General features: G+C 71.8%; 37 protein-coding genes and 1 riboswitch. Of the genes, 17 read left to right on the top strand and 20 right to left on the bottom strand.

The genetic code is table 11. The features are described 5' to 3' along the window. Window positions 1-574: 574 nt before the first annotated feature. The 4 genes from ACWEKM_RS26125 to ACWEKM_RS26110 form a co-directional block, all read right to left on the bottom strand. Complete coding sequence (locus tag ACWEKM_RS26125; protein WP_451623661.1) at window positions 575-1,627, bottom strand: hypothetical protein; 1,053 nt, start codon at window positions 1,625-1,627, stop codon at window positions 575-577. A gap of 497 nt (window positions 1,628-2,124) precedes the next feature. Next, on the bottom strand, window positions 2,125-3,324 hold the full coding sequence (locus ACWEKM_RS26120; RefSeq protein ID WP_451623660.1) for a VWA domain-containing protein: 1,200 nt from the start codon (window positions 3,322-3,324) through the stop codon (window positions 2,125-2,127). Continuing rightward, a complete protein-coding gene (locus ACWEKM_RS26115; RefSeq protein WP_451623659.1) occupies window positions 3,321-5,771 on the bottom strand; it encodes a DUF5682 family protein in 2,451 nt (816 codons plus the stop codon). Before ACWEKM_RS26115 ends, ACWEKM_RS26120 begins: the two co-directional genes overlap by 4 nt. Then, the gene (locus ACWEKM_RS26110; RefSeq protein WP_451623658.1) at window positions 5,768-6,913 is read right to left on the bottom strand and encodes an ATP-binding protein; all 1,146 of its coding nucleotides are present in this window, start codon (window positions 6,911-6,913) and stop codon (window positions 5,768-5,770) included. Before ACWEKM_RS26110 ends, ACWEKM_RS26115 begins: the two co-directional genes overlap by 4 nt. A 131-nt stretch (window positions 6,914-7,044) precedes the next feature. Here ACWEKM_RS26110 and ACWEKM_RS26105 point away from each other — a divergent pair, with 131 nt between their 5' ends. Together ACWEKM_RS26105 and ACWEKM_RS26100 are read left to right on the top strand one after the other, a co-directional pair. Beyond that, window positions 7,045-8,400, top strand: a complete 1,356-nt coding sequence (locus ACWEKM_RS26105) for an SWIM zinc finger family protein (RefSeq protein ID WP_451623657.1) — start codon at window positions 7,045-7,047, stop codon at window positions 8,398-8,400. 41 nt (window positions 8,401-8,441) lie between these two features. Next, the gene (locus tag ACWEKM_RS26100) at window positions 8,442-10,244 is read left to right on the top strand and encodes a DUF5691 domain-containing protein (RefSeq protein ID WP_451623656.1); all 1,803 of its coding nucleotides are present in this window, start codon (window positions 8,442-8,444) and stop codon (window positions 10,242-10,244) included. Between the two features lie 818 nt (window positions 10,245-11,062). Here the strand turns inward: ACWEKM_RS26100 and ACWEKM_RS26095 are convergent. Continuing rightward, window positions 11,063-11,485 carry a cobalamin B12-binding domain-containing protein gene (locus tag ACWEKM_RS26095; protein ID WP_351743576.1) on the bottom strand — a complete coding sequence of 141 codons (423 nt, stop codon included), beginning with the start codon at window positions 11,483-11,485 and terminating at the stop codon, window positions 11,063-11,065. 315 nt (window positions 11,486-11,800) lie between these two features. On the opposite strand from ACWEKM_RS26095, the gene ACWEKM_RS26090 reads away from it, so the two are divergent. Together ACWEKM_RS26090 and ACWEKM_RS26085 are read left to right on the top strand one after the other, a co-directional pair. Next, a complete protein-coding gene (locus tag ACWEKM_RS26090; protein ID WP_451623655.1) occupies window positions 11,801-12,661 on the top strand; it encodes an esterase/lipase family protein in 861 nt (286 codons plus the stop codon). Window positions 12,662-13,042: 381 nt separating this feature from the next. After that, window positions 13,043-14,596, top strand: a complete 1,554-nt coding sequence (locus tag ACWEKM_RS26085; RefSeq protein ID WP_451623654.1) for a M23 family metallopeptidase — start codon at window positions 13,043-13,045, stop codon at window positions 14,594-14,596. Between the two features lie 102 nt (window positions 14,597-14,698). Here ACWEKM_RS26085 and pcrA read toward each other — a convergent pair whose 3' ends face one another. Continuing rightward, window positions 14,699-17,188 carry a DNA helicase PcrA gene (gene pcrA / locus ACWEKM_RS26080; RefSeq protein ID WP_451623653.1) on the bottom strand — a complete coding sequence of 830 codons (2,490 nt, stop codon included), beginning with the start codon at window positions 17,186-17,188 and terminating at the stop codon, window positions 14,699-14,701. Between the two features lie 316 nt (window positions 17,189-17,504). Continuing rightward, window positions 17,505-17,676, top strand: a riboswitch (cyclic di-AMP (ydaO/yuaA leader). Window positions 17,677-17,684: 8 nt separating this feature from the next. Between pcrA and ACWEKM_RS26075 the strand changes: the two genes are divergently transcribed. From ACWEKM_RS26075 to ACWEKM_RS26055, 5 genes are all read left to right on the top strand, one after another. Then, the gene (locus ACWEKM_RS26075) at window positions 17,685-18,914 is read left to right on the top strand and encodes an NlpC/P60 family protein (RefSeq protein WP_451623652.1); all 1,230 of its coding nucleotides are present in this window, start codon (window positions 17,685-17,687) and stop codon (window positions 18,912-18,914) included. A gap of 785 nt (window positions 18,915-19,699) precedes the next feature. Beyond that, window positions 19,700-20,497, top strand: a complete 798-nt coding sequence (locus tag ACWEKM_RS26070; protein WP_451623651.1) for an ABC transporter ATP-binding protein — start codon at window positions 19,700-19,702, stop codon at window positions 20,495-20,497. Window positions 20,498-20,506: 9 nt separating this feature from the next. After that, a complete protein-coding gene (locus tag ACWEKM_RS26065) occupies window positions 20,507-21,268 on the top strand; it encodes an ABC transporter permease (protein ID WP_451623650.1) in 762 nt (253 codons plus the stop codon). 18 nt (window positions 21,269-21,286) lie between these two features. Beyond that, on the top strand, window positions 21,287-22,078 hold the full coding sequence (locus tag ACWEKM_RS26060) for a helix-turn-helix domain-containing protein (RefSeq protein WP_451623649.1): 792 nt from the start codon (window positions 21,287-21,289) through the stop codon (window positions 22,076-22,078). Window positions 22,079-22,524: 446 nt separating this feature from the next. Then, the gene (locus ACWEKM_RS26055) at window positions 22,525-23,532 is read left to right on the top strand and encodes a tellurite resistance/C4-dicarboxylate transporter family protein (RefSeq protein ID WP_451623648.1); all 1,008 of its coding nucleotides are present in this window, start codon (window positions 22,525-22,527) and stop codon (window positions 23,530-23,532) included. Between the two features lie 34 nt (window positions 23,533-23,566). Here the strand turns inward: ACWEKM_RS26055 and ACWEKM_RS26050 are convergent, their stop codons facing one another. Further along, on the bottom strand, window positions 23,567-23,920 hold the full coding sequence (locus ACWEKM_RS26050; RefSeq protein ID WP_451623647.1) for a hypothetical protein: 354 nt from the start codon (window positions 23,918-23,920) through the stop codon (window positions 23,567-23,569). A 298-nt stretch (window positions 23,921-24,218) separates the two neighbouring features. Between ACWEKM_RS26050 and ACWEKM_RS26045 the strand changes: the two genes are divergently transcribed. Then, a complete protein-coding gene (locus ACWEKM_RS26045; protein ID WP_451623664.1) occupies window positions 24,219-25,283 on the top strand; it encodes an NlpC/P60 family protein in 1,065 nt (354 codons plus the stop codon). Window positions 25,284-26,605: 1,322 nt separating this feature from the next. On the opposite strand, the gene ACWEKM_RS26040 is transcribed toward ACWEKM_RS26045, so the two are convergent. Beyond that, window positions 26,606-26,974: a DUF397 domain-containing protein gene (locus tag ACWEKM_RS26040; protein ID WP_451623646.1), complete on the bottom strand. Its 369-nt coding sequence runs from the start codon at window positions 26,972-26,974 to the stop codon at window positions 26,606-26,608. Continuing rightward, window positions 26,971-27,783: a helix-turn-helix domain-containing protein gene (locus ACWEKM_RS26035; protein ID WP_451623645.1), complete on the bottom strand. Its 813-nt coding sequence runs from the start codon at window positions 27,781-27,783 to the stop codon at window positions 26,971-26,973. The genes ACWEKM_RS26040 and ACWEKM_RS26035 overlap by 4 nt, the downstream gene beginning before the upstream one ends. A 131-nt stretch (window positions 27,784-27,914) precedes the next feature. Here ACWEKM_RS26035 and ACWEKM_RS26030 point away from each other — a divergent pair, with 131 nt between their 5' ends. Beyond that, window positions 27,915-28,355: an ATP-binding protein gene (locus ACWEKM_RS26030; protein ID WP_451623644.1), complete on the top strand. Its 441-nt coding sequence runs from the start codon at window positions 27,915-27,917 to the stop codon at window positions 28,353-28,355. 53 nt (window positions 28,356-28,408) lie between these two features. Here the strand turns inward: ACWEKM_RS26030 and ACWEKM_RS26025 are convergent, their stop codons facing one another. After that, a complete protein-coding gene (locus ACWEKM_RS26025; RefSeq protein WP_451623643.1) occupies window positions 28,409-29,152 on the bottom strand; it encodes a LuxR C-terminal-related transcriptional regulator in 744 nt (247 codons plus the stop codon). Next, the gene (locus ACWEKM_RS26020) at window positions 29,149-30,480 is read right to left on the bottom strand and encodes an ATP-binding protein (RefSeq protein WP_451623642.1); all 1,332 of its coding nucleotides are present in this window, start codon (window positions 30,478-30,480) and stop codon (window positions 29,149-29,151) included. Before ACWEKM_RS26020 ends, ACWEKM_RS26025 begins: the two co-directional genes overlap by 4 nt. Before the next feature lie 156 nt (window positions 30,481-30,636). Here ACWEKM_RS26020 and ACWEKM_RS26015 point away from each other — a divergent pair, with 156 nt between their 5' ends. Beyond that, window positions 30,637-32,154, top strand: coding sequence for a PspC domain-containing protein (locus ACWEKM_RS26015; RefSeq protein ID WP_451623641.1), 1,518 nt, complete (start codon window positions 30,637-30,639; stop codon window positions 32,152-32,154). Continuing rightward, on the top strand, window positions 32,141-32,377 hold the full coding sequence (locus ACWEKM_RS26010; protein WP_451623640.1) for a hypothetical protein: 237 nt from the start codon (window positions 32,141-32,143) through the stop codon (window positions 32,375-32,377). The genes ACWEKM_RS26015 and ACWEKM_RS26010 overlap by 14 nt, the downstream gene beginning before the upstream one ends. A gap of 227 nt (window positions 32,378-32,604) precedes the next feature. On the opposite strand, the gene ACWEKM_RS26005 is transcribed toward ACWEKM_RS26010, so the two are convergent. Together ACWEKM_RS26005 and ACWEKM_RS26000 are read right to left on the bottom strand one after the other, a co-directional pair. Beyond that, entirely contained in the window at window positions 32,605-33,129 is a 525-nt protein-coding gene (locus tag ACWEKM_RS26005; RefSeq protein ID WP_451623639.1) for a DoxX family protein, read from the bottom strand. A gap of 214 nt (window positions 33,130-33,343) precedes the next feature. Next, a complete protein-coding gene (locus tag ACWEKM_RS26000; RefSeq protein ID WP_451623638.1) occupies window positions 33,344-34,621 on the bottom strand; it encodes a hypothetical protein in 1,278 nt (425 codons plus the stop codon). A gap of 191 nt (window positions 34,622-34,812) precedes the next feature. Between ACWEKM_RS26000 and ACWEKM_RS25995 the strand changes: the two genes are divergently transcribed. Both ACWEKM_RS25995 and ACWEKM_RS25990 read left to right on the top strand, forming a co-directional pair. Beyond that, window positions 34,813-35,697 carry a DUF4429 domain-containing protein gene (locus ACWEKM_RS25995; protein WP_451623637.1) on the top strand — a complete coding sequence of 295 codons (885 nt, stop codon included), beginning with the start codon at window positions 34,813-34,815 and terminating at the stop codon, window positions 35,695-35,697. Between the two features lie 312 nt (window positions 35,698-36,009). Beyond that, window positions 36,010-36,474: a pyridoxamine 5'-phosphate oxidase family protein gene (locus ACWEKM_RS25990; RefSeq protein ID WP_451623636.1), complete on the top strand. Its 465-nt coding sequence runs from the start codon at window positions 36,010-36,012 to the stop codon at window positions 36,472-36,474. Between the two features lie 170 nt (window positions 36,475-36,644). Here ACWEKM_RS25990 and guaA read toward each other — a convergent pair whose 3' ends face one another. Further along, window positions 36,645-38,225, bottom strand: a complete 1,581-nt coding sequence (gene guaA, locus ACWEKM_RS25985; protein ID WP_451623635.1) for a glutamine-hydrolyzing GMP synthase — start codon at window positions 38,223-38,225, stop codon at window positions 36,645-36,647. 492 nt (window positions 38,226-38,717) lie between these two features. Here guaA and ACWEKM_RS25980 point away from each other — a divergent pair, with 492 nt between their 5' ends. After that, window positions 38,718-39,002: a chorismate mutase gene (locus tag ACWEKM_RS25980; protein ID WP_451623634.1), complete on the top strand. Its 285-nt coding sequence runs from the start codon at window positions 38,718-38,720 to the stop codon at window positions 39,000-39,002. A gap of 814 nt (window positions 39,003-39,816) precedes the next feature. Continuing rightward, a complete protein-coding gene (locus tag ACWEKM_RS25975; RefSeq protein ID WP_451623633.1) occupies window positions 39,817-40,848 on the top strand; it encodes an LPXTG cell wall anchor domain-containing protein in 1,032 nt (343 codons plus the stop codon). 187 nt (window positions 40,849-41,035) lie between these two features. Here ACWEKM_RS25975 and ACWEKM_RS25970 read toward each other — a convergent pair whose 3' ends face one another. From ACWEKM_RS25970 to ACWEKM_RS25945, 6 genes are all read right to left on the bottom strand, one after another. Next, a complete protein-coding gene (locus tag ACWEKM_RS25970) occupies window positions 41,036-42,835 on the bottom strand; it encodes a GMC family oxidoreductase N-terminal domain-containing protein (RefSeq protein ID WP_451623663.1) in 1,800 nt (599 codons plus the stop codon). Between the two features lie 140 nt (window positions 42,836-42,975). Next, entirely contained in the window at window positions 42,976-44,619 is a 1,644-nt protein-coding gene (locus tag ACWEKM_RS25965; protein WP_451623632.1) for a succinic semialdehyde dehydrogenase, read from the bottom strand. A gap of 123 nt (window positions 44,620-44,742) precedes the next feature. After that, complete coding sequence (locus ACWEKM_RS25960; RefSeq protein ID WP_451623662.1) at window positions 44,743-45,726, bottom strand: endonuclease/exonuclease/phosphatase family protein; 984 nt, start codon at window positions 45,724-45,726, stop codon at window positions 44,743-44,745. Window positions 45,727-46,098: 372 nt separating this feature from the next. Then, window positions 46,099-47,796 (bottom strand): serine/threonine-protein kinase, encoded by a 1,698-nt coding sequence (locus ACWEKM_RS25955; RefSeq protein WP_451623631.1) that lies wholly within the window; start codon window positions 47,794-47,796, stop codon window positions 46,099-46,101. A gap of 58 nt (window positions 47,797-47,854) precedes the next feature. Further along, window positions 47,855-49,600: a protein kinase domain-containing protein gene (locus tag ACWEKM_RS25950; RefSeq protein WP_451623630.1), complete on the bottom strand. Its 1,746-nt coding sequence runs from the start codon at window positions 49,598-49,600 to the stop codon at window positions 47,855-47,857. A 143-nt stretch (window positions 49,601-49,743) separates the two neighbouring features. Beyond that, window positions 49,744-51,721 (bottom strand): hypothetical protein (locus ACWEKM_RS25945; RefSeq protein WP_451623629.1); only part of this gene is annotated, 1,978 nt, incomplete at its 5' end.

The raw sequence follows: 51,721 nt of genomic DNA, 5'->3' as shown, positions 1-51,721 counted from the left end.
GGCCCCTGGAAGGGCCCGAAAGGGCCCGGGGCGGCTGGTCCCCACCCCAATGGGGACCGGCCCGCCCCGCCCGTGAGGTGCGGGCCGGACGCGCCGACGGCATTCGGCGGTCCGGCCCCGGCTGCCCCACGGAGTCGGCAGAGGTGGGCGGCTCACAGCTCCACGCCGTCACGCCAATCACGCCCGTCACACCGGTACCTCGTCACACCGGTCACGTCAGTCGCACCGGTCGCGCTCGTCATGCCCGCATGCCCGTCACGTTGACCGCGCCGGTCGCATCGGGGCACCGGGGGGCGGTCGTAGGGGCCGTCGACGGCCCATGCGCGCGTGCGGGCGGATGCGACGGATGGGGGCGGATGCGGACAGCGGTCCGGTACGGATGGGGGCGGATGCGGACAGCGGTCCGGTACGGACGGCGGTCCGGCACGGACGGCGGTCCGGCACGGACGGCGGTCCGGCACGGACGGCGGTCCGGCACGGACGGCGGTCCGGATGAAGCGGTGCCCGGACCTGGCAGGCGGGCGGACATGATCCGCCCGCGCCGGTCCGGAACGGGGAACCGGCCGGACCCGTGCTAGCCGGGGAAGACCGGGATGTCCCGGTGCCCGTCCAGGGTCCCGGGCGCGACGGCACGCACGGCGGTACCGGGCACGAGCCACAGCGGCGCCCGGTGGTACAGGGTGACGGCATGCAGGTCGGCATGACGCGAAGTGCCGCTGTTCAGGGCCCACTTGCCCACCGTGCCGTCCGGGTCGCCGCCCGGGGCGGGGTGGGACGGGCTGTCCACGGCGGGTGCGGCGCGATGGCCGCCGCGGTGCACCGCGGACCCCGACTCGGGGGCGACGGCGGTTCCGGCCGGGCCATGAACGGCGACGGCCGACGTCCGGTGCGCGACCGTCCGCTTGCCCATGCGCGTGGCCGGTCCGGGGGACGCCTGCGACTCGCCCCGCTCCCCCGGTCCAGGCTCCGGCCCCGGCTCCGGCTCCGGCTCCGAGGTGACCGGTGCGGGCAACAACTGCCCCGGCCATTCGGAGAGTCCGGGAAGCGACGGCAACGGCAGCGTGGCCGCCGTCCCCCCGCGCGGTGCGGCCGGTGACGGCAGCACGGGCACGGCGGGCGGGGCGGGTGCCTCGGGCAGCGCCGACACCGCCGTCCGCGCCTCGTCCGCGGTCCGGGTAACCGCCCCGACCACATCGCCCGCGGCTCCCACGACCCCACCGGCGACGGCACGCACCACGTCATGGACCGCAGGCTGAGCCACAGGCACCGGTTCGGCCGCAGCGGCGGCTACGGACGCCCGCACGAGGGCGAGGGCCGGGGCAGGTGCGAACACCGGATCGGGCGCGGGCACCGGGGCGAGGACGGAGGCGAGTGCGGGCACCGGGGCGAGGACGGAGGCGAGTGCGGGCACCGGGGCGAGGACGGAGGCGAGTGCGGGCACCGGGGCGAGGACGGAGGCGGATGCGGGTGCGAGCACGGGCGCCGGATCGGATGCGGATGCGGGCGCGGGCGCCGGGGCGGAGGCAGGGCCGGGGTCGGGCCGACCGCGGGAGCCGGCCGGTCGGTCCTGGGTGTGCGGCGCGCCGCCCATGAGGGTCCGCGCCGCGTCCTCCACCGGGGTCACCACCGACGGAGCCGATACGGCCGAGGGCGCGGGCGCCGGGACGGAAACGGGTGCGGGCGCTGGCCCACCGCAGGAGCCGGCCTTTCGGTCATGGGTATGCGACGCGCCGCCCGTGCGAGTCCCCGCCGCGTCCTCCACCGGGATCGCCACCGACGGAGCCGTTACGGCCGTCGGGGTCAGGGCCGGAGACGAAGCGGCCGAGGGCAAGGACGGGGCGCCGTCGGCCGCGTGCGCCCGCTGGCCGCAGAGGAGTCCGAGCGCGAACAAGGCACCCACCAGCACCGCCAGTTGCAGCACACGCCGCCCGCCCGCCATGCGCCATACCCGCACAACGGCACCGGGCAGAGCTGCTGCTGAGGCCAAGAGCGGGTGGGTCCTCCCGTGCGGCGGAACGAGTGCCGGGTCGGCGCGATGCGGGCATCGATCCTTGCACGGGACGCCCGAGGTTGCGCAAGCCCCCCATTACCGATGGGTAGTCATGTCCCCTTCCGCCCCGGACCTCATATGCCGTCCGGTATCGGCAACGGGCGCTTCTCGATCGCCGCCGCCATGACCTCGGGGAAGAGGTCGGGGGTGCAGGCGAAGGCGGGCGCGCCCAACGCGGCCAGCGCCGCCGCGTGTTCACGGTCGTACGCGGGCGCCCCCTCGTCGGACAGCGCGAGCAGCGCCACGAACTGCACCCCCGACGCCTTCATCGCCGCGACCCGCTTGAGCATCTCGTTGCGTATGCCGCCCTCGTACAGGTCGCTGATGAGCACCACCACCGTTTCGGTCGGCCGGGTGATCTGCGACTGGCAGTAGGCGAGCGCCCGGTTGATGTCGGTGCCGCCGCCGAGCTGGGTGCCGAACAGCACGTCGACGGGGTCGTCCAGCTGGTCGGTGAGGTCGACGACGGCCGTGTCGAAGACGACGAGCCGGGTGTCGATGGACCGCATGGACGCCAGCACCGCCCCGAACACGGAGGCGTAGACGACGGACGCCGCCATCGATCCCGACTGGTCGATGCAGAGGACGACCTCCTTCTTCACGGACCGGGCGGCGCGCCCGTAACCGATGAGCCGCTCCGGCACGATCGTGCGGTACTCGGGCAGATAGTGCTTGAGGTTGGCCGCGATCGTGCGGTTCCAGTCGATGTCGTGGTGGCGCGGCCGGTTGACGCGGGCGCTGCGGTCGAGGGCGCCGGTGAGCGTGGCCCGGGTCCGGGTCGCGAGCCGCTTCTCCAGGTCCTCGACGACTTTTCGCACGACCGCCCGTGCGGTCTCCTTCGTGGTCTCCGGCATCGCCTTGTTGAGCGAGAGCAGGGTGCCGACGAGGTGCACATCGGCCTCCACCGCCTCCAGCATCTCCGGCTCCAGCAGCAGGGAGTCCAGCCCGAGTCGGTCGATGGCGTCCCGCTGCATGACCTGGACGACGGAGGAGGGGAAGTAGGTCCGGATGTCGCCGAGCCAGCGGGCCACGGACGGGGCGGACGCCCCGAGCCCCGCCGAACGGTCCCGTCCCGACTGGGGTCTGTCCCCCTTCCCGTAGAGCGCGGCGAGCGCGCCGTCCATCGCCGCGTCCTGTCCGCGCAGCGTGCATCCGGTCCCGTCGGCGGACTCGCCGCCTAGCACCAGACGCCAGCGCCGCAGCCGTTCCCCGGCGGCGTCCGGATCGGCTGAACCGCCCGCAGCGGCCTCTGTCTTGTTCTCCGTGGTCGTCATCTGCCCACCCCCGTCAGGTCCTTGTCGTCGGTGTCCAGGCCGAGCAGCAGCCGCACCAGCGGCAGTACGGCCTCCGCGCGCTCGGTGTCGGGCTCGGCTGCGAACCCGGGTAGGCCGACGGTCCGGCCCGCCGACGCGCCGCCCCGCGCTCCGGGGCCGCGCCGCACCAGCTCGCCGAGGGTCCGCCGCACGCCCGCTTCGTACGCCGAGAACGTCCGCCGCAGCAGCGGCAGGACATCTGTGAACGCGTCCGCCGGCACCCCGGTCAGCCATGCGTCGACCAGCCCCAGCAGTCGCTCGTCGTGCACGAGCAGCATGCCTCCCCCGCCGCCCACAAAGCCCTCGATCCAGGCGGCGGCGTCCTGCGGCGGCGTGCCCGGCGAGAGCACGAGCCCCATCAGCCGGGCCGCCTCGTCCTGTCCCACCGCCCCCTCGTCCAGCAGGAGACGAACGGCCCGGCCGCGGATCACCCCGGGCACGGTGTCCCTGCCGGACAGCGACCGCAGCACGGAGCGCCAGCGGGCCCGCAGGTCGCCGTGGTGCGCGGCGGAGCTCTCGGCGAGGAGCCCCACCGCGCCGTGCACCGCGTCCACGTGGCCGCGCAACTGCTCGGCCGCGTCCGCGTCGAGGGCGGTGCAGGCCGGTGGCAGCCCGACGAAGACACGCTCCGCGAGGCCCGCGGCGACCTCGGCGAGCGCCCTGGTGTCCGTGCCCCGCACGTCGCCGTAGCGCAGCGAGCGGACCAGGGCGGGGAGGGCCTGTGCGAGATGGCCGACGTCGGCGTCGAGCGCCGCCCGGTCGGCGAGCACCCGCATCACCACCGGGAGCGCGTCGCGCAGTCCGGCCAGCAGGCAGTGCTCGGCCAGCGCGGTCACCTCCGCGAGCGCCTGCGCGGCCTGGGCGTCCGCCTCGGCCTTGGCGGTCGCGGCGGCGACCACCGTCGTACCCCACACCCCGGCCTCGGCGACCCGCACGGACAACTCCGGCTCCCAGCGCAGCCGCCACGTCTCCCGGAACGTGCCCGTGCTGCCCCGTGACCGGGCCTGCTCGCCCCAGCCGATGCCCAGCAGCCGCAGCCGGTGCAGCAGCCGGCCGCGCTCGGCGTCGGTCTCCTTGCGCAGATCCAGCTCCAGCTCCCGCTCCAGCGCCTCGGGCTTGAGCCGCAGCCGCCGTTGCAGCAGGGCCAGGTCCCGCTGCAACGGCACGGCGGGCGCCGTGTCCGGCACCTCCCCCAGCACATCGCCGACCACCAGCCGGTCGTGCACCAGCGCCAGCGGCACATCCGAGCCGTCGCACATCACGGCGCGCACCGCGTCGGTGGTCTCGGTCAGCCCCGGCAGCGGGCGTCCGCGCATCGCGGCGAGCGTCCCGGCCAGCCGGACCGCCTCGATGACATGCGCGGACGACACGATCCGGTCCTCCTCGCGCAGCAGCCCCGCCACCTTGGTCAGCCACCGCTCGACCGGCCGGTCCGGAGCGCCGAACAGATGCCCGTACCAGCCCGGCGAGTCGATGCCCGCCCCGTAGCCGCTGACCCGGGACAGTCTGCGGTGCGTCCACGGCACCCACGTCAGGTCCACCTTGACCTTGGGCAGCCCCTTCAGCAGCGCCCGGTCGGCGGTGACAGCGCTCTTCCGGCGCAGCGCGGGCACGTGCCACGCCCCGCACACCACGGCCACTTCGTCTCCGAACTCCCGCTGGGCGGCCCGCAGTTGGAGCCGCATATACGCCTCCCGCACGAGGTCCCGGTCATGCCCGCCCGCGCCGTATGTCTCCCGCAGCGCCCCCATCGCCTCCTCCAGCGCGGCGAACGGCGCGAGAGCGGCCTCCCGCGTCCCCACCCCCGGGTCCCCTGCGCCCCGGTGCTCGACGACGTCCTCCCACCAGCGCTCGGGATCGTCGTACCCGGCGGTCTCGGCGAGCACGGCCAGCGGGTCGAGACGGACGGTGTGCTCGACAGACGGGCCGGACGGGGCAGATGGGCCGGACGGGGACGACGGGGCGCCGGTGCCGTCCGCGGACTCGGGACGCGCTCCCCCTCCTCCCTTCTCTTCCTCTTTCTCCTCTCCGGCTCCCCTTTCCTCCGCTTCCGCCCCTTCCTGCCCTTGCTCCTCCTTCTGCCACGCCAGGGTGTGTGTGGCGGGCAGGTCGATGAAGCGGGCCGGTACGTCGTGCTCCAGGGCCCAGCGGATGGCCACCCACTCCGGGGAGAACTCGGCCAGTGGCCAGAACGCCGAGCGGCCGGGCTCGTCCACGGCGTGGGCGAGGAGCGCGACCGGGGGCCGCATGCCCTGGTCGGCGGCGAGCGGAACAAGGGCGTCGGCCTCGGGCGGCCCCTCGATCAGCACCACTTCGGGCGCGGCGGCATCCAGCGCGGCCCGTACCGCCCGCGCCGACCCCGGCCCGTGGTGCCGCACGCCGAGCAGCAGGGGTCGGGACTCGCTCACGCGCTCACCTCCCGGCAGGCCCGGTAGAAGTCCTTCCAACCGTCGCGCTCGCGGACGACCGTCTCCAGGTACTCCTGCCAGATCACGCGGTCGGCCGCGGGGTCGCGGACGACGGCGCCCAGAATGCCCGCGGCAACGTCACCCGGCCGCAGCACTCCGTCGCCGAAGTGGGCGGCCAGGGCGAGCCCGTTGGTGACGACGGAGATCGCCTCGGCGGTGGACAGCGTGCCGCTGGGCGACTTCAGCTTCGTACGGCCGTCGGCGGTGATGCCGTCGCGCAGTTCACGGAAGACGGTCACGACGCGGCGGATCTCGTCGATGCCGTCGGGCGCCGCGGGCAGGTCGAGAGAGCGGCCCAGCTGGTCGACGCGCCGGGAGACGATGTCGACCTCGGTGTCGGCGTCGGCCGGCAGGGGCAGCACCACCGTGTTGAAGCGGCGGCGCAGCGCGCTGGACAGGTCGTTGACCCCGCGATCGCGGTCGTTGGCCGTGGCGATCAGGTTGAAGCCGCGGACCGCCTGCACTTCCTGGCCCAGTTCCGGTATCGGCAGCGTCTTCTCCGACAGGATCGTGATCAACGTGTCCTGCACATCCGCCGGGATACGGGTCAGCTCCTCCACCCGGGCCGTCATGCCCTCCGCCATGGCCCGCATCACCGGGCTGGGCACGAGGGCGTCCCGGCTCGGGCCGTGGGCGAGCAGCCGCGCGTAGTTCCAGCCGTAGCGGATGGCCTCCTCGGGGGTGCCCGCCGTGCCCTGCACCAGCAGCGTCGAGTCCCCGCTGACCGCGGCGGCCAGATGCTCGGACACCCAGGTCTTGGCCGTGCCGGGCACGCCGAGCAGGAGCAGGGCGCGGTCGGTGGCGAGCGTGGTGACGGCGACCTCGACGATACGGCGCGGGCCCACATATTTCGGTGTGATCACCGTGCCGTCCGGGAGGGTGCCGCCGAGCAGGTAGGTGGCGACCGCCCACGGCGACAGCTTCCAGCGGGCCGGGCGCGGACGGTCGTCCTGCGCGGCCAGCGCGGCGAGTTCGGCGGCGAAGGCGTCCTCGGCGTGCGGGCGCAGCGCCTGCGCCGCGTTCGCGGGCGCGGAGTGGTTCTGGCTCGGTTCGACGGACGTAGGTTCCACGGACACAGACATGGCTGAGGCCCCCTCCAGCTCGGCCGGTTCGGATCTGTATCCACCGTGCACCACCCCACTGACAATCGCTCTGACCTGCGGAAATACGCTGGCGAGGCCGATTGTCAGTGGGAGGATCTACCTTCGATGGCATGACTCAGCAGGGGGTGCGCTGGACTACTGACCAGGTGCTGGCACTGGCGCCTGACGCAGCGTCACGCAAAGCGGGAAGCAAACTCGGTGCGGCCGGGCCGTGGTCCGAGGCGGGGAGTTCCGACGAGGGGACGGTGTGGGGACTGTGCAAGGGCAGTGGCAGCAAGCCGTATCAGACGGTGGTGGACGTCGCGGACGCGTCCGGCCCCGCGTACAAGTGCAGTTGTCCGAGCCGCAAGTTCCCGTGCAAGCACGCGCTCGGCCTGCTGCTGCTCTGGGCGGGCGGGGATGCCGCGGTGCCGACGGGGCAGGCACCGGACTGGGCGGAGCAGTGGACGGCGGCGCGGAAGAAGCGCGCGCAGGACAAGCCGCCGTCGGCCGCAGGCGGTTCCGCCGCCGGAGCCGGTGATCCCGAGGCGGCGCGGCGCCGGGCGGAGCGCCGGGCCGAGCGGGTCACCGCGGGCGCGATGGAGCTGGAGCAGCGTCTGGCCGACCTGTTGCGCGGCGGCCTGGCCTCGGCGGAACAGGCGGGTTACGGCCTGTGGGAGGAGACGGCGGCCCGCATGGTCGACGCGCAGGCTCCTGGACTGGCGGCGCGGGTGCGGGAGTTGGGCGCGATTCCCGCATCCGGTCCGGGCTGGCCGGTGCGGCTGCTGGAGGAGTGCGCGCTGCTGCACCTGCTCGACCAGGGCTGGCTACGCCGGGACCGGCTGCCGGACGGCCTCGCGGCGACGGTCCGTGCCCGTGTCGGCCTGCCCGCGGCGCCGGACGGCCCGGCGATACGCGACCGCTGGCTGGTCCTCGCCCAGTACGACACGGCGGACGCCAAGCTGACGACGCGTCGCATCTGGCTGTACGGCGAGAAGTCGGGCCGTGTCTGCCTGCTTCTCTCCTACGGCGCGGCGGGCCGAGCCCCCGAACAGGCCCTGCCGGTCGGGCTGGCCCTGGAGGCGGAGCTGTCCGTCTATCCCGGCGCCGGACAGCCGCGGGCGGCGCTCGGGGAGCGGTTCGCTCCGCCCGCCCCGGCGGCGATACGGCCCTCGGGCGAGACGACGGCGCAGGCGATCGCCCGGTACGACGAGACGCTGCGGGACGACCCGTGGCTGGACGCGGTGCCGGTGACGCTGGACCGGGTCGTCCCCACGCCGGACGGCGACTCCTGGCAGCTGGCGGACGCCGACGGGGCCGGGGCGCTGCCGTTGACCCCGGCCGCCCGCTCCCGGCCCGGGCTGTGGCGGCTGGTCGCCCTGTCCGGCGGCGCCCCGGTCAAGGTGTTCGGCGAGTGCGGCCACCGGGGCTTCACCCCGCTGACGGCCTGGCCGGAGGGTGCCGGGGAGGCGGTGACGCTGTGCTGAACCGACCGGAGACCACGGGAGACCCGACCAGAAGGAGTCGTATGAACGGGAGGAGCACTGCGGTGCAGGGAACAACCGCTCCGCCGAACACCACGGACACCACGGACACCAGGGCCGCAAGGGACAGCACGGACGCCGCGGACAGCACGGACGCCAGGGACACCGCTGCCGCCGGGGACACCGCCGACGTCAGGAACCCCACGCCCGCCAAGGACACCCCCGACGCCAGGAACCCCACGCCCGCCAAGGACACCGCCGGCACCTGGGAGGACCTCGTCACCACGGCGCTGCTCGGCACCGACCGGCGCCCGCCCGCCGGGGGCGCGCCGGGCCGTGCGGCACCGGTGGCGCTGCTGGACGCGGCCGCCGTGGAGACCGTACGGCGGCGGGCCGGGCTGCGTCCGGCCATGGCGGCCCGGCCCCCGGCGACGGCCGCCGACGATCCGCGTCCCGCCCTGCCCGCCGCCGCGGCCCGACGGCTCTCCCTGCTGCTGACCGACCGTCCCGGCACGGGCGGTAGTCGCCGGGGCGCCTCGCCGGACCTGATGGAGCTGCTGCCCCAGTGGCTGGCGGCGGCGAACGCGTACGGCTACGCCGCGCCGCCGGAGACACTGCCCGCGCTGCTGGACGCGGCCCGGGGGCGCACGGACCTGCGCCCGGCGGCGCTCGCGTTCGCGGGGCCGCGGGGGCTGTGGCTGGCCCGGCTGAACCCGGACTGGCGGTTCGCCCTGCGCGCGACACCGGGCGGCGGCGCGGCGCTGCCGGAACTCGACGACGCCGACGGGGTGCAACGGCTGTGGGAGGAGGGCCTGTTCGCCGAGCGGGTCGCCCTGCTCGCCGCGCTCCGCGCGACCCGGCCCGCGGTGGCACGCGAGTTGCTGGCGGCGACGTGGGCGACCGAGCGCGCGGAGGACCGGCTGATGTTCCTCGACTCGCTGCGTTCGGGGCTGTCCGCCGACGACGAGCCGTTCCTGGAGCGTGCGTTGGCCGACCGCAGCCGCAATGTGCGGGCGTTGGCGGCCGAGTCGCTGTCCGCGCTGCCTGGTTCGGCGCTGGCGGCGCGCATGGCAGTCCGGGCCGAGGCTTGTGTGGCGGTCGACCACACGCGCGGCGCGCCGACCATCGCGGTGCGGGCGCCGCTTGAGTGCGACGCGGCGATGGAGCGAGACGGCGTCGTGGCCAAGCCCCCCGCGGGGCGAGGTGAACGGTCCTGGTGGCTCGGCCAGTTGGTGGAGGCGGCGCCGCTCGGGACATGGCCGCGGCGACTCGGCGGGCTGACGCCTCGGGAGATCGTGGCGCTGCCGGTGAGGGACGACTGGCAGGGCGAGTTGCACGCGGCCTGGAGCCGGGCGGCGGTGCGGCAGCGGGATCCGGAGTGGTCCCGGGCGCTGCTCGGGACGCCCCCCGCGCCCGAGGCGGGCGGGCCCGGAGCGGTGTCCCTCGCCGCGCGGGCCATGCTGCTGGGCACGCTCGGCGCCGCGGAACGGGCCGACTGGGTGGCCGGGTTCATCGAGACGCACGGCTTGTCCGAGGCGTTCCAACTGCTCGGGGTGTGCGCCGTGCCCTGGGCGGCGCCACTCGGACGGGCGGTGCTGGACGCGCTCAACATAGCCCGGGACGCGGGGAGTTATCCCTGGAGCTTCAGCGGGGTGATGGGGCTCGCCGAGCGGTGTCTGGCTCCCGCGGAGACCTCGCGGCTGGACGGGTTGCTGGCGGTACCGGACGAGCGGGAGGACGCCTCGCCGGGCGCCGGTGGCTACTGGGCGGAGGCGTTTCAGCGACTCATGACCACCTTGCGGCTGCGCGCCGACATGACCCGTGAACTCACGCCGGCCGACGCCTGAGCCGCCCGAGGGGGCTGCTCCTGCCCGAGGCCACAGGAGGAACACGACGCCTCCGCTGCACGGGCTGGGCAACACCCTCCCTCGGGGCCCCGGCGAGACGAACCGAACGAGTGCCTGCCTCGGCACCGCCGCCGCCCGGGACGAACAGCACCCGACTCGGCGAGGCGACGGTGCGGGGCTGACGGCGCCCGCGTCAGACACGCGGCAAGACGGACCGAACGGCAGCTTGCCTCAGCACCACAGCACTCCGAGCGGAACAGCACCAGGCCCCAGGGAAGCGACAGCATCCGGGCCGAACAGCACCAGATCCGGGGGAGGCGACAGCATCCGGGCCGAGCAACACCCGACCCGGGGCAAGCGACGACGCAGGCCGAACAGCTCCCGCCGTCAGACGTGCGGCAAGGCAGACCGAGCTGTGGCCTGTCCCGGGAACGCGGCGTCTCGGGGATGGTCCGGTTCGACGCCGGGCGGCGGCGGTCAGCGGTGTGCCGGGCACGCAGCCGTCGCGCCAACCCCGGTCGCCTTGCCCCCTGGCGGGGCGGCACCCGATGTCAGGAACTCCCGCACCGCGACACGGGGTGCCAGAACGCACCTGCCACGGCACCGAGTGCCCGCAGCTCCTGTGCTGCGGCACCGGGTGCCAGGTCTTCTCGCGCCGCAGTACCGGGCGTTGGGGCCACCCCCGCCGCAGCACCGACTCAAGTGCCGCAGTGACCCAAGAAGCCGAGAACCGAAAGAGTCGAAGGAGCTGAAAGAGCCGAAAGAGCCGAAACGGGTGAAAAATTCAAAGTGGCCGAGACCGCGGAAGCGGCCCGGCTTCAGCCGCCGGAAGCGGCCGGTTGCCGCACGTTCTCCCGTACCCAGTCCACGATCGACGCCGTGGTCGCGCCCGGGGTGAAGATCTCCGCGACGCCCTTCTCCTTGAGCGGCGCGATGTCCGCCTCGGGAATGATGCCGCCGCCGAAGACCAGGATGTCCTCGGCGTCGCGCTCCTTGAGGAGGTCGATGACGGCCGCGAACAGGGTGTTGTGCGCACCGGAGAGGATGGACAGGCCGATCGCGTCGGCGTCCTCCTGGATCGCCGTGTCGACGATCTGCTCCGGCGTCTGGTGGAGCCCGGTGTAGATGACCTCCATGCCGGCGTCGCGCAGCGCTCGCGCGATGACCTTGGCCCCACGGTCATGACCGTCGAGCCCCGGCTTGGCGACCACCACGCGGATCGGACCGGCTGTCACACCCATCACTGCCTCCATGAAGCGATTAGATCCATCCGTTGGATCCATCCGTACCGACAAGTACCGCACAGTCCGCGTGGTCCGCCACCGGCCGCGAAGTGAACGGGCGTTATCCCCAGCATCCCGCAACCGGCAGTTTTATTGCGGCGACCGAGGGGGAAATCACACAATGGGACATGTTCGGGAGCCGCAGCGTGGTCCGCAGGGACACGAAAGGCACGCGGCGTGCACGGCACGCACCCACGATCACCCTGCGCACGGCTTCCCATAAGGGCACATGGGGAACAGAGACGTCTCCTGTGTGCCGACAGGAGGTCGGCCATGATGGTCACCAGGGCAGTGCAGCCCCTTCGTCCGCTCTACCAGCTCCTCCTGCCGGGCCGACTGGCGGGACTCTCCGTGACCCTCCTCAAGGCGACCGCCCTTGAGGTCACGATCCTCGCGGGACACCTCCTCCTCTATCCGACCGGCATCATCCAGGAACGCCGCTCGCAGGCCCCGTCCCCGCCGGACGGGGCCGCACGACTGCCCGCCCGGCCCGAACTCCCGGTCGTGCTGCTGCACGGCTTCATCGACAACCGATCGGTTTTCGTCCTGCTGCGCCGCAACCTGGCCCAGCAGGGCAGGCAGTGCGTGCAATCGCTCAACTACTCTCCGTTGACCTGCGACATACGCACCGCGGCCGAACTGCTCGGCAAGCACATCGAGGAGATCTGCGAGCGCACCGGCAGTCCGCAGGTGGACATCGTGGGGCACAGTCTCGGCGGGCTGATCGCGCGCTACTACGTACAGCGCCTGGGCGGTGACAGCCGGATCCGCACCCTGGTGACGCTGGGCACCCCGCACTCCGGCACCCGGGCCGTGCCGTTCGCGAACGCCCACCCGATCGTGCGCCAGATGCGTCCCGGTTCGGACGTGATCGAGGAGCTGGCCTTGCCCGCGCCCGGCTGCCGTACGCGGTTCGTCAGCTTCTGGAGCGACCTCGACTCGGTGATGGACCCACTGGAGAGCGCCTGCCTCGACCATCCCGACCTGCTGGCGGAGAACGTGCCGGTGACCGGGATCGGGCATCTCGCGCTGCCGGTGCATCCGGCGGTCGCCGCCCGCATCCGACAGGTGCTCGACGCCGGACCGACGGATACGGGTGTTGTCTCGGACCCGTCCGGACTGACCGTCGCCTGAGAGCGGAGGGCGGAGGGCGCAGGACGCCGGACGCCGGACACAGGACACAGAGGGCAGGACGGAGAGCGGAGAGCGGGCGGCGGCCGGGTCCGGAGGTCCGTAACACCTGAATGGCCGCCCCCGCACGACCGGCTCGCAGAACCACGCCGAAGGACGGGACCGCACGACCTACCGCGGGCGCATGCACGGGACCGACCCCCGCTCGCTTCGAACATTTCTCGAACACAAGACCAAACTCGTGTCCGTGGTCCCCCGAAACACGGCCGAATGCCCGTTTCCTGCGAACGCGAAACCAGCAGAAGATTGTCGCGCCCGCGTACCGCCGGGTACAGTCGCCGCACTGCTCTGCCAGCCCCTGTTGTCGAGGCGAAAGAGAAGTTGGTGAACGACCGTCACCCGTCGGGGACCATGACCACCCCGGCTCCGGCTTCCGAAGCCACCTCGGCGCACTACGCGTCGTACGGCGGACAGGAAACCCAGTACGGCGACTTCACCACATACGGCGGCTACGACGCCGGCGGGTTTCCGCCGGGCGCGCAGGCCACCGCGACCTTCGAGGCCGACCCCCTCTTCGGCAACCTCCCCCAAGGGGCCGGGGCCACCGGCGGACACGACACCACGCACTGGTCGACGGGCGCCCATCACACCCTGAACCACGACCCGTACGCGGCGCAGCACCAGGCCGTCTACGACAGCGGCGCCTACGACACCACGGCGTGGACCTTGCCGCAGCAGGGCTCATCGCCCGACACCAGCGGTCAGTGGGACGCCGGTGCCTGGCTCCAGGCCGACCAGCACGGCGGTGCCGACCCGACCCAGCAGTGGGAGTGGGGCACCCAGGTCTTCGACACCGGCGCGTACGACGCCACCCGGTGGAACTCCGACGGCGCCGAGTCCGAGCAGCGGGCCGAGCCCTTCGAGCAGCGGGCGACCGGCACGTTCGCGCACCCCTCGCACGAGGCGAACCCCTACGCGGAGACCGCGTACGACAAAGCCGGATACGACGAGGCCGGATTCGACGAAGCCGGATACGAGGACGACGGATACGAGGGCGACGCGAACGCCGCCTATGAGGAACCCGCCCCGGAAGAGGGCGAGTTGGCCGGCACCGGTGAACTGCCCATGGCGATGCCGCTGCTCGACGACCAGGAAGAGGTCACCCCGGCGTCCGTCTCGCGCGCGGGCTCGCGTGCCGCGGGTCGCTCCCGCCGCCGCCCGCCCGCCAAGCGTTCCGCGCTGCTGACCATCGCGGTGCCCTCGGCCTGTGTGATGGGGGTCGCCGGGATCGCCGCCGCTTCCGTGGGCGGTCTGACGGACGACGGCACGGACACGACCGCCTCCGCCTCGGACACGACGCCGGTGAAACCATCCACCGTCAACAACAAGCTGGACAGCCAGCTCGAAAGCCTCTCCGCCGGCGCCGACGACTTCGCCGACCGGGCCAGCCGGACGCAGGAGCGTATCGACCTCAAGGCCCAGCAGGACGCCGATCGGAAGAAGGCGGTGGCCGAGGCGGCGCTCAAGGAGCGGCTGCGCCCCAAGTTCGCGCTCCCGGTCGCCCAGCACGGGCTCAGCGCCTACTTCGGCCAGGCCGGTGTGAACTGGATGTCCGTGCACACCGGTATCGACTTTCCCGTGTCGTACGGCACGACGGTGATGGCCGCGACGGACGGCACCGTCCGCACGGAGTGGAACAGCGCCTACGGCAACATGATGATCGTGACGGCGAAGGACGGCACGGAGACCTGGTACTGCCATCTCTCCAGCTATCGGGTCGTCTCCGGTACGTCGGTCAAGGCCGGGCAGCCGATCGCGTACTCCGGGAACTCCGGCAACTCCACCGGCCCGCACCTGCACTTCGAGGTGCGCCCGGCCGGCGGTTCGGCGATCGACCCGCTGCCGTGGCTGCGCAGCCACGGACTCAGCCCGACGTAAGCCCCACCGCCCGACGTAAGCCCCACCGGCCCAACGGCCCGTGAGCCGACCGTCGCCCCACCGCCCCCGCCCGAACGGCAGAGGCCCGGCCCGGCTCACCGGCTACAGCTTCTCCACCGGCGCATACCGCAGCAGCAGCCGCTTGGGCTTAGCGTCTCCGAAGTCGATGGTCGCCTGCGCCTTGTCCCCCGTGCCCGCCACCGCGACGACCGTGCCGAGTCCGAACTGGTCGTGCGTGACCCGGTCGCCGACGGCCAGGGCGACCACCGGCTTCTCCGACGTCCTGCGCGTGGCGAACCCGGACGCGCCCGCCGCGGACGAACGGGAGCGGGACGAGGACAGCGAGGCCGCGATGCCGGACGTCGGCCCGGACGACACGGGCGCCGGGGCTCCCGTCCGCTTCCACTCCATGTGGGCGGCCGGGATCTCCTCCAGGAACCGCGAGGGCGGGTTGTACGAGGGCTGGCCCCAGGCGCTGCGCATCGCCGACCGCGTGAGGTACAGCCGCTCCCGCGCGCGCGTGATGCCGACGTATGCCAGGCGCCGCTCCTCCTCCAGCTCCTTGGTCTGGCCGAGGGCGCGCATATGCGGGAAGACGCCGTCCTCCATGCCGGTCAGGAAGACCACCGGGAACTCCAGGCCCTTGGCGGTGTGCAGGGTCATCAGGGTGATGACGCCGTCGCCCTCCTCCCCGTCCGGGATCTGGTCGGAGTCGGCGACCAGCGCGACCTGCTCCAGGAAGTCGGCGAGCGTGCTCCCCGCGGCCGCCTCGCCCGCGCCGCGCTCCTGCTCGAACTCCAGGGCCACGGACGCGAGTTCCTGGAGGTTCTCGATCCGGGTCTCGTCCTGCGGGTCGGTCGATGCCTGCAACTCGGCGAGGTAGCCGGTGCGTTCGAGCACCGCCTCCAGGACGGTCGCCGGGCCCGCGCTGGACTCGACGATCGTACGCAGCTCCTCCATCAGCACGTTGAACCGCTTGACGGCGTTGGTGGACCGCGCGGCCATGCCGTATGCCTCGTCCACGCGGCGCAGCGCCTGTGAGAAGCCGATCTTCTCGCGCTGCGCGAGCGCGTCGATCATCGCCTCGGCGCGCTCGCCGATGCCGCGCTTGGGCACGTTCAGGATGCGGCGCAGCGGGACCGAGTCCTCCGGGTTGGCCAGCACCCGCAGGTAGGCGAGGACGTCCCGGACCTCCTTGCGTTCGTAGAAGCGGACGCCACCGACGACCTTGTAGGGCAGGCCGACGCGGATGAAGACCTCTTCGAAGACACGGGACTGGGCGTTGGTGCGGTAGAACACGGCGACGTCGCCGGACTTCGCCTCGCCCGCGTCGGTCAGCCGGTCTATCTCGTCGGCGACGAACTGCGCCTCGTCGTGCTCGGTGTCCGCGACATACCCGGTGATGGTGGCGCCCGCGCCCGCGTTGGTCCACAGGTTCTTGGGGCGGCGGGACTCGTTGCGCTCGATGACGGCGTTGGCGGCGGACAGGATCGTCTGCGTGGAGCGGTAGTTCTGCTCCAACAGGATCGTCGTCGCGTCCGGGTAGTCCTCCTCGAACTGGAGGATGTTGCGGATGGTCGCGCCACGGAAGGCGTAGATCGACTGGTCGGCGTCGCCCACGACGCACAGTTCGGCGGGCGGCAGGGCGTGCTCGGCCGGCGCCACGTCCACCGGGTGCTCGGCGGTGCCGACGAGTTCGCGCACCAGCGCGTACTGCGCGTGGTTGGTGTCCTGGTACTCGTCCACGAGCACATGGCGGAAACGGCGGCGGTAGTGCTCCGCGACGTCCGGGAACGCGCGCAGCAGATTGACCGTCGTCATGATCAGGTCGTCGAAGTCGAGGGCGTTCGCCTCGCGCAGCCGCGACTGGTAGAGCGCGTACGCCTGGGCGAGGGTCTTGTCGAATCCCTCGCTCGCCCGGGCGGCGAAGTCCTCCTCGTCGATCAGCTCGTTCTTCAGGTTGCTGATCTTGGCGCTGAAGGACTTGGGCGGGAAGCGCTTGGGGTCGAGGTCCAGGTCACGGCAGACCAGGGCCATCAGGCGCTTGGAGTCGGCGGCGTCGTAGATCGAGAAGGACGAGGTGAAGCCGAGGCGCTTGCTTTCGCGGCGCAGGATGCGCACGCACGCGCTGTGGAAGGTCATCACCCACATCGCGTGGGCGCGCGGGCCGACGAGCTGCTCGACGCGCTCCTTCATCTCGCCCGCGGCCTTGTTGGTGAAGGTGATCGCGAGGATCTGCCCCGGGTGCACCTTGCGCTCCGCCAACAGATGGGCGATGCGGTGCGTGAGCACGCGGGTCTTGCCGGAGCCGGCGCCGGCCACGATGAGCAGCGGGGAGCCGGAGTGCACGACGGCGGCACGCTGGTTGTCGTTCAACCCGTGCAGAAGCGCGGCCGGGTCGATGACCGGCCGTGGAGCGCCGTCCCCGTAGTAAGCGTCCCTGTCCGGGGGCAGGTCGAACTTCCCGCCGAACAGATCGTCCGGAACCGGCTCCGGAGCGTGATCGTCCTCGGGCGGCGGCGGGGGCTCCCCCTCCTGCCCACGGGGGGCCTGGAGGTCCGCCAGGAAGCTGTCGTCAAAGAGGCTGCTCATCGCTCTCCGAGTCTAGGCCGCACCACCGACAACCCGCCGCCACCCCGAGAACATGACCCGGTTCCCTCGGCGGGTCCCGCTCCGGCCGCAGGCCGGGCACATGCCGGGCCCAGGCCGACCACATGCCGACCACATGCTGACCACATGCCGGACAAGCCGCTCACCGTGCGGAATCATCCTGTCACTCACACGGAATCCACCATCAGGTCACGAAAATGTATCGGGCATATCACCCATCAACCTTCACAGGCGCCACAGGAGTTGGCTACCGTTCCGGTCAGGTCGTACGACCCCCACCGGCGAACGTCGCCGGGCCGTACGGCCTCCGCCGAGTCCGGCGCGCCTCCCGTGGCGCACGGAGCCGGGGACCCACACCGACTTGGGGTGAATCGGCCCAACTCCCTCGCGGGGAACGGCCGTAGGGCAACCCTTCCGAACCACCCGCCCGAACCCGACAGCTAACTCGGTAGGCGGAAGACGGAAGGAGTCGCCTCCCTTGGCGTCGCATCGCAAGTCGCGCTCCGCGGGTACCCGCGCGGCCGGCATACGTACCGGCATACGCACCCCCGCCCTGGCCACCGCCGCCCTCACCTCCGTGGCCCTGCTCTCCCAGACGGCGTACGCAGCCCCCACTCCCGACGGCGACCGGCCGAGCGTGGAGGAGGTGCAGAAGAAGGTCGACGACCTGTATCGGCAGGCCGAGTCGGCAACCGAGAAGTACAACGCGGCCAAGGAGAAGTCCGGCAAGCAGCGCAAGCGCGTCGACACCCTCCTGGACGATGTCGCCCAGCGTACGGAGCGGCTCAACAAGGCCCGTGAGGAACTGGGCACGTTCGCCGCCGCGCAGTACCGGACCGGGTCCACCACCCCCGACACCGCCACCTTCCTGCTCGCGGACACCCCGCAGGACTACTTCGACCAGACCCAGCTGATGGGCCGGCTGACCTCGCGCCAGAAGACCGCGGTCGACGACTATGTCACCGAGCAGTCGGCGACGATGAAGAAGCGGCGGGAGGCCACGAAGAGCCTGGAGACTCTCACCGAGTCGCAGGACGAGCTGAAGACCGCCAAGACCACCGTCCAGAAGAAGCTCTCCACCGCGCGCCAGTTGCTGTCCGAGCTGACGGCCGAGGAGAAGGCGCGGCTCGCGGAGATCGAGAAGCGCAAGCAGGAGGAGGCCGCGCGGAAGGCGGCCGAGCTGGCCAAGAAGCAGGCGGCACAGGAGGCGGCACAGCAGAAGAGCGACGCGTCGAACTCCACGGACTCGTCATCGTCCTCGTCGTCCACTTCCTCTTCATCGTCGTCTTCGTCTTCATCGTCTTCCTCCTCTTCGTCGTCGTCTTCCTCTTCGTCGTCTTCCTCGTACGCCACCAAGGCCGAGAAGGCGATCGCGTTCGCCCGCGCACAGATCGGCAAGCCGTACGTCTGGGGTGCCACCGGACCCGGCTCCTACGACTGCTCGGGACTCACCCAGGCCGCCTGGAAGGCCGCGGGCGTCACCCTGCCGCGCACCACCTACAGCCAGGTCGAGTCCGGCACCACGGTCTCCCTCGCCAACGCCCAGCCCGGTGACCTGGTCTTCTTCTACGACGACATCAGCCACGTCGGCCTCTACATCGGCAACGGCATGATGATCCACGCCCCGAAGCCGGGCGCCTACGTCCGCACGGAGTCGATCTACTACGCCGGAGATTCGATCATCCACAGCGTGGTACGGCCGGCCTGACCCGGTTGTAGGGCCGCTTTGGATCTGTCGGATTCTCAGCGATCTGTCGTCAACTTGCCGTCTGCGACAGCTCGCTGAGAATCGCTCCGTAGAGTGACTCTCGGCCACTCAGAGTGTCCCGTCCTAGGGAATCGCGGTTCGTCGCACTGATCTGCGAAGACAGTGGAACTTTCAACTCCCGTCGGGTCAGGAGGTGTTGTCAGACGCGGGTCGGTAGGCTCCCAAAAACAGACCTTGAGCAGATTGCGAGCCGCACGGTGATACGAGATCTTTACAATGTCCGGTTACGGTCTGCGGAGGGCACTGTCACACCGCTGACCGACGAGGAAGAGCAGCGCGTCCGGGATGTGTGGTTCAGTGAACTTGGCAACAAGATCGCCGACCAAGGCTGGGTGAGTTTCCCGGCCTACACGCCGGAAGACCGCCGTCGGCTCGTCGATGTCGCGCATCGCCTCACTGCTTACTGGGGACAGCAGGTGTTCGTCGAAGCCGAAGACCAGTGCCGCCTCAGACTCTGCCTCGCCGGATACGAAACGCCGCCGAAGACGTTGCCGGCGAGTTCCTCACGGCCGGACAGCCCCATGACAAGGTCTGCATAAGCCTCTCATTTGAGGGTAATTGTCCTTGGCCAATGAGCTGCCGCCATCGTGCAGTGGCAGGTCAGGAGCCTGCTGGGATGCCGTGGTCGGGGCTGGCTTGACCTTGACGCTGGGTCAACCCTCCATCCTTCCGGCAGGAGCTTCCTCACAGTCGACCGGGAAGCTCCGCGAAGGAGGCAGATGACCATGGTGACCCAATCGATCGCCGGTCCGGCGATTCGCGTGCGGGGTCTGGAGAAGTCGTACGGGAAGCTCGAAGTGCTGCGCGGCGTGGACTTCGACGTGGCGCGGGGCAACATCTTCGCCCTGCTCGGCTCCAACGGGGCGGGCAAGACCACGACCGTGAGGATCCTCGCCACACTCCTGAAGGCCGACGCGGGGACAGCCGGCGTCCATGGCTTCGACGTCGCCATGCAACCGGCGAATGTGCGGGAGTCCATCAGCCTCACCGGGCAGTTCGCGGCCGTCGACGAGATCCTCAGCGGTCGGGAGAACCTCGTACTCGTCGCCAGGCTGCGCCACCTCAAGGACCCGGGCGCGATCGCGGATGACCTGCTGAGGCGTTTCTCACTGACCGACGCCGGCACGCGGAAGGTGTCCACGTATTCGGGTGGGATGCGCCGCCGGCTGGACATCGCGATGAGCCTCATCGGAAATCCGTCGGTGATCTTCCTGGACGAGCCGACGGCCGGGCTCGACCCCGAGGCACGCATCGAGGTGTGGGATGCGGTCAAGGATCTCGCCGGCCATGGAACGACGGTGCTGCTCACCACGCAGTATCTGGACGAGGCCGAGCAGTTGGCCGACCGGATCGCGATCCTCCACCAGGGGCGGATCATCGTGAACGGCACCCTCGCCGAGCTCAAGCAGCTCTTCCCGCCCGCCACCGTCGAGTACGTCGAGAAGCAGCCGACCCTGGAGGAGATCTTCCTCGCAATCATCGGCGGCGACGACAAAAGCGACGCCATCAGGACGAACAGCTAGGGGACAAGGATGACCGCGTACTTCTTCAGCGACACTGCTGTTCTCACGGGGCGGACCCTGCGCCATGTCACGCGCAGCGTGGACACCATCATCACGACCGTCATCACGCCGGTCGCCATGATGCTGATGTTCGTCTATGTGTTCGGCGGCGCGATCGACACGGGGTCGGTTTCGTATGTGAACTACATGCTGCCCGGCATCCTGCTCATCACCATCGCCTCGGGCATCTCCTACACCGCGTACCGGCTGTTCACCGACATGAAAAGCGGGATCTTCGAGCGATTCCAGTCCATGCCGATCGCACGGTCGGGTGTGCTGTGGGCACATGTCTTCACCTCTCTGGTCGCCAACCTGATCTCGCTCGTGATCGTCGTGGGCGTTGCGCTTCTCATGGGCTTCCGCTCAGGGGCAGGAGTGTCGGCCTGGCTCGCCGTCGCCGGCATCCTGCTCTTGTTCACCCTGGCGCTGACCTGGCTCGCCGTGATTCCCGGGCTCTCCGCGTCGTCGGTCGAGGGAGCGGGCGCGTTCGCCTACCCGCTCATCTTTCTGCCGTTCGTCAGCTCGGCGTTCGTGCCGACGAAGACCATGCCCGGCCCGGTGCGCTGGTTCGCCGAGCATCAGCCGGTGACGTCGATCGTCAACACGATCCGCGACCTGTTCGCCCAGCGGCCGATCGGTGACGACATCTGGACCGCCCTCGCCTGGTGCGTCGGCATCCTCGTCGTGGCGTACGTCTTCGCGATGGCCGCCTATCGCCGGAAGATCACCTGACGAGGCAGGCTGAGACCCATGCTCACCATCAGCCGGCTGGCGGCGTACGCCGGGGTGACGGTAAGGGCGGTACGCCACTACCACAAGATCGGGCTGCTGCCCGAGCCCGAGCGCGACCGGTCCGGGTACCGGACCTACGATGCCGCCGCAATCGTACGACTGATCCGGATCCGCACCCTGGCCGATGCCGGCGTGCCGCTGGCCAGGGTGCAGGAACTCCTCGACGCCGGTCCGGAGGAGTTCACCGGCGGCGTCCAGGAGATCGACAAGCATCTGCGCGCCGAGATCCGGCGGCTGCAGGACACCCGCAGCCGACTCGCCCGGCTCGCCGCCGGAGAGCACCTGGCGCTCCCGCAGAGCGTCGTGGACTACATCGACCGGCTGCGCGGTCTCGGCGTCGGGGAGCGGTACATCGAGCTGGAGCGGGATGCCTGGATCATGATCGCCGCGCAGGTGCCGGATCTGATCGACTCCGTGATTGCCAAGAAGCACAAGGAGCTGGACGACCCCGACATGGTGAGGCTCTACAGCTTCTTCACCGGGGAGCCCGACTGGCTGGCCGGCGATCCACGGATCGTCGAGATCGCCGACATCCTGGAGCGCCTGATGATTCGTGCCGTGGAGGCCGGCGAGGCGGGGACCGAAGGCTTCGACGATCGGTTCGTCGCCCTGATGGACTCAACCATGCTTGAGTCCGCACCGGGCGCCGAACTGGTGTTGGCGATTCTGAAGGAGCGTGGCTGGAGGGGCTGGACCCGCATCGAGCGAGTGCCTGCCGACAGGCTCAACACTGAGCTGCCGCCCTCTTGAAGGCAGGTCAGGGTCCTGGTGTGACGTCGTTCGGGGGTGCTCGTGCCGGCTGTCTTGTCGTCTCTCGGGCCACCTCGGCGGACTGACCACCGCCAGGAACCGGACACGGTAATGAACGGCAATGAGAAGAGCACGCGGACAAATCAACGAGATGGGGCGTACGCGCGCGTGCCACGCCGTCGGTGCGCCCGGCGCTGCCTGGTGCCCCGGCAGGCAACGTTTGCCCGTTGAGGAGCGGCGTCGTGGGGGTCCCCCCTGCTCAAGCGGAGCCGAGAGCTTGGGGGAGCGTTCTCTCGGCGTGCCGGGTGCAGGCCCTCGTACTGGACGTACTTGGGCTTGTGCCCGGTGCGGCGAGTGGGGGTGCCCCCTGCTCGAAGAGCTCGGGGGAGCGTGCCGGGCGTCGTGACGGGGCGAACGTTGCCTGTTGGGGCACTAGCATCGGGCGCATGCCCGGCACCTCACCCGTCAGCATCGGGCGCATGCCCGGCTCCTCAGCCGTCCGCGCCTGGTGGGCGCAGCGTCCGCCGGCAGCCGGGGCCGCCGTGATGGCGACCGGCGTCGTCTCGCTGGGTCTGCACCTGGCCGGGTACGAGATCCTGTCCCTGATCGCCCTGGCGCTGAGCTGTGTGGCCTGGCCGACGCTCGCCATGGACTTCGTCACGGGCATGCTCCGCAACCGGGAGCGGTGGCTGGCCGAGGCGAAGACGCCCGGCGCGCTTACCGCCGTGGCCGCGACGACGGTGCTGGGCACCCGTATCTCCGTGCTCGGCCTGCACACCCTCGCCGAGGCGCTGCTCGCCCTGGCCGCCGTGCTCTGGCCGGTGCTGCTGTTCCTCGTCGGACGGAATCTGCGGCCCCGCATGCCCGGGTCGGTGTTCCTGATCTGCGTGGCCACCCAGGGGCTCGCCGTGCTCGGCGCGACCCTGGCCGCCGCGGAGGCGACGGCGTGGCTCGCGCAGACGGCGCTGGTGCTGTTCTGGCTGGGGCTGGCGCTCTATCCGGTCGCGCTGGCCCGGTTCGACGCCCGGCAGCTGCTCAAGGGGGCCGGGGACCACTGGATCCTGGCCGGCGCGCTCGCCATCTCGGCGCTGGCGGGGGCGAGGCTGATCGCCGCCGACAGCCCGGCCCTGTACCTGTGGAACGAGGACGACCGGGACGTCCTGCACACCGTGACCGTGCTGCTGCTCGTCCTCGACCTGGCCTGCTCCGTCGTCCTGGTGATCGCGGAGGTGGTCCGGCCCCGTCCGCGCTACGACGTGCGCCGCTGGTCGACGGTGTTCCCGATGGGGATGACGGCGGCGGCCGCGCTGTCCGTGTCGGCGGCCCTGGGGACATCGTGGCCACAGGGCCTCGGGCATGTGCTGCTGTGGGTCGCCGTCGCGGCCTGGCTGGCCGTGGCCGCGGGCGCGGTCGTGACGGCGCGCGCCGGGATCAGGGCCGCGGGACGCACCTGACGTTCCCGTACGTCATGTCCACAGCACAACTACGTCACGTCCACAGCACGGCGATGAAGATGTTCGCCGTGGTCAGCAGGCCCACCGCGCCGAACAGGCTCTTGTCGACCCGCTCCTCGTCCCGCTTCACATAGACGAGCCCGAGGATCACGATCAGCAGGGCCAGCTTCACGCCGATCTTGATGTTGTTGACGTGGTGGTCGTCGGCCTGGTTGAGGCCGACCAGGATCGCTCCGGTGACCAGCATGGTCAGCGCGCCGTGCAGCATGGCGGGGACGAAGCGGGCGGTGCCCTGGCCCATCGCCTTCATCTGGGTGAGGAAGCCGCCGAGGAGGCAGGCGATGCCGATGATGTGCAGGCCGACGAAGAGATGGATGAGTACGTCCATGGCCCCGGAGCCTAATCCCGGGCACCGGGACCGACGCCCCCGGCCCCCCAGGTGAACGCGCCCTATAGCACCCCGGGGCCACGCACACCCCAAAAAGGCCGCTTCGGTCAGTTCGCCACGCGAAGTCAGCGGCTCCGCACCGACATCACGGTCACCTACGGTCACCAGCCGCTCCGCTCCCGCCAGTTCCGTACATTCCGTTACCGACTCGTCACTATCGGCTCTAGCGTCCTCCACCAGCGACCGGCCCCAGCGCCGGACGCGGCAACCGCGCTCAGGAAAGGACGTGACGGTCGAGGTGGCAGCGCACCGCAAGCCCCGGCACCGCCCGCTCGGCGGCAACACGGCCCGGACGGCCGCCACCCTGGCCCTGGCGGGCGCGGCGACCGCGACCGTCCTCGACGGGACCGGGCATGCCGTGCCGCAGCCGACACCGGCCGAGGTCAAGGCGAAGGTCGAGAGGCTGTACCAGGAGGCGGAGGTCGCCACCGAGCAGTTCAACGGGGCGAAGGAGAAGGCGGACGCGGCTCAGCGACGGCTGGCGGCCCTCCAGGACGAGACGGCCCGCAGGCAGGACCGGCTCGCCTCGGCACGGGACGCGCTCGGTTCGATCGCGGCGGCGCAGTACCGCAGCGGCGGCCTCGCCCCCGCCGTCCAACTGGCGCTCTCCGACAACCCGGACCAGTTCCTGGCGGGGACCGCGTTCGCCGAGCGGGCCGGCGACCGCCAGTCGGCGGCGGTGGCCCGCGTACGCGGGCAGCTACGGGAGATCGAGCGGCTGCGCGGCGCCGCCCGCGTCGAGCTGAGGTCGCTGCGGTCCCGGCAGACCGAGCTGAAGCGGCGCAAGGCGACGATCACGGAGAAGCTGGGCTCGGCCCGGCGGCTCCTGAACCGTCTGTCCCCGCCGGAGCGGGCCCGGGTCACGGCCGGCGGCGGGGGCGGCCACGCCTCGCGCGCCGTCCCGGAGGACGGGCGCGCCGCCCTGCCGGGCGCGGTTCCGGTCGCGGCGCCCGGCTCCCGCGCGGCGGCGGCCGTGGCGTACGCCTACGGGAAGCTGGGCAGCCCGTATGTGTGGGGCGCGACGGGCCCGAACGCCTTCGACTGCTCGGGCCTCGTCCAGGCCGCCTACCGCTCGGCGGGTATCTCCCTGCCCCGCACGAGCTACGCCCAGATCGGCGCCGGTCGGCATGTCTCCCGCGCCCAACTCCTCCCAGGCGACCTGGTGTTCTTCTACTCAGGCGTCAGTCACGTCGGCATCTACGTGGGCAACGGGCAGATGATCCACGCCCCGAACCCGTCCGCGCCGGTACGCCTGGCCCCGATCGACCAGATGCCGTTCGCTGGGGCGACCCGGGTGGGGTGACGCCTTCTTGGGCGGCGAGGGCATCGCGTGCGCGGGTGACGGCGGCCTGACGGATCGTTGCCACACCGGGCTTCGGCGCGTGCGCGGCAGGTACCGAGGGAGGTTGCGCGTCCTGCGTGGCGGTTCGGCAGCCCCGGCACAGCCCGCCGACGAAGGCCGCGGGGCGTCCTGGGACGCCGCACTCGGTGCACTCCGGCATGAGCCGACGGGAGCGCGCCGTGCCGGGCTCGGTCTCGGACTCGGACTCGGACTCGGACTCGTCAGGGTCGTTCTCCGGTACGACGACGGGTGCGGGCGGCAGCTTGTCCCGCAGCCGCCGGGCGACGAACCCGCGAGGGGCGTGGACGGTGTCGGGGAGCCCGCCGGTCAGGGCCTGGACGAGGGAGGCCGTGCTCGCACCGCGCTCCAGCCAGGGAATGACGAGACCGGCCAGGGCCTCACAGTCGGCGGCGGACAGGGCGAGCCGGGGTTCGTGACCGCCGAGTCGGGCGAGGACGCGGTAGGCGGTGTCGGTATGGGTGTGGGTGTGGGGTTCGGTGGGAGCGGGCTCGGCCGGTGGGTTCGCGGTCGGTGTGTTCACGGCCGGGGCATCCGTGGATGGGGTGGTGTGCTCGGGCGCCGGATTGACGGGCGGGGCGGACGTGCAGTCCGTGGCCGCATCGGGTTCCAGGAAGGTCGCCCACCAGACATCGTCCCGGGCGATACGGGTCCAGTACGTACGGAAGACCCAGCGGGTGCCGCCCTCGCCGGTGGCGGCCAGGCCACGGGCACGGTGCAGGTGCCCCGCGCGGGACAGGGCGTTGAGGGCGCTGCGGACTGCCTGTTGGCCGTGGAGCGGCAAGACCTTGGCCAGGCTCTTGATGTCCATGGCGGCCCCGTCGGGCAGCCGCTCGATGAACGCGGCGATATATGCCTCACGGGCGGGCAGGTGCGAGAAGTCGGCGGCGGCGCGGGAGGCGGTGCCGTGCTCGGCCGGGACGGTGCGTTTTCCGTAGCCGGGACTGGCCGAGGGGTGTGCGGGAACGGGCAGGGCGGCGCTAGAGTTTTCACAAGCCACGAGATCGTCCTAATCCATGGATCTTGAGGTGAGACCCCGGCGGGTGCTGCTAACACCCGACCGGGGTTGTTTGTTGTCGCGAACGCTAGAGGGTGAGGACGGCGCGTCGCAAGCCGGTCACGAAAAGTCATGATGGCTGGTACGGCGGCCAGTTGAGCGCTTGACGAGACGTGCCCGTGACGCGAGGGAGGGTGGGTGGTGGGTTCAACCCGACCACCCATTCCTCACAAACGGCGCTCGGCTCTTGACCCTTGACGCTCGAAGCTCAAGCGCCGGTACGGGCGTACGCGACGAACGCGGTCCAGGCGCCTCCGGCGACGGCAAAGCGGGGGCTCCGGGCGCCGAGCTTCGAGTCCCGGACGTGGATGGTGTGGAGGCAGGGGGCGACTTCGACGCAGTTGCCGCCCTGATCATCGCTGTAGCTGGACTTGCCCCAGTCGAGGGCGACTTCGAGGCAGTTACTGCCCTCACTGTCGCTATGGCTGGACTTATTCCAGCCGTGGGCTATTTCGAGGCAGGCGCCACCCTGGCTGTCGCTATAGCTGGACTTGCGCCAGGTGAGGGCTACTTCGAGGCAGGCACCGCCTTCAGTGCCGCTGTAGCTGGACTTGAACCATCGCAGGTCCTTGTTCATTGCCCCTCCGCCACCTTGCCGATGAATCGCGCAGAGTCCGAAAGGCTCAGCGCCTTCCGCAGGATCATTGCATGGCGTTGTGTAGCGACGCTGACGCGATCCGGGGCCGAGTAGAGCACGCCAGTCGTCTGCCCTTCTTCGTATCCCAGATGCTCGTGCTCCGACGTCTCCAGCAAGACGAGTGGCCCGTTGAGACCTGGATGGGCACCAACAATCGGCAGCACCTGTACAGTCACGTTCCGTTGCTCAGCTACAGCCAACAGGTGGCTCAACTGACGGGAGTGCACTTCGGTTCCTCCGACCTTGTTCCGCAGCGCAGATTCGCCGATAACGAAGCTGAAGGATCTGGTCTGCTTCGCCAGCAGATCCTGCCGCTTGAGTCGGGCCTTCACACGCTCCTCGACCGTTTCGTCATCCAGGGGCGGCCAGTGGGCTTCGAGTAGGGAGCGGGCGGTCTCCTCGGTCTGCAGGAGCCCAGGGACGAGCAGGGGCTCGTACCAGCTCAGCGCGATGGCCTCGGACTCGTACCGGATGAAGTCCTGCGAGAACGTCGGAAACGGCTCCGGCTTCAGATACTCCTGCGCTGCGACGAGCTTCCCACCCGCCCCGCACACCTGATCGGCGATCTGTAGCAACCGCAACGTGGGCCGACGTCGCCCGTTCTCCATCGACTTGACGTACTCGTAGTCGTAACCGGCCTCCTTGGCCAGCGCCTCACGACCGACACCCGCTTCCGTGCGCCACATCTTGATCTGGCTGCCGCAGTACCGCCACGCGATCGGCGGCTGGGAGTTCACCTCGGTCGACACGCACACCTCCGCCGGGTCCACGCCGGGTACAACCACCCGCCGTACCCGCGCCGTTACTCGCGAGGCTACGTGCCAACAGGGACCGTGAGCTGGCCGAACGCCAAATGTCAGCCGCAAGGGATGAACAGCGCATGCAGTCCCCATACCCCCCACTGCCCACGACGACCGCCCCCAAGGACATCGAGTGGCGCCTGCCTCGTCACGCCCGAAGCGTGGGAAGGGCACGCGCACTGTTCCGCGAACAGGCGGAGTCATGGCAGCTCCCGCAGGACGTGACCGACACAGCGGAGCTTCTCCTGAGCGAGCTGATGACGAACGCGTACCGTCACGCGAAGGTCCCGGCCGGCCGCGAGATCTGGGTCCGGTGTGTGGTCACCGCGGACCGCATCAGCGTGACGGTGACCGACGCGAACGCCACGCTCCCGACGCCCGGCACGGCGTCTCTGGAGGACGAGTCGGGCCGGGGACTCGCCCTGGTGGCAGTGCTGGCGGACGACTGGGGCGCGGAGCGGAGGCAGTGCGGGATCGGCAAGGAGGTCTGGTTCGAGCTGGCGCTACGTATCGGCCCGTAGCCCGGTTGCTGATCCAGTCGGTTCGCCGCGCTGTCGCGCGCTCCGCCGGTCGGTCACACCAGTCGGCGTGCTGTCGCCCAGCGGGTCAGTTCGTGGCGGTTGGACAGTTGGAGTTTGCGCAGCACCGCCGAGACATGGGACTCGACCGTCTTCACCGAGATGAAGAGCTGCTTGGCGATCTCCTTGTACGCATAGCCGCGGGCGATGAGGCGCAGCACCTCCCGTTCACGCTGGGTGAGCCGGTCGAGGTCCTCGTCGACCGGCGGGGCGTCGGTGGAGGCGAAGGCGTCCAGGACGAAACCGGCCAGCCGCGGGGAGAAGACCGCGTCGCCCTCCTGGACCCGGAAGACGGAGTCGACCAGGTCCGTGCCGGTGATCGTCTTGGTGACATAGCCGCGGGCGCCGCCACGGATCACCCCGATCACATCCTCCGCCGCGTCCGACACGGACAGCGCGAGGAACCGCACGGGCCGCTCCGGGTCGGCCATCAACGCGGCGCAGCGGCGCAGTACTTCGACCCCGCCGCCGCCCGGCAGATGGACGTCGAGCAGCACCACCTCGGGCCGGGTCGCGGTGATCACCGTGACCGCCTGGTCCACGTCCGCCGCCTCGCCGACGACCTCGACGCCGGTCTGCTCGGTCCGGCCGATCTCGGCCTGGACGCCGGTGCGGAACATGCGGTGGTCGTCCACGAGGACCACGCGTACCCGGCGCTCACCCGCGCCGTCGGCAGACCCCTCCCGCCCGGCCGGCTCCGCCGCCCCCGCCATACCGTTCGCCTCGGTCGCGTCGCTCATGACGTCTTCTCCGCCCTCTCCATCTCCAGCTCGACCTCCGTGCCGCCGCCCGGCACCGCGCGCAGTCGCGCCGTGCCGCCGTTGCGCTCCATGCGGCCGATGATCGATTCTCTGACGCCCATGCGGTCTGCGGGTATCGAGTCGAGATCGAAGCCCGGACCGCGGTCATGGACGGACACAAAGACCCTCCTGCCCTCCACTTCGGCGTAGACCTGAACGGCGCCGCCCTCGCCACCGTACTTGGCCGCGTTGACCATCGCCTCGCGCGCGGCCTGCATCTGGGCCGCGGTCCTCTCGTCGAGCGGGCAGTCGCCGACCACGACGACCTCGATGGGCACGCCGTGCTTGTCCTCCACCTCGGCGGCGTTGCGCCGGACCGCGTCGGCGAGGGTGGTCGGTTCGTCCTCCTCGTCCTTGCCGGTGCCCTCCGGCTTGTACAGCCAGGTGCGCAGATCGCGTTCCTGGGCGCGGGCCAGGCGGCGCACCTCGCCGGCGTTCTCCGCGTTGCGCTGGATCAGGGTGAGGGTGTGCAGCACCGAGTCATGGACGTGCGCGGCGACCTCGGCGCGTTCCTGGGCGCGGATGCGCATCAGGCGTTCCTCGGACAGATCCTGGGTCATGCGGACCAGATAGGGGCCGGCGAGCAGCGTGATGCCGACGAGGACGGCGAGCGCGGCCTGAAGGACCGAGCCGAGGTGGGCGGCGGAACCTTGCAGGACGAAGATCCCGGAGACGCCGGCGGTGACGAGCAGCACACCGGCGCCGCCGCGCAGCAGTCTGAGCGTGCGGCGGCGGCTGCCGACCTCGACCCACCGGGCCCGGCGGGCGTTGTCCGCCTGGCGCCAGACGAGGGCGACGCCCGCGGCGACGAGGACGGCGGGTATGAGATACGCCTTGGCCCCGCCGCCGAGGTTGACGGTGCTCACAAAACCCATGGCCACGACGACCATGAGGATCAGGGCGGCCCCTTGGCCCTTGTCCGGTTTGCGGGCCACGAGCCTGCGGCGGCCGTCCGGCGCGGTCTCGGTGCCGACCAGGGACGGCGGCTTCTGGCCGCCGACGCCGCCGACGCCGAGCGGGACGAAGAACCAGAACGCGGCGTAGAGCAGTGCGCCGAGGCCGTCGGCCATGAGCAGGCCGACGAAGACGAGCCGCACCCAGACCACGGGCAGCCCGAGGTGCCCGGCGAGCCCCCGCGCTACGCCACCGAGCCAGCGGCCGTCGCCGCTGCGGTAGAGCTTGCGCGGCGGCCGTGGCTCGACGGTGGGCGCTGCTGCTGCGGCTTCCGGCATGTCCTCGATGGTCACACGGCCACCGGTGCTGGGCATCAGGGTCCACCCCCGAGACTCCCCTGATCTTCACAGACCGGGCCGCGCCCCGCCCGCGGGACCGCCACACCCCGGCCTCGACTCAGGGCCGATATCAGGGTTCGGCCAGGGTCGATCCGACTGCCGCCGCGGCGGCCGGGCCGTCACCATGGACGTATGACGGATCACGACCACGCCGCGCCGGGCCCGGGACCCGGCTCCGGACCCGGCCCCCGCCCGAGTCCGAGCCCGGGCTCCGGGCCGCCGGGTGCCGCCCCCGCCGCCCCCGCCGCGGCCGACGCCAAGAAGGCGCGCGGCGACGCGGGCGCGCCCGGCGCCAACGGCACGACGGGCGCGGGGGGCGCGGGCGCCGGGCCCCTCGTCTCCGACGGCGTCCGGCCCCTGCGCGCGTTCCGGCGTGACCGGCACCACAAGGTGATCGCGGGGATCTGCTCCGGGCTCGGGCGGCACACCGACATGGATCCCGTGATCTTCCGGATCACGCTGGCGGTGCTGGCCGCCAGCGGGGGTATCGGACTCATCTTCTACGGGTTCGCCTGGCTCTTCGTGTCGTACGACGACGAGGAGGAGAACGAGGTCCGCAAGCTGCTGACCGGCCGGGTCGACGGGCAGGCCCTGGCCGCCGTGCTGTTCGCGCTGGTCGGCTGCGGTGCCTTCCTGACGATGCTGAAGAACAGCGACGTGCTCACCTTCGGCATCGTCCTCTCCCTGCTGCTGGCGGGCGCCGGGTACTGGTCCCAGCGGCGCGGCGCCCCCGACCCGGATCCGCTGGCCGCCCAGGCGGTCGCCGACGCCCCGCCGGAGCCCCAGGCGCCGCCCGCGCCCACCGCGTATCCGTCCTGGTGGCGCGAGACCATCGTCAAGGACGGCACGCATGACGGCGGCACCGGCTATCTGTGGGGTCCCGCCTCCGCCGTCGACCGCGACCCGGCGGGGGCCCGCCGCTTCGGCCCCGGCATGCCCTGGGGCGACGCGCGCGGTCCGCGCACCGCGCCGCACCGGCCGCGCGGCCCGCGCTGGATCGGCGGCTGGGTCTTCCTGCTCGCGCTGCTGGCCGGCGCCCTGGGCACCTGTTGGGCGTGGGACCGGCAGCCGCTGGGCACCGCCCTCCAGATCGGACTGTCCTGCGCACTCGCCGTCTTCGGACTCGGCGTCGCGGTGAGTTCCTTCCTGGGGCGCACGGGGGCCGGTTCGCTGTTCCTGGCGCTCATCACCGCGACGCTGCTCGCCGGCTCGACGCAACTGCCCAAGGACATCACCACCCACTGGCAGAAGGCGTCGTGGCGGCCCGCCGCGGTGGCGGACGTACGGCCCAAGTACGACCTCGGGACCGGCGTCGGCACCCTGGACCTGACCGGGGTCCGGCTCGCCGACGGCCAGACCCTGGCGACCAGGGCGCAGGTGGGCGTGGGCCGACTGCGGCTCGTCGTGCCGTCCGGCGCGACCGTGCGGCTGAGCATCGAGGTGGGGGTGGGCGACATCCAGTTGCCCGGCGACAACAAGAAGGACGTGGACGTGGCGCCCGGCAAGCACAAGACGGTGACGCTGTCGCCGACGACGACAGGCACCCACGGCAAGGACGGCACGGGCGACAAGGACGGCACGGGCGGCACCATCGACGTCGGCCTCCAGGTCGGCGTGGGACAGGCGGAGGTGAGCCGTGCTGCGTCATGAGTTCCAGCCGGGCCGACTGGTCGCGGGCGTCTTCCTCACCGCCACGGCCACGGCGTACGCAGGTGACGCGGGCGGGCTGTGGGAGACCCCCTGGTTCACGGCGATCCCCCTGATCGTGGGCGGCCTCTCCCTGGCGGGCGCGGCGGCGGTACTGGCCCGGACGGTACGCGCCAGACGCTCTTCCGCCCACCCGAAGAAACCCCACACCGACACACCGACCTGATGAAAGCGCCCCCGAAGCCGAAGGGGCGCGGGGAACTGCGCGACCAGCCACCACGCACCCGCAGCTGACCGACGGCACAGGCCCCCGGTCCCCGGCCCCTCACGCGACCACAGAACGGCACAGGCCCCCGGCCCCTCACGTCATCACAAAGGGGAAGCGCCCCCGAAGGGGCGCGGGACTGTATCGGCTTGCGGCTCCGCCGCGTCACGGCCCGCCCGGCGAACCGCCTAGCCTCCCGTCCGTTGCCGTCGCCGGGTACGCAGAACCGCGTCCAGGGAGAGATAGGGGGCGCCGGCCAGCACGAGGGGCAGCCAGGCCATCAGGTAGGCGAGATCGTTTCCGTAGTAGTACGGGGTCGTGGACCAGCTGACGGTCAGCCAGAGGCTGAGCGAGATCAGCGCACCACCGAGCGCGGCCAGCCGGGCGAGCAGGCCGACCAGGATGCCGATGCCGACGGCGAGTTCACCGAAGGCGATGGCGTAGCCGAAGCCGACGGGGTTCTTCAGGGCCAGGTCGACCAGGGACGGGATCGCCGCGGAGTCGCGGACCGCGCGCATGGTTTCGCCGACGGAGCCGGGACCGCCGGACTTCATGAAGGCGCTGCTGGTCAGCTTGTCCAGACCGGCGTAGATGAACGTGATGCCGAGAAACACGCGCAGGGGCAGCAGGGCGTAGTGAGTGGCGGTCTCCCGCCAGTCACGGCGGCTGTCGAGGTAGGACGTATGCATATCTGAACGAATGCCACGAGTCATCACAGAATGCCGCCTCTCACCCGCGTGTCGATCCCCCCACCGACCATACGTACGACACGCGGGAATGGTTCAATCGTCTACCGGACGATTGTCCGCATTCGGATGGACGGATGTGCGCCGGACGGACCGCGCCCATCCGCCTCGCCCACCGGCCTCGCTCACCGACCGGTGACTCCAGTCGCTCGGTTGCTGCCGGTCACTCAGGTCACTCCGGTCACTCCGTCACCTCGACCACACAGCGGTTGGTCGCCGCCCCCGCCGCGGTGACCACCTGCACCTCCACCGACCCCGGTTCCACCTCCGCCGGCACCGGCACCCTCAGCGCACCGTCCGTCGGATTGCTGAATCCGCCGGCGACGGGAATCAGCGGAACGTGCACGTTGACCGCGCCTATCCGCACGACCATGCGGGAGAGCCGGTCGGCTGTCTGGGCGCCCGGCGGGACGAAGCCGGCGCCGCGGATCTCGATGTCGTCGCCGGTACGGATCGGCCCGTCCAGGTCGCCGGCCTCGCGGGCGCGCACCACGGAAAGGATCACCGGGCGGCCGCCCTCCGCGTACTTGCCGGCCAGATAGGTGGCGGCGGACACCAGGACCAGCACGGCCAGCCCCCAGGGCAGGTCGGGGAGTTGGTCGGGGCGGCGGGCGAGCCGTACCGCGGCGAACGTCAGGGCCACCGCGCCTATCACGACGTACTGGATGTCGGCGAACGTGCCCCGGCCGGCGTCGTCGGTCAACAGGTCGGCCGCGCGGGGCCGGTGCGCCCGTACCTTCTGCAGCCGCTGGGCGAGCACACGCAGGCCCACCACCCGCCGGACGAGCACGGCGATCCCGCAGACCACGGCGAGGACGGTCACCACGCCCGCCCCGCGGGCCAGTTCGAGACCGGAGATCAGCGCGTCACGCTCGACGGGGTCGGAGGCGGCGGCGAGCCGACCCGCCAGCACCAGGACCGCGTACGCGACGAACAGCACCCACGCCGCCGCGACCGTACGGGAGGTGGACAGCCGGTTGTCCTCGCCGATGACGGGGGCCAGCGCCCCGCCCCGGGCCCGGTGGAACCAGGAGGCGGCGGTCAGCGCGCAGGCCACCAGCAGCGCGGCGAGCAGCCCCGCGGTGCGCGCGCTGGTCCAGCCCGCGCCGATCGCCGTCAGCGCCTGGACGAGCAGCAGCACGAAGACGGCCGCCCACAGGACGTACAGCGTGCGCCGCCACAGCCGGGCCAGCCAGGCCGCGCCCTCCGCCCGGCCGCGCTCGGCGACTGCCTCCGCCGACTGCGTCAACTGCTCGGAGACCCACTGGCGGGAGGCGGAGGCCGAGTGGGCCACCGCCGTCGGCAGGCCCCGCCCGCCCGCGAACTCATCGCGTTTGAGGAGGAATTCGGCGACCGCCCGGCGGTGCCCCTCACGCGCCCCGTGCGGACAGTCCCCGCAGGTGCAGCCGCCCCCGTGGGCGGCCATACCCGCGCCCTGCCCCGCCTCCTGCACCGCCACGCCCGATGCCCGCCTTCCCCACGACCCACGGCGCGGCCGGGCCACCCCCCTCGCGGGCTCGGCCAGTGCCGCGCAACTCCCCAGTTCTGACAGCGAATTGTGCCCTACGCCCGGCGGGCCACCGTCAGCAGGTGCGGTCACCGGGGGTGAGATGGGCGTCGCCGTGTTGACCCGGCTGCGAGAATTTCCGTATGGCCGAGATCATCCAGCGTGACGGGGCCTGGGCCTTCGACGGCGGCACGATCCGGATCACGCCGGGGCGGCACCGCTCCGTGCCGCTCTTCCGGCAGACGTACGGGGAGATCGCCGTGCCCCTGGAGGCCGTGTCGGGGGTGGTCTACGAGCCCGAACGCAGGCGCGGCCGACTGCGGTTACGGCTGCGGGAGGGCGCCGATCCCCTGTTGCAGGCCACCGGCGGGAGACTGCCGGACGCGGCCGACCCGTACCGGCTGACCGTGGACGCAAACAACTCCGGGGCCGCCGAGTACCTCGCCGAGGAGATCCGGCACGCGCTGCTGCTCGACCAGATCCCCCAGGAGCCCGCCGACGCCTATCTGTTGCCCGGGCCGCCGGTGCCGGTCTCGGTGCGCTCCTCCGACGGGACGGTCTCCTTCGACGGCAGCCAGGTGCGCATCGACTGGGCCGACACCTCCGACCGGGTCAAGCGGGCCACCGGGCCCCGGATGATCGGCGTCGGTGACCTGCTCCAGGTGGACTGGCTGCCCAACTCCGGCCACGAGGACGGCTTCCTGCGCTTCGTGACCCGCGAGACGGTGTACTCCCAACTGCCGCCGGAGCGTGACCCGTACACCCTCGAACTGTGGGGCAGCGCCCGCCGCGATCTGCTCACCGCGCTCGTGGCGGCCGCGGTGGCCGCCCGGCTGCCGCATCCCTTGGCCCGGGCCGGCATCGAGTGCGCCGACCGGCCGCGGCCGGTGGCCGCGGTGCCCCCGTCGGCCGACCACCACGACGTACTGCTGCGCCGGCTGCGCGAGTTGGCCGAACTGCACCGGGACGGCGTGCTCACGGACGAGGAGTTCACCCGGACGAAGGCGGCCGTGCTGCGCGGGTTCTAGTGCCCCAACAGGCAACGTTCGCCCCGTCACGACGCCCGGCACGCTCCCCCAAGCTCTCGGCTCCGCTTGAGCAGGGGAGACCCCCACGACGCCGCTCCTCAACGGGCAAACGTTGCCTGCCGGGGCACTAGTACGGCCCGGCCGGGCGATCCGGGCGGGTCCAGTTCGGATGATCCGGGCCAATTGAGCACTGGCCGAGGACCAGCTGAGGGCAGGCTGAGGGCTGGCTGGGGGCCAACCGAGCAGGACCGGCCGCCCGGCCGCCAGCAAAACCCGACAGCAGATGTCGGGTATCGCCGCGAGAGTGGGCCCATGAACTGGGCAGCCCTCATCGCCACCGCACCCGAACTCGCCGAGATCGCCGAGCGGCGCTTCGGCGCGTACCGCCATCACGTCCTCGCCACGCTGCGCAAGGACGGCTCCCCGCGCACCAGCGGCCTGGAGGTCCGCTTCCTCGACGGCGAGCTGTGGCTCGGCATGATGCCGCACTCGCTCAAGGTCCTCGACCTGCGGCGCGACCCGCGCTTCACGCTCCAGGCGAACCCCGGCTCGGGCACGGACCTGGGCGGCGGCGACATCCGGGTCGGCGGACGCGCGGTCGAGACCGAGGACCCGGACCTGAAGGGGGCTTACGTGAGAGAGGTGGCACCGCCGCAGCCGTTCCACCTGTTCCGCGCCGAGCTGACCGAGGTCGTACGGACGTACATCGAGGACGACGCGTATCTGGTCACCGAGATCTGGCAGCCCGGCCGACCCCTGCGCACGCTCAGACGCTGAACGCTCCGCTGGACCGGCCGCGCCGCGCCGTCGGTCAGCTGCTGCTCCGCTGGATAGGCCCGGCCGTGCCATTGGTCAGCTGCGGGTCCGTCGTGGCCGGTCGCGCAGTTCCCCGCGCCCCAGCGGGCGCTGCCCCCGCCCCAGCGGACTTCGGCAGCGCCGCTCGGGGCTCACTCCCACTCGATGGTGCCCGGCGGCTTCGAGGTCACGTCGAGCACGACGCGGTTGACGTCGCGGACCTCGTTGGTGATGCGGGTCGAGATCCTCGCGAGGACGTCGTACGGCAGCCGCGACCAGTCGGCGGTCATGGCGTCCTCGGAGGAGACCGGCCGCAGCACGATCGGGTGGCCGTAGGTGCGGCCGTCGCCCTGGACACCGACGCTGCGGACGTCCGCAAGCAGCACCACCGGGCACTGCCAGATGTCACGGTCGAGGCCGGCCGCGGTCAGCTCCTCGCGGGCGATGGCGTCGGCCTCGCGGAGCAGGTCGAGGCGCTCCTTGGTGACCTCGCCGACGATGCGGATTCCGAGGCCGGGGCCCGGGAAGGGCTGGCGCTGGACGATCTCCGCGGGCAGGCCCAGCTCCTGGCCGACCATCCGGACCTCGTCCTTGAACAGCTTGCGCAGCGGCTCGATGAGCCGGAACTCCAGGTCCTCGGGGAGACCGCCGACGTTGTGGTGGGACTTGATGTTGGCGGTGCCGGTGCCGCCACCGGACTCGACCACGTCCGGGTAGAGGGTGCCCTGCACCAGGAACTCCACGGCCGGGCCCTCGTCGGCGATGATCTCCGCCTGGGCCTGCTCGAAGACCCGGATGAACTCACGGCCGATGATCTTCCGCTTCTGCTCGGGGTCCGCGACCCCCTTGAGGGCGGTGAGGAAGCGCTCCTCGGCGTCGACGACCTTGAGCTGGACGCCGGTGGCGGCCACGAAGTCCTTCTCGACCTGCTCGGTCTCGCCCTTGCGCATCAGGCCGTGGTCGACGTACACGCAGGTCAGCTGGGGGCCGATGGCCCGCTGGACGAGCGCGGCGGCCACCGCGGAGTCCACACCGCCGGACAGGCCGCAGATCGCGCGCTTGTCGCCGACCTGCTCGCGGATCGCGGCGATCTGCTCCTCGATCACATTGCCGGTGGTCCAGGAGGGAGTGAGGCCCGCGCCGCGGTACAGGAAGTGCTCCAGCACCTGCTGGCCGTACGTGGAGTGCATCACCTCGGGGTGGTGCTGGACGCCGTACAGCCGCTTCTCGTCGTTCTCGAAGGCGGCGACCGGGACAACGTCCGTGGAAGCCGTGACCGAGAAGCCCGCCGGGGCGGCGGAGCAGGCGTCGCCGTGCGACATCCACACGGCCTGCTCGGCCGGGGTGCCCTCGAACAGGGTGGAGGACGGCCTGGAGACATGCAGGTCGGTACGGCCGTATTCGCGGGCGCCGGTGTTGTCCACCGTGCCGCCGAGGGTCTGGGCCATCAGCTGGAAGCCGTAGCACATGCCGAGCACGGGGACGCCCGCCTCGAACAGCGCGCGGTCCACGGTCGGGGCGCCCTCCTCGTACACCGACGAGGGGCCGCCGGAGAGGATGATCGCCGCGGGGTTCCTGGCGAGGATCTCGGCGACCGGCAGGGTGCTCGGCACGATCTCGCTGTAGACCCGCGCCTCGCGGACACGACGGGCGATGAGCTGGGCGTACTGCGCGCCGAAGTCGACGACCAGGACGGTGTCGGGGGTGGCGGCAGCGGGAGTCGCTGATGACACGGGGTGCCTTCCGGCGGGTCGGGCGGGGGTCTGTGGTTACCGATTCTAACGGGGTGGCCGTGGGACCCCTCGCCGCGTACGAGGGGTCCCACGGCCACGGGCCGCCCCGGCCCGGCCCGGCCCGCAATGCCACGCCCCGGGCCGGGCTGGGCTGGGCTGAACCGGGCTGGGCTAGGCCCGTCGGCCCCCCGGGCCCGGCGGGCGGCGGGTGCCCGGCCCGACGGGTGCCCGGCCCGACGGGTCCCCGGTGCCCGGCCCGACGGGTCCCCGGTGCCCGGCCCGGCGGGCGTCGACCGTGCCGTGGCATACTGCACACATGCTCGCGCACTCGACCTTCGTCTTTACCTATGGCATCCGGCCCACCGGCTGCCATGGTCGTGCTGCTTGAGCAACTGACAAGCGACTTCCCAGGCGCCCCGGGCCGACAAGGTCCGGGGCGCCTGGCGTTTCCGGAGCCTGCCGGTCCTGGGTACACCGACAAGGAGCCCCGACATGACCGCCACCACCGAGAAGACCGGTGCCCGCACCGCCGAGGCCGCCGACACCATCACCGACGCCCGCGAGCGCATCGACGCGCTCGACGACCGGATCATCGGGCTCGTCCAGGAACGCATGGCCGTGTCCACCGTGATCCAGGAAGCACGGATCGCCTCTGGCGGACGGCGTGTGAACCTCTCCCGGGAGATGGAGATCCTCGGCCGCTACCGGGAGGAATTGGGCAAGCCCGGTACCGCGCTCGCCATGACGCTCCTCGAACTGTGCCGGGGTCGCATCTGAGTTCGGTCGCCCTCTCACTCGTACGGAGCGTGACCGCCCCGCGCACCGCTTCGTTGGTCCCGGTGCCCGTGCCAGCCAGGGGCGGGCCCGCAACACCACGCGTGGCTCGCTGGAGCGATGAGGCGTACGGATCGTGCCGTGCGCCGTGGGACCTCGCTCCAGGGAAGTGACCGGACTGCAGGGGACAGCAGCCCGGTCACCCAAGAGAAACCGGTCGGCTCCGGGGACGCCCGGGGCCGACCGGCGGAAAACAGCGAAGAATGCGCGAAGAATGCGCAAGGGCTGGACCAAGCAAGGGCTGGACCAAACGGTCGCCGAGGCCGCGTCCGCCCAGCACAACGCGGGGCACCCCCCAAGCTCACGTACGTCCCCCAAGCTCCCCCAAGTCCCTGAACCGACAACCGCATTGCGGTGCACGGCGGCCCGTCTGCCGGCGGTCGAGACCATGCGCACACCCCGGGTGCGCCGGGGCGCCGGGGCGCCGACCGAGGGCACGAGGGGCGCAGGGCTGACGGAAGGACAAGCGGCGCAACCCCCCGGCGCTACGGCCCGTTGCGGACCTCGCCGACGGCCGGGAGGCCCGGGTGGGGTGCGCAGGCGAGGTGTGACTCAGCACACATAAGAATTCTGTGAGAGCGGGTGCAACCTTTGGCCGATCTCGCTGATCAAACCTGCTGACACCGACGAGATCAAAAAGTTCACCAAAACCCAGCGACGCTGGCACAACACAAGGACACCACCCGCGCCCCACACGCGGAGAGCCCGCTACCCACAAGGTGCCGCCCGCCGCGGCACCTGACTCCCCGAGGTCTTCATGAATCTTCGCCGTGCCATGGCGGCGGCGGCCGCGACGGCCGTCATAGCCCCGCTCGCCCTGCTGTCCGCGCCCGCCGCGTTCGCGGACGAGTCGACATCGCCGGCGCCCAGCGAGAGCGTGACGACCGAGCCCACCGACGAGGCGCCGAGCGACTCCGCCTCGCCGTCCGACACGGTGCTGCCGTCCGACACCGCCCAGCCGAGCGAGAGCACGTCGCCGAGCGACACTCCCGACCCGAGCGACAGCGCGAGCCAGTCGACCTCGCCCGAGCCCTCCGACTCGGCCGGGCCGACCGAGACCCCTTCGGACCCCGACGCGCCGTACTGCGAGGACCTCGACGGCAACTACGGCGAAGCCAAGGTGGCCGCGGACATCAAGGGCCTGCCGGGCAAGATCGTCGCGGGTGACGGTTTCCACCAGTTCCAGCTGGTCGTCACGAACGACTCCAAGACCGATGTCGAGGACGTCTACTTCTACGCCGAGATCGAGAACTACGAGTTCGACGACGAGGCGAAGTACCTGAGCCCGTACGTCGACCTGGAGTTCAAGAACCCCACGGACGGCTCCTGGGACCGCATCGGCGACAAGGACTGGGCCGGTGACGTCTTCTTCCGCGCACGGCAGTTGAAGGCCGGCGCCAGCAAGTCGATCGACCTGCGCGTGAGCATCGACGCCAAGGCCCCCGTGGGCGACGCCTACTCCTTCGGCTCCGGCGCCTACTTGGACAACGTCGACGGCCAGTCCTGCATCGCCGAGGGCTGGGCGATGTACGACTTCAAGGTTCTGAAGGCCGGTTCCCCGAACCCCGACCCGGGTTCCGCCACCCCGAGCGACAAGGGCGGCAAGGGCGGTAAGGGCTCGGTGAAGAAGCCGCAGGGCGATCTCTCCTCCGTACCGACCGGCAATCTCGCCGACACCGGCTCCAACTCCGCGCTGCCCGTGATCGGCCTCGTCGGCGGCATCGCCGTCGTCGCCGGTGCGGGTGCGGTGTTCGCGGTGCGTCGGCGCAAGTCCCGCGCGAACGCGTAAGGCCGACGCGGGAGAGACCACGAAAGAGAGGGAGCTGCGCTCGGAGGGGGGCGCAGGTCCCTCTCTTTCGTCTTTGTCGTCCTCACCATCCTCACCGTCCTCACCGTCCTCACCGACTTCGCCCTCGTCGCCGTCGTCTGCCGTCTGCCGTCTGCCAGCGGTCGGCGGTCGGCGGTCGGCGGTCGGCCTACGGTTTGGGCGGCACCGTCGGCATCCCCAGGAAGGGCAGGCGCAGGGCGCCGAAGGCGTCCGCGGGTACCGCGGGGCTGCGCGGCTCCACCGGCTTCAGCCGCTCGTAGGCCGCCCCCTGCGCCGGACGCCGATCCGCCTCGCCCTGGTTGGGCCAGTACGACATCGCCCGCTCGGCCTGCGCGGTGATGGTGAGGGACGGGTTGACACCCAGGTTCGCCGATACCGCCGCGCCGTCCACCACCGAGATGCCGGGGTGTCCGTACAGCCGGTGATACGGGTCGATCACACCCGTCTCGCGCGAGTCGCCGATCGGGCAGCCGCCGAGGAAGTGGGCGGTGAGCGGGGTGCCCAACAGCTCGCCCATGTTGCTGCCCGGGAAGCCGTTGATCTCCTGAGCGAGCGCGGACGCCGCCTCCGAAGCCGCCTTGATCTGCTGGGGGTTGGGCGCGCCGTGCCCCTGCCGGGCGGTGAGCAGCCCCTTGCCGACGCCGGCCGGTTTCAGGTACGTCGTCAGGGAGTTGTCCAGGGACTGCATCACCAGGCCGATGATGGTCCGCTCCGACCAGCGCCGGTTGGACAGGGAACGGGCCACCTGCCAAGGGTGCCGGGCGGCGTTGGCCAGCCAGGCCGACACGCGCGAGGAGCCCTCGACGTAGGGGACCTGGAGGATCGACAGGCCACCCATCGAGTTCGAGCCCTTGCCGTAGCGGACCGGCTCGATATGGGTGTCGGCGTCCGGGTGGATCGAGGAGGTGATCGCCACGCCCTGGGTGAAGTCTGCCTTCGCGGTGCCGTGCGCCTTGCGGTAGCGGCGGTCGTCGGTCTGCGCGCCCACCAGCGCCTCGGAGTTGGTGCGGGTCAGTTCGCCCAACCGGTCTGATACATACGGCAGTTGCCCGTTCGCCTTCATGCGGTGCAGCAGGGTCTGGGTGCCATAGGTGCCGGCGGCCAGCACCACCCGGTGGGCCGTGAAGGTCCGGCCCTCGCCCTTCCTGCGGTCGTCGGTCGGCAGGGTGGCCACCGCGTAACCGCCCCGCGAGTCGTCGGTGACGGACACCACCGTCGTCATGGGGTGCACCACCGCGCCGGCCCGCTCGGCGAGGTGGAGGTAGTTCTCGTTGAGGGTGTTCTTCGCCCCGTGCCGGCAGCCCGTCATGCACTCGCCGCACTCGGTGCAGGCCCGGCGGGCCGGTCCCACGCCGCCGAAGTAGGGGTCCGCCACCTGCTCCCCCGGGCGTGCCTTCGCCTGCCCGTCCGCGTCCTGGCCGTCGCCGAAGAACACTCCGACCGGGGCCGGCTGGAAGGTGTTCGCCACGCCCATCCGCTGCGCCGCGGCCTTGAGGTGCACGTCGGAGGGGGTCATGGTCGGGTTGAGCCGCACGCCGAGCATGCGCCGCGCCTGGTCGTAGTACGGCCTCAACTCCTCCTGCCAGTCGGTGATGTGCTTCCACTGCGGGTCGTCGAAGAAGGTCTTCGGCGGCACATAGAGGGTGTTGGCGTAGTTCAGCGAGCCGCCGCCCACGCCCGCGCCGGCGAGGACCATGACCTTGCCGAGCAGGTGGATGCGCTGGATGCCGTACATGCCCAACTTGGGCGCCCAGAGGTACCTCTTGAGGTCCCAGGAGTTCTTGGGGAGCGTTTCGCGGGTGAAGCGGCGGCCGGCTTCGAGGACGCCTACGCGGTACCCCTTCTCGGTCAGGCGCAGGGCGGTCACCGAACCGCCGAAGCCGGAACCGACGACGATGACGTCATAGTCGTAGGCGTAGGCGTAGGCGCCCGTCGTGTCCTGGGGCACGAGGCCCCTGGGCTCAAGGTCCTGGGGGACGAAGTCCTGGGGCTCAAGGTCCTGGGGCACGGGGTCTCCTCATCGAGTGGTGCGTGCGGGCCGTCCGTGGCTGGTCGCGCAGTTCCCCGCGCCCCTTGACGACAGGTCGGCTAACGGAACCGGAAAGCCTTCATGAGCCGCAGGCTCCGGCTCATGAACCGGGCGTATTTCTCGTCGTCCATCCCCAGCGAGGGAGCCATCGGGAGCAGCCTCTGCTGGGCCACCGTCTGGGCCTCGGTGTACTTGAGGATGCCCTCGGAGCCGTGCCGACGGCCGAGGCCGGAGTCCTTCATGCCGCCCATCGGGGACTGGACGCTGCCGTACGCGGGCGCATAGCCCTCGTTGACGTTGACCGTGCCCGTGCGCAGGCGCGCGGCGACGGCCCGGCCGCGTCGGCCGTCCCGCGTCCACACCGATGAATTGAGGCCGTAGGGCGTGGAGTTGGCCTGCTCGACCGCCTCGTCCTCGGTCCTGAAGCGGTAGATCGACACGACCGGCCCGAAGGTCTCCTCGGTGCAGACGGCCATGGGCGCCTCGACGCCGTCGAGGATGGTGGGTTCGAAGAAGTACGGGCCGATGTCCGGGCGGGCCACACCACCGGCGATCACCTTCGCGCCCTTGGCGACGGCCTCCGTCACATGCCGTCGTACGGTCTCCAGCTGGCGTTCCCCGACGAGCGACCCCATGTCGGCGCCGTAGGCGAGGGACCCACCGAGCCGCATGGCCCTGGTGCGGGCGGCGAACCGATCGAGGAAGGCATCGGCGATCGACTCATGGACGTACAACCGCTCGATGGAGACGCAGAGTTGGCCGGCGGAGGAGAAGCAGGCGCGGACGGCGCCGGCCGCGGCCTTCTCGATGTCGGCGTCGGCGAGCACCAGCATGGCGTTCTTGCCGCCGAGTTCGAGGGAGACGCCGACCAGCCGGGCGGCGGCGCTTCGCGCCACCTCGCGCCCGGTGCGGGTGGAGCCGGTGAAGGAGACATAATCGGCGTGCTTGACGACCTCGGGGCCGATGACCGGGCCGTCGCCGAGGACCACCTGGAAGACACCGGCGGGCAGCCCGGCCTCGATGAGCAGATCGCGCGCCCACAGGGCGGTGAGGCAGGTCTCGGTGTCCGGCTTCATCACGACCGCGTTGCCGGCGACGAAGGCGGGCAGCGCGTCGCCGACGGACAGCTCCAGGGGGTAGTTCCAGGGGGCGATCTGGCCCACGACCCCGCGCGGGTGGCGCAGTTCGGTGACCTTGGTGAGGGTGGGCACCGCGCCCGTGTGCCGCTTGGGCCTGAGCCGGGCGGGCGCCGTGCGGCCGTAGTGGCGGGCGGCGACGGCGACGGCCTGGACCTCCTCGTGGGCGTGCAGCCGCGCCTTGCCGGTCTCCAGCTGGATCAGATCGAGCACCTCGGCCTGCCGTTCGAGCACCAGGTCGTGGAAGCGCAACAGCACGGCGGCCCGCTGCCGCACCGGCGTCCGCTCCCATACGGGCTGGACGGCGCGGGCGGCCTCAAATGCCGTGCGTACGTCCTCGGGCGTGGACTCCGGCAGGTCGGCCAGCTTCTGTCCGGTGAACGGCGTGTGGTTGGCGGTGCGGCCGGAGCCGATGACGCCCTTGGTGAGCTGGGCGACCAGCTCCGGTGTGACCACATCGGCGGCGGTCCGCGCGCCCTCGGGAGCGGGGGCGAGGGGGTTGGTGCCGGTGCCGGTCATATCCGTGGTGTGTGCCGGAGCCTGTTCCTGGGCCTGCGAGTCGGTCATGAGCCGCAGGGTATTCCGGGGCGGAAACTTTGGGTACCCGTCAGTAACAGCGTTTCCGACCATCACGCCCGCGGTGCGTACTCCCGGATCCCGGGACGGAATCGGAGCCTTCTTACGCGGTGTTCACCAGCTGATTCCGGCCGCCACCGGCAGGTGGTCGCTGCCGGTGGCCGGCAGCACCCACGAACTCGCCGACTCCACGCCCCTGACCAGGATCTGGTCGATCCGAGCCACCGGGAACTTCGCCGGCCAGCTGAAGCCGAAGCCGTCCCCGGCCTCCTCCTGGGCCGAGTGCAGCTGCGAGGTGAGGCCGGCGAACGCCCGGTCGTCCACGGTGCCGTTCAGGTCGCCGAGCAGCACCACCCGCTCGTTCCGCTCGGCGGCGACGGCCTCGGCGAGCGCCTGCGCGCCGCGGTCCCGGCTGTCCGTCCAGAAGCCGTTCCTGGGGAACACGCGTACGGACCCCAGGTGGGCCACATACACCGCCAGCGGCCCCTGGTCCGTGGCCACCGTGGTGCGCAGCGCCCGGTTGTAGGCCATCCTGCTGTCGACCGGCTTGGTGTCCCCCAGCGGCCCGTAATCCATCTTGGTGTCGACCGGCCGGGTGTCCGACAGCGGCAGCCTGCTCCACAGCCCGACCGTGCCCTGCACCGTGTGGTACGGGTACGTCTTCGCCAGCTCCTTCTCGTACAGCGGCTTGGCCTGCGGGGTGATCTCCTCCAGCGCCAGCACGTCCGCCTTGGAGCCGGCCAGGTCGCGGGCGGTGCCGACCGGGTCGGGGTTGTCGGCGTCGACGTTGTGGCTGGCCACGGTGAGGTCGCTGCCCGAGTGGGACTTGTCGCCGAGCAGCCCGCCGAAGAGGCTCAGCCACACTACGACCGGCAGCAGCAGCGCGACCACCGCGGAGGCGGAGCGGCGCCACAGCGCCCCGGCCAGCAGCACCGGAACGAACAGGCCGAACCATGGCAGGAAGGTCTCCACCAGGCTGCCGAGGCCCCCACGGTTCGTGAGCTGCGCGTGCAGCAGCATGAGCAGGCCCAGCAGCAGCGCCAGCGCCGCGAGCACCGGGCCGCGCTTCCACGGCCCCGGCCGGGAGCCGATGCGGATCGCGCGACGGATCGCCCGACGGATGCCCGCGCGCCAGGTACCGGAGCCGGTGTCCCGGCGGTCGGCGCCACCCTGCCCGGTCTCCACCGTGTCCAAAGTTCCGGCGCGCTCCTCGGCCTCGACCTGCTGCCGCGCGTCCGCAAGGTTCTGAATGGGTTCACTCACTGGAAAATGCCCTAATTGTGAATTCTTGGAAGGGTTTCTTATGGAGGCCGTCGGGCTGCACGGTTGCGGAATCCTCTTGATACATCCGGTTATGCGGCCGTACATGACTACGTCATGCGATGCCGATCAATACGCGCATACTCCGAGGCTAGGAGTCGGCACATATCGTCGGCATATCGAAAACCACGTACAAGGCGGGGCGCCTCGTCAGCCCCGTACGAACGTGTCGAGCGCCACGTCGAAGTACTCCCGGGCCTCCCGGACCTGCCCCACCGGCGCCGACACCCACACGTCGTACAGCCGCCCGTTCTCCTCCCAGCACAGGTCGTAGGTGTGCCGGGGTCCCTCCACCGCGCTGAAGCCGCTCCAGCTGAACTCCCAGAGCGCGGCCGGCCGACCGCGGTGCGTGGCCTCGGTGACCCGGCCGTCGTGGTACCCGGGGTTGGTGCGCGGTCCCTCGGCCGCAGCCCGGCGCATCACCCCGAGCGGGCCGCCCGGTCCGGGTGCGGTGACCTTGATGCCGAGCCGGAAGGTCTCCCCCTGCGACAGATAGAAGACCCGCTCGCCCTGCGGCTCGCGGGTGAAGCCCTCGGGCACGGCGAGGGAGAAGCCCGCCGGGTCCCGGGCGGTGCGATAGCCCGAGGGTGCCGGTCGGGCGCCGGAGGCCGTGCTGGGGGCGGTGGGCGCGGTGGGCGAACGGGCCTCGCTCCCCGACGCGCCGGGCGCCGCGCTCGCCGATGTGGCGGGCGCCGCGCTCGCCGATGTGGCGGGCGCCGCACTCGCCGATGTGGCGGGCGCCGCACTCGCCGACGTACCCGGTGCCGGACTCGCCGACCTGCCCGGTGCCGGACTCGTGGGTGCGCCGCCGCCGTGCCCGGCGCGGTTGATCAGCAGCGCCGCCGCCGAGATGCCCGCCCCGGCCATCGCCGCGACCAGCAGCGCCGCCACCAGTACGCCCCGCCGGGACGGCCGTAACGGCTGCCGGCCGGCCGGCGCGGGCCTCGGCACGTCCCGCTGGGTCGGCGAGTACGGGGCGACCGGCCGCGACACCACACCGGCCGGCTGCGGCGTACGGCCCGTCTCCAGGAACGCGCCCAGCAGCCGCTCCGCCTCGGCCGCCCCCAGCCGCCGGTCCGGATCACGCTCCAACAGGCCCCGGATGACCGGCAGCAGCGGCTCGGCCTGGGCGGGGGGCCGGATCTCGGCGGCGACGACGGCGTGCAGGATGCCGCCGAGCGAGTCGCGCCGGAACGGCGACTCGCCGCTGAGTGCCGTGCACAGCAGCGCGCCGAGCGACCACAGATCCGACGCGGGCCCGGTCCGGGTCCCGGACATCCGCTCGGGCGCGGTGTATTCGGGCGAGCCGACGAACGCGCCGGTCTCGGTGAGCGTGCTGGCGCCCGCGACCTGCGCGATACCGAAGTCGGTGAGGACGACCCGGTCGGTGCCCGACTCGATCAGGACGTTGGCGGGCTTGATGTCGCGGTGCAGGACACCGGCCGCGTGCGCGGTGCGCAGCGCGCCGAGCAGGGCGATACCGATGCGGGCGGCCTCGGCGGCGTCGACCGGTCCGCGCTCCGCGATCCGGTCGGCGAGCGAGCCGCCGTCGATCAACTCCATGACGATGCAGGAGCGTTCGTCGTGCTCCACGACGTCGTGCACCACGATGATGTGCGGATGGTGCAGTTGGGCCACCGCGCGGGCCTCGCGCAGCGTGCGGTCACGGTGCAACCGGGCGTCGTCGTCCGGGAGGGAGTCGTCCTGGGCGAGTTCCTTGACCGCCACCCGGCGCCCCAGCAACTGGTCGGCCGCCCGCCATACGACGCCCATCCCGCCGCGCCCGAGCCGGGCCTCCAGGCGGTAACGGCCCGCGATCACACGGAAGTCGTCCCCCTCGGTCGCCATGGGGCCCATCATGCCGCACCGGACGCTCTGCTTCCGGGGCGCCGACCGGCCAAGCGTGTCAGTTCTCGGGCGACTGCCAGCTCTGCAGCACCCAGGTGAACTGCCGGCTCGTGGTCGTCCAGTCCTCGGCGGGCGACGACATGTAGATCGCGTACTCGGCGCCGTTGCGGCCGATATACGTCTCCTCGATGGCGCGGCGCGGCCCGGCGACGTACGGCGGATCCTTCTTCAGCGCGGTCCAGGTGTACTCCCACAACGCGCCCTGGCGGTCGCGGTAGGTGTTCTCCACCATCTTCACGCGGTCGTAGTCGATCAGCCGCTGCAACTGCTGTTCCAGGTCCTGCTGGTGCTCGTACGGGTCGGCGAAGTCCGGTGAGCCGTCGATGGAGATGCGGACGAAGTGCTTGCCGCCGTCGGGCGTGTAGTCGACCTGCTTGAGGTCGCCCTGTACGCCGTACACCTGCCGCTTCCAGCCCTTGGGCAGGGACAGGGTGAAGCCCAGCGGGTCGTTGACGGTCTGCCAGTCGGCGGGGACGGTCGCGTCTTCGGTGGGCGTTGCGGTGGGGTCCGCCGAGTCCGTGGGATCGGCCGAGTGCGTGGGGCCGGACGAGTCCCTGGGGTCGGGCGTGATAACGGCCGCGTCGTCGTTCTGCCGTCCGGTGCCCAGCTCCTGAAGCGCCACCGCCGCGGCACCGCCCACGACGGCGGCCGCCGCGACCACGAGCGCGAAGGTGCGCAGGCGGCGCCGTCGGGGGTGGGCGGGCGGCACGGCCGGCGCCAGAGCCGTCGGCACCGTGCCGTGCGGGGTTGCCGGGGCCGTCCCATGCGGGGTCGCGGGAGCCGTCCCGTACGGGGTCGCCGGGACCGTCCCGTGCGGGGCGCCGGTGGCGGAGCCGTGCGGGGCGCCGGTGGCGGAGCCGTACTCGGTCTGCTCCGCCGGGCGGGACGCCACGTTCCGCGTCGGCACATACGCCTGCGCGGCGCCGGGCCGCCGTCCCTCCGCCGCCTCCGCCAGCAACTGCTCGGCCACCGCGGCGTCCGGCCGGTCCTCGGGGTCCTTGCGCAGCAGGGCGGTGATGACGGGGCCGAGCGGACCGGCGGAACGGGGCTCGTCGGCCTCGTCCTCGACGACCGCCTGCATGGTGCTGAGCGGTGAGGTACGCCGGAACGGTGACCGGCCCTCCACCGCCGTGTACAACGTCGCGCCCAGCGCCCACAGGTCGGAGGAGGGGCCCGGGTCGTGGCCGCGCACCCGTTCCGGAGCGAGATAGTCGACCGAGCCGACGACCTCTCCGGTGCGGGTGATGGTGGAATCGCCCTCTATCTGGGCGATGCCGAAGTCGGTGAGCAGGACCCGGCTGTCCCGCCCGAGCAGCACATTGCCCGGCTTGACGTCGCGGTGCAGAACACCGGCGGCGTGCGCGGCGCGCAGCGCCCGCAGCACCCACAGCCCGATGCGCGCGGCCTCCTGCGGCTCGACCCGGCCCCGCTCCTTGACCGCGTCGGCCAGCGAGCTGCCCTCGACCAGCTCCATCACGATCCACGGACGGCCGTCGTGCTCCAGCACATCGTGCACGGTGACCACGGCGGAGTGGTTGATCCGGGCCGCCGCGCGGGCCTCGGCCCGGGTGCGGGCGAGCAGCACGGCCTGGTCGCTGTCGGACACATACAGCGCGGCGGTCAACTCCTTGATGGCGACCGACCGGTGCAGCACCTCGTCGTGCGCGCGCCACACCCGGCCCATGCCCCCGCTGCCGATGGCGTCGACGAGCCGGTAGCGGCCCGCTATGAGCCGACCCTGCATCTGATTCACGTTGCCCCGCAATGGTCTTGACAGGGTCAGACTAGGGACCGGAAGTCGTTCATGGAACCGGAGGGGTGCCAAGGAGACCGCACTGTGACGGTTTTCGCTTCAGCCGACCGACGGGAACCGAACGCTCAGGGGCGTCAGCGGGTGAACCGGTACGACTGCGACGCCTGCTCGTACAGCCGTGTCACCTCGTCCCGTTCGGCCTCCGGGCCGCGCACCTGCACCACGTGGTAGCGGCCGTCGAGGAGCATCGCGATGTTGCGTACGAACAGGTCGCGCCCCTGGTCGTCGGTCCAGGTGAACTGCCCCTCCGCCATGGTCCGCCCGCCCACCTCGGTGGTCCGCAGTCCGGTGGCGGTGGCCCAACTGGAGTCGCGGTAGGGCTGCAACTCGCTCTCCTTGTCCCGCTGGTACACCATCGGGTCGCTGCCGTACTTGGCCGCGCTGTCCCGCCCCGGTACGACGATGAGCTGGAAGTCGCCGTGCGTGTAGAGCACCTGACCGAGGCCGTTGCGGGGTGTGCGGTCCCAGCCGTCGGCGACGGCGATCCCAAAGCCCTCGGGGTCCTTGCGCAGGGTGAAGCCGTCGGCGACGGAGGGTCCTTCGGTGGTCTGCGTCTCGGTGGAGGGCGCCGACGAGGACTCCTCGGACGTGCCCGTCGAGGGCTTGGTGCTCGCTCCGTCCGAGGGCGCGGGCGCCCGGCTCGCCTGGCCGGCGGCCCCGGTCCGCTCGCCGCCCGCCGCGTCGGTACTGTCCGACTTCGGCATGAACAGCATCGCGTACGCGATCGCGCCCACCAGCAGGAGCAGGATCAGCAGGAGCAGGGTGCGGCCCAGGCGGCGCGGGGAGCCGGTCTCCTGCCGGGTCCGCTTGTGCCGCCCGTGCGCGCTGGTCGCGGGCAGTCCGGCACGCCGTCTGCGCACCAGTTCGCCGCGGCGCCGCACGATCGGCAGCCGCTTCGGGTCGGCGGGCGGCGTGGCGACCACATGCGTGCCGGCGTCCGCCTCCGGTGCGGACCGCACCAGGGAGCGCAGCCAGCCGCGCAGCTCCTCGAAGTCAGGCCGCTCGGTGGGGTCCTGACGCAGCAGCGACTCGACGACCGGGCGCAGCGGCCCGCACTCCTCGGCGAAGGCGGGCGGCTCCGCGCACACCAACTGGACCAGTTCGGCCGTCGACTCCTCCGGGTACGGCGCGTGTCCCTGTACGGCTCTGAACAGCAGCGCGCCGAGCGCCCACAGGTCGGTGGCGGGACCGATCGGGGCGGCCAACTGCCAGTTCTCGTGCACCGGTCCGGCCTGCTCGGGTGCCCAGCGCTCGGTCACCGGTCCCACCACGGTCATCCGCACCTGCCGTGCCCGCTCCGCGGCGAGCGCGGTGGCGGGGCCCCGCCGGACGGGGGCTCCGGCGGCCGACTCGCCCCAGCGGGCCGGCGGCGGGGAGTCGGCGGCGGACGGCACACCGGCGGAGGGCACCGGCGCACGACCGTTCTGCGGGGGCACGCCGACGGCGGGGAGCGAACGGCCGTCCTCAGCGGTGGCGGGCGGTAGGGCGGGGGCCGGGCCGCCCTGAGCCTCGGGGGCGTCCGGGGTCGCGCGGGTGGCGCCGCCCGGCGGGAGCGCCGCCCGCTGCCGGTCCTCGCCCGGAGCGCTCCGGCGGGACGCTCCGTGCCAGGGGGTGACGCGCACGCCGTAGGGGTCGGCTATCTGACCGGGGGGCGTGCCGCCGGGGCGTTGGTCCGGGCCCTGGCCCGGGGCGTAGGACGCCGGAGCGAAGTCGCCTGTCCGGGTGGCGGCGCCGGGGTCGCCCTCGTCGGGCGGCCGGACGCCGGACGGCGCGGCCCGCCCGTTCTGCTGCGCCTCCTGCACCCGGGCGGCGGCGCGGGTACCCGCCCGGTAGGCGGCGATCGCCCCCGCGCGGGCGGCGCGGATGTCCCCGCCGCTCTCCAACGCCGGACGGCCCGGCGCCCCGGGGGTTCCGGGGGTCCCACCCAGCGCCCCGGTGGTCCCGGCCCCGTCCGTACCGTCCACACCATCCGTACCGGGCCGCGGGTGGCCGCCCGCGGCCCGCGCCTGGATCGCGGCGCGCCGGGCGGCCTCGGGGTCCACGCTCCCCGGC

The sequence above is a fragment of the Streptomyces sp. NPDC004752 genome, assembly GCF_053601275.1.
The sequence above is the reverse complement of the archived record's forward strand: the minus strand, read 5'-3'. Positions and strand labels throughout refer to the sequence as shown.

Excerpts from the sequence above, each read along its gene's own strand:
- ACWEKM_RS26120 (WP_451623660.1), bottom strand. The coding sequence starts at position 3,324 with ATGACGACCACGGAGAACAAGACAGAGGCCGCTGCGGGCGGTTCAGCC.
- ACWEKM_RS26110 (WP_451623658.1), bottom strand. The coding sequence starts at position 6,913 with ATGTCTGTGTCCGTGGAACCTACGTCCGTCGAACCGAGCCAGAACCAC.
- ACWEKM_RS26105 (WP_451623657.1), top strand. The coding sequence starts at position 7,045 with ATGACTCAGCAGGGGGTGCGCTGGACTACTGACCAGGTGCTGGCACTG.
- ACWEKM_RS26100 (WP_451623656.1), top strand. The coding sequence starts at position 8,442 with ATGAACGGGAGGAGCACTGCGGTGCAGGGAACAACCGCTCCGCCGAAC.
- ACWEKM_RS26095 (WP_351743576.1), bottom strand. The coding sequence starts at position 11,485 with ATGGGTGTGACAGCCGGTCCGATCCGCGTGGTGGTCGCCAAGCCGGGG.
- ACWEKM_RS26090 (WP_451623655.1), top strand. The coding sequence starts at position 11,801 with ATGATGGTCACCAGGGCAGTGCAGCCCCTTCGTCCGCTCTACCAGCTC.
- pcrA (WP_451623653.1), bottom strand. The coding sequence starts at position 17,188 with ATGAGCAGCCTCTTTGACGACAGCTTCCTGGCGGACCTCCAGGCCCCC.
- ACWEKM_RS26070 (WP_451623651.1), top strand. The coding sequence starts at position 19,700 with ATGGTGACCCAATCGATCGCCGGTCCGGCGATTCGCGTGCGGGGTCTG.
- ACWEKM_RS26065 (WP_451623650.1), top strand. The coding sequence starts at position 20,507 with ATGACCGCGTACTTCTTCAGCGACACTGCTGTTCTCACGGGGCGGACC.
- ACWEKM_RS26060 (WP_451623649.1), top strand. The coding sequence starts at position 21,287 with ATGCTCACCATCAGCCGGCTGGCGGCGTACGCCGGGGTGACGGTAAGG.
- ACWEKM_RS26055 (WP_451623648.1), top strand. The coding sequence starts at position 22,525 with ATGCCCGGCACCTCACCCGTCAGCATCGGGCGCATGCCCGGCTCCTCA.
- ACWEKM_RS26050 (WP_451623647.1), bottom strand. The coding sequence starts at position 23,920 with ATGGACGTACTCATCCATCTCTTCGTCGGCCTGCACATCATCGGCATC.
- ACWEKM_RS26040 (WP_451623646.1), bottom strand. The coding sequence starts at position 26,974 with ATGAACAAGGACCTGCGATGGTTCAAGTCCAGCTACAGCGGCACTGAA.
- ACWEKM_RS26030 (WP_451623644.1), top strand. The coding sequence starts at position 27,915 with ATGCAGTCCCCATACCCCCCACTGCCCACGACGACCGCCCCCAAGGAC.
- ACWEKM_RS26025 (WP_451623643.1), bottom strand. The coding sequence starts at position 29,152 with ATGAGCGACGCGACCGAGGCGAACGGTATGGCGGGGGCGGCGGAGCCG.
- ACWEKM_RS26020 (WP_451623642.1), bottom strand. The coding sequence starts at position 30,480 with ATGCCCAGCACCGGTGGCCGTGTGACCATCGAGGACATGCCGGAAGCC.
- ACWEKM_RS26015 (WP_451623641.1), top strand. The coding sequence starts at position 30,637 with ATGACGGATCACGACCACGCCGCGCCGGGCCCGGGACCCGGCTCCGGA.
- ACWEKM_RS26005 (WP_451623639.1), bottom strand. The coding sequence starts at position 33,129 with ATGACTCGTGGCATTCGTTCAGATATGCATACGTCCTACCTCGACAGC.
- ACWEKM_RS25995 (WP_451623637.1), top strand. The coding sequence starts at position 34,813 with ATGGCCGAGATCATCCAGCGTGACGGGGCCTGGGCCTTCGACGGCGGC.
- ACWEKM_RS25990 (WP_451623636.1), top strand. The coding sequence starts at position 36,010 with ATGAACTGGGCAGCCCTCATCGCCACCGCACCCGAACTCGCCGAGATC.
- ACWEKM_RS25980 (WP_451623634.1), top strand. The coding sequence starts at position 38,718 with ATGACCGCCACCACCGAGAAGACCGGTGCCCGCACCGCCGAGGCCGCC.
- ACWEKM_RS25975 (WP_451623633.1), top strand. The coding sequence starts at position 39,817 with ATGAATCTTCGCCGTGCCATGGCGGCGGCGGCCGCGACGGCCGTCATA.
- ACWEKM_RS25965 (WP_451623632.1), bottom strand. The coding sequence starts at position 44,619 with ATGACCGACTCGCAGGCCCAGGAACAGGCTCCGGCACACACCACGGAT.
- ACWEKM_RS25955 (WP_451623631.1), bottom strand. The coding sequence starts at position 47,796 with ATGGCGACCGAGGGGGACGACTTCCGTGTGATCGCGGGCCGTTACCGC.
- ACWEKM_RS25950 (WP_451623630.1), bottom strand. The coding sequence starts at position 49,600 with ATGCAGGGTCGGCTCATAGCGGGCCGCTACCGGCTCGTCGACGCCATC.